Below are 55589 nucleotides of genomic sequence, written 5' to 3' on the forward strand. Positions count from 1 at the left end.
TTCAGCTCTTAATTCGCCAGCAAGTGCGACACAAGCAACCCACGTCGAATTGGCAATAGACGCCAGCGCAAGACGCATCTCGCGTGTTCGACTGACAAAAGTTTGGATGATTTCCCGAGAAACCGGGAGAAGAATGGTGCCGCTTGTCGGATTCGAACTGACGACCTACCGCTTACAAGGCGGTTGCTCTACCAACTGAGCTAAAGCGGCACTTAAGAGAAGCGCTATTTTACTCGAGTCAGATGATTTTTTTTCTTCTGCCCGGGTTTTTTTGGTGTTTTTTCATCAGATTTATCTGATTTAGCCACAGACAAAGGCTGCGGGTCATCAGAGGCGCCCGAAACCGAACGTAAACCAGCTGGCTTGTCATCAGGATCGGTTGAAACGGGCTCATCCTCTTCATCAAGAATGAATTGCACCGCCTCGTTTCCGTCACCCTCAATTTCTGCCAATGGCTTCAGTACTTCAAAGGCCATGCCATGCCCGTTCTCACGCGCATAAATCGCACTGATTTGTTCAATTGGCACAAAAATTTCGCGAACTATCCCGCCAAATCGGGCTTCAAATTCAATCGCCGTATTGCCAAGGCTTAATTTGTTGGTGGCCAAGGGAGACGTGTTCAGCACAATCTCCCCAGCTTTTACAAATTCTTTCGGCACTTGGGTTTTCTCATTCACAGCCACGGCGAGGTAAGGCGTGTAGCCATTGTCGACACACCATTCGTGAATGGCTCGAATCAAATAAGGCTTTGTAGATACTTCAGTCACTGCTTTTTCCTCGACGTGTCCGGATGGCTACTCAGTGAGTATCCAATTAACGACGCATTACCTTTTCTGAAGGTGTCAATGCATCAATAAATGCAGGCTTGGCGAAAATACGTTCCGCATACTTCATCAATGGCGCAGCAGACTTGGGCAGTTCAATACCATAGTGCTCCAAACGCCACAGCAAGGGTGCCAAAGCAACATCAAGCATCGAGAACTCTTCGCCCAGCATGTATTTGCTTTTCACAAACACCGGAGCCAGTTGGGTGAGCTGCTCACGAATTGCCGACTTGGCTTTGTCCATGGCCTTGGGGTTACCTGCTTTTTCCAACACGCTCACATGTTGAAACAGTTCACGCTCAAAATTGAACAAGAACAAGCGAGTACGTGCACGCATCACCGGGTCTGCTGGCATCAATTGGGGATGAGGAAAACGCTCATCAATGTACTCGTTGATAATGTTTGACTCGTACAAAATCAAATCGCGTTCAACCAGAATTGGCACCTGGCTGTAGGGGTTCATCACACTGATGTCATCAGGCCGATTGAACAAGTCAATGTCCTTGATCTCGAAATCCATGCCTTTTTCATGCAAAACAAACCGGCAACGCTGAGAAAACGGGCAGGTTGTTCCAGAGTAAAGAACCATCATAATGTTGTCATCCCAAAACAAAAAATGGCCGGGGCGAGCAAACACCCCAGCCTGTACATGATTAAGCCAAAAAGCTTACTTGATGTCTTTCCAGTAAGCAGCGTTCAAGCGCCACGCAAAAATGGTAAACACGCCAAAGAACAACAACACGATTACGCCCAACTTGAAGCGGTCTTCGCGCACCGGCTCTGCCATGAACACCAGGAAACTGGTGAGATCGGCCATGGCCTGATCGTATTCCACCTGGGTCATGGTGCCTGGCTTGGTCAACTCAAAGCCAACAAACTGCTGAACCGTACCTTCCTTGCCATAACCGGCAGGCACTTCTTCGTACTTGGCTACTTGCTCACCCTGTAGTTCCCACAACACATGGGGCATGCCCACGTTTGGGAAGGCCATGTTGTTCCAGCCGGTTGGCTTGGAGGGGTCACGGTAATAAGTACGCAGGTAGGTGTAAATGTAATCAGCACCAGGACCATTCGCAGAAGCACGTGAACGTGCAATCAGCGACAGGTCGGGCGGTGCAGCACCAAACCATTTCTTGGCATCTTTTGGATCCATCGAAATATTCATGGTGTCGCCCACGTTGTCGGTGGCAAACATCAGGTTTTCCTTGATCTGCTCATCGGTCAAACCAATGTCGCGCAAGCGGTTGTAACGCATGCTTTCAGCAGAGTGGCAATTCAAACAGTAATTGGAAAACAACTTGGCACCGCGTTGAAGCGCGGCCAGGTCGTTCGTCAAGTCAGGCGCTGTGTCCAGTGGGTAATTACTGCCCGCACCGAAAACCAGTGAGGGAACAAGCGCCAACAAAGCCAGTAGTTTTTTCATCATTTAATCCTATCTTCTCCAGTTCGTCGTCCAGTCAGCTTGGTGCGCATGCTTAGTGCGGTTGAAACACAACACGGTCAGGCACAGGCTTGAAGGTGCCCAGCTTTGACCACCAAGGCATCGCCAGGAAGAACAGGAAGTAGTACAGGGTACCAATCTGGGAAACGATTTGGCCAATGTCTGATGGTGGCTTCACACCCAGATAGCCCAACACGATGAAGTTGATTACGAACACCGCGTATATCCACTTGTGCAGCGCTGGGCGATAACGGATTGACTTCACCTTGCTCTTGTCCAGCCATGGCAGGAAGAACAGGATAACAACCGCGCCACCCATGGCCACCACGCCCCAGAACTTCGCATCCAGACCCAGGAACGGGAATGTGATGGCACGAAGAATGGAATAGAACGGTGTGAAGTACCAAACGGGAGCGATGTGCGCGGGTGTTTTCAACGGGTCAGCTGGAATAAAGTTGTTGTATTCCAGGAAGTAACCACCCATTTCAGGCGCGAAAAACACAATGGCAGAAAACACCATCAGGAACACGCCCACACCCAAAATGTCATGCACGGTGTAGTAAGGGTGGAAAGGAATGCCGTCCAAAGGCTTGCCGTTGGCATCCTTCTTTTCCTTGATTTCAACGCCGTCAGGATTGTTGGAACCCACTTCGTGCAAAGCCACCAAGTGCGCAGCCACCAGACCCAGCAACACCAGTGGAATGGCGATCACGTGGAAGGAGAAGAAACGGTTCAGAGTGGCATCGGAAACCACATAGTCACCGCGAATCCAGATGGCCAGATCAGGACCAATCACCGGAATTGCAGAGAAAAGGTTCACGATCACCTGTGCACCCCAGTAGCTCATTTGGCCCCATGGCAACAAGTAACCAAAGAAAGCCTCAGCCATCAGACACAGGAAAATTGCAACACCAAAAATCCAGATCAGCTCACGGGGCTTGCGATAAGAACCATACAACAGGCCACGCATCATGTGCAGGTAAACCACCACGAAGAACATGGAAGCGCCGGTGGAGTGCATGTAACGCACCAGCCAGCCCCACGGTACATCGCGCATGATGTACTCAACGGACTGGAAAGCTTTTGCCGCATCTGGTTTGTAGTGCATGACCAGGAAAATACCGGTCACGATCTGGATGACCAACACCAGCAAGGCCAGTGAGCCAAAGAAGTACCAGAAGTTGAAGTTTTTGGGCGCATAGTACTCGGACAAATGCGCTTTGTAGGTCGAGGTCAGGGGGAAACGCTGGTCAATCCAGCCCAACACGCCTGTTGTTTCGACTTTTTTGTCTGCCGCCATAATTACTACTCCTCGCTCTCAGATGTCAGGCGTTGTTCTCGTCTACACCGATCAACAACTTGGTGTCTGACAAATATTTGTGGGGTGGCACTTCCAGGTTGTCCGGTGCAGGTTTTCCAGCGTAAACGCGGCCAGCCAGATCAAACGTTGAACCGTGACAAGGGCAGAAGAAGCCGCCTTGCCAGTCATCGGGCAGGCTTGGCTGGGGACCGGGTTCAAAACGGGCGGAAGGCGAGCAGCCTAGGTGAGAGCAAATGCCCACTGCAACCAGATATTCTGGCTTGATGGAGCGGTGGGGATTGCGTGCGTACTCGGGGGTCAACTGGTCGGGGCTGCGCTCGGAATTCGGGTCAGCCAACTGGTCATCCAGCTTTGGCAGTGCTTCCACCACGGCTGGGTCGCGACGAACAACCCAAACTGGCTTTCCACGCCATTCGACAGTTTTCATGTCGCCTGGCTGCATGCCAGAAATATCAAGCTCAACTGGCGCACCGGCTGCTTTCGCGCGCTCGGAGGGTGCCATTGAAGTCAGAAACGCGCCACCAGTTGCCGCAGCCGCTACACCACCCGCTGCGCCGCAAGCGATCATCCATACGCGACGTTCTTTGTCTACAGGTTGATTATTGCTCATCAAAATAACCCCGAAAGTAAAATCCAGTGATCCATGCAACCGGAGATTGTACCCCACCAAGCTTAAAACAAGGAACAGTTTTGGGGAGAATTTCCATCAAATGCTGAGTGGACAGAAACATTTGCGGCCATACATTAGAAAACATCTAAACCGCAACGAACAAATCACGGAAAATCACTTCAATACCATAGCGTTGTGCAATCCATTCGCCCAGGGCCTTTACACCGCAACGTTCCGTGGCATGGTGACCGGCACCCAGCAAGCTGACATTGCATTCACGGGCCACATGCACGGCAGGCTCGGACAACTCACCAGTCAAGTACAAATCGGCGCCCTGCAAAGCCGCCTCCTCCACATAACCGGGTGCCCCGCCAGTGCACCAGGCCACGGTCGTCACCTTGCGCTCAGGGTCGCTGTTCCCTTCCACTTGAACATGGTGGCCCAATACACTGCTTACCTGCTGAACCAGTTCACTCAGAGGCTGAGGCTTCGGGAGCACACCCAGATGAACCAAACCCTTGTCGCCCACCACACGGGTGCTGGGCCAACCCAACATTTTGCCCAATTGGGCGTTGTTGCCCAGCTCTGGGTGTTTGTCCAGCGGCAAGTGGTAAGCAAACACGTTCAAGTCATGGCCAAGTGCCAATTGCAGACGCTCCTTTCGAAACCCGGTCACCACTTGGGGGTCGCCTTTCCACATCAGGCCATGGTGTACCAAAATCGCATCGGCATTCAATTCAACCGCCAGCTCAATCAGCGCCCTGGATGCGGTGACACCCGTCAACAGCCGTTGAATACGGGGCCTGCCTTCCAACTGCAGCCCATTTGGGCAATAATCTGACATGCGAGCCTGATCCAGCAATTCCCGCAAGTCATGTTCCAGCACATTCCGATCCACTGAAGCCAACGGCGCACCCCTGCATTCTTGATATGTTGAAAAAACTCTGGCTGACCTTTGCTCAGGCCTTAACCGTACTTCTTGCATTGTATTTCATCACCGAAGTACTACGCCCAGAGTGGGTACCCAACTGGCTGCAAAAGCCGGCTTATCAAACAGCCCAGCCCGAAGGTGTGGCTGGCTACCGCCATGCCGTGGACACCGCCATGCCAGCCGTGGTGAATATTTTTACCAGCAAACGCGCAAACAACTTGCCCAAGCACCCATTTTTCGAAGACCCGGAAATTCGTAAATTTTTCGGCGATGAACTAGAGGAACAGTTTGAGCAAGAAGAGCAAGCCTCTAGCCTGGGCTCGGGCGTCATTGTGAACAGCGACGGTTTGATTGTGACCAACCAGCACGTGGTTGAAGCAGCTGATGAAATTGAAGTCAGTCTGAACGACGGAAGAACAACCAAAGCTGAGCTGGTGGGAACTGACCCTGAAACCGATCTTGCCGTGCTTCGAATCAAACTCGATAACCTACCCAGCCTGAAATTTGCCGCCGATGAAACAGTGCGGGTGGGCGATGTGGTGCTGGCCATGGGCAATCCTTTCGGTGTGGGCCAAACCGTGACCATGGGTATTGTGAGTGCGCTGGGTCGAAACCACGTCGGCATTAACACGTTCGAGAACTTCATTCAAACCGATGCAGCCATTAACCCCGGCAACTCCGGCGGAGCGCTTGTGGATACCGCAGGCAATCTGCTGGGGATCAACACGGCAATTTACAGTCGCTCGGGAGGCTCATTGGGTATTGGCTTTGCCATCCCGGCCAAAACCGTTCAAGGGGTGTTGAACCAGATTGTGCGCACCGGCACGGTGACTCGCGGTTACATTGGTGTAGAACAACAAAACATCACCGAAGAACTGGCCTCGGCATTTGATTTACCGCAAAAAGACGGTGTGATTATTGCGGGTATTGTGAAAGATGGCCCTGCGGACAAGGCTGGCCTGAAAGTGGGCGATATTCTGCTGAAGCTGGACGACAAAAAAATTACTGACACCACACAGATGTTGAACCAGATTGCGGCTTACGCACCAGGTGACAAAAAATCAGTGGAATTGTTGCGTGACGGCAAAACCGAGACCGTCATGATTGAGATTGGCGTGCGCCCAAAGCCTGGTGACTTTTTGAAACGGCCTTGATACATCATCAAGGCCAACCCGCCTGGCTTATGCTCTGATTTATTCCAGAATTTGCTGACGTTGTTTGCCGATAATTTTGGCAAACAGAATACCCACCTCGTACAAAATACAAATGGGAATGGCAAGAAACAGCTGTGACATCACATCGGGCGGTGTCACGATGGCAGCAATTACAAAAGCCGCCACAATCACATACCCACGAATTTCCACCAGTTTTTCTACGGTAACCACACCCAGGTACACCAACACCACCACCACAATGGGCACCTCGAAGGTCATGCCGAAAGCCATGAACATGGTCAGCACGAAGCTCATGTAGGCTTCAATGTCAGGTGCTGGCGTGATGCTTTGCGGGGCGAAATCGTTGATGAAGGCAAACACCTTGCCAAACACAATGAAATGACAAAAAGCAATGCCCACGAGAAACAGCACTGTGCTGGAAAAAATAATGGGCAAAGCCATTTTTTTCTCGTGTTGATACAAACCAGGCGCAATGAAGGCCCAGGTTGATACAACAAGATGGGCAGAGAAATGACAAAGGCCACCATGGCAGTCAATTTCACGGGCACCATGAAGGGTGTGATCACGCCCGTGGCAATCATCTTGGTGCCTTCGGGCAGAGCGCTTTGAATGGGCAAGGCCAACAAATCAAAAATGTAAGCTGCACCCGGGTAGGCCATCAAGGCCACAAACACAATCAAAAAACCAACCACTGCGCGCAACAAACGATCGCGCAGTTCGACCAGGTGACTGACAAAATTTTCTTGCTGACTCATTACCCATGCACCTTGTTATTTGGCCTCTACCTTGGGGGCAGGCCCCACGGGTTGCGCTGGCGCTGGCTCTTCCGCCTTTGGCGGAGATTGTGTGTTTGAATTGACGGTAGCCACGGCGGCCGGCTTGCTACTCTCAAGCTCCGCAATGTCATCTTCGATTGATTTCACGGATTTGTTCAAATCCGCCTCAGTGTCTCGCAAGGTGGTTTGAACGTCACCCTCAACCTTACGGGCAGCAGTCTGCATTTCTGCCTGCAGCTTGCGCAACTCGTCGATTTCCATTTCCCGATTGATCTCAGACTTCACGTCACTGACGTAACGTTGGGCCTTGCCCAACAAATGACCAACCGTTTTGGCCACCTTGGGCAGTTTTTCAGGACCTATCACCAGCAGCGCGATCACTGCGATGATAAGCATTTCCGAGAAAGCAATGTCGAACATGCTGCGCGCCGCAAAAAGGGGAAATTAACTGGAAGATTTCTCTTTGGCTTCGACGTCGATCGTGTCCGACTTCTTGCTGCTGTCGTCGGCCAATTTGGCGGCATTTTGCTCACCTTCCGAACCACCCTCTTTCATGCCATCCTTGAAACCTTTCACTGCACCACCCAGATCGGAACCGATGTTGCGCAATTTCTTGGTGCCAAACACCAACATCACGATGACCAGCACTATCACCCAGTGCCAAATGCTAAATGAACCCATGACTTACTCCTGATATGTTTTTCGTGTCTCGTTGCGTTACAAGGCAGGCATGCCGAGCATAACGCCCAATGGTTTATCACCACCAAGTATGTGCACATGAACATGATACACCTCTTGGCAACCTACCCTTCCAGTGTTCACGATGGTTCTAAAACCGTCATGACACCCTTCTTGCTTGGCCAATTGACCCGCAATGGTCATTATTTTTCCCATCACGGGAATGTCTTCTTCGGTGGCATCGGCCAGCGTGGGAATGTGCTTTTTCGGAATAATCAGAAAGTGCACTGGCGCAGCCGGCTTGATGTCGTGAAACGCGAGGATATCCTCGTCTTCGTATACTTTTCTGCTAGGGATTTCCCCAGCGACAATTTTGCAGAAAATGCAGTCTGACATTTCTTGTTCCTTTCGCGTGAATTTACTGGGGCCGATTGGCCTTCTCAACCAAACCAGACAAACCCATGCGACGGTCCAGTTCGGCCAGCACATCGGCAGCAGTCAAACCGTGCCAACCCAGCAAGACCAGGCTGTGGAACCACAAATCGGCTGTTTCAGCGATCACTTTGGCGGGGTCTTGATCTTTAGACGCCATCACCAGTTCGCAAGACTCCTCACCGATCTTTTTCAGGATCGCGTCCTGCCCCTTGTGGTGCAACTTCGCCACATAGGATTGCTCAGGGCTTGCTTGCTTGCGTGCTTCCAGCACTTCGGTCAAACGCTCGAGCAAATCTCCAGACGCTTTTTCAAGGTCAGCCATGCTTGTTCATTCCTTATTTTTGCCGTACATGTCGGAAGGGTTTTTGAGCACAGGGTCTTTGGCAACCCACTTGGGCTTTTCACCCTGCACACCTTCCAGCGCGTAATAAAAGCAGCTTTCACGGCCCGTGTGGCAAGCAATACCGCCTACTTGCTCCACCATCAGCACCAGCACATCACCATCACAGTCCAGGCGAATCTCCTTCACCTTCTGCTGGTTGCCCGATTCTTCACCTTTGTGCCACAGCTTACCGCGCGAACGTGAAAAATACGTTGCAAAACCAGTGCTGGCTGTAATTTCGAGTGCCTCGCGGTTCATCCAGGCGACCATCAACACGCGTTTGCTGAGGTGGTCTTGTGCAACCACATTCACCAAACCCTTGTCATCGAAACTGACACTGTCCAGCCAATTTTCTGTAATTAATACATCCTTGCTCATGGCGAATGCCCCTTTACAGCCGAACTGTAATGCCGGCCTTGGCCATATGGGCTTTGGCCTGCTGTACAGTGTACTCACCGTAGTGAAATATGCTGGCCGCCAAGACAGCACTGGCTTTGCCCTTGATGACACCATCCACCAGATGGTCGAGGTTGCCCACGCCGCCGCTGGCGATCACGGGAATAGAAACTGCATCGGACACGGCACGGGTCAATTCCAGATTGAAACCGATTTTGGTACCGTCGCGGTCCATGCTGGTCAATAGCAACTCACCAGCACCCAAGGCCTGCATTTTGCGCGCCCATTCAACGGCATCGAGCCCGGTGGGCTTTCGGCCACCATGGGTGTACACCTCCCAGCCTGGTTCGCCATTGCTTTTGGCCTTGGCATCTATGGCCACCACTATGCACTGTGAACCATACTTCGTAGCAGCCTCTCCCACCAAGTCGGGGTTGGTCACTGCCGAAGTGTTGATGCTGATTTTGTCAGCACCCGCATTCAATAATCGGCGCACGTCTTCTACCTTGCGCACACCGCCCCCCACGGTCAAGGGAATAAACACCTGGCTGGCGACAGCTTCGATCACATGCAGAATCAGGTCACGGTCATCGGATGAGGCTGTAATGTCAAGGAATGTGAGTTCATCTGCGCCCTGCTCATCATAGCGACGAGCAATTTCAACGGGGTCACCCGCATCGCGCAGTTCCACAAAATTGACGCCTTTAACCACCCGACCTGCGGTTACATCCAGGCAGGGGATGATACGGCTTGCAAGCATTAGTAGGCTTTTCCGTTTAGTTCATCGGCCAGAGACTGGCCCTTGGCGAAATCGAGCGTGCCTTCGTAAATGGATCGACCACAAATCGCACCCATCACTCCCTCATGCTCAACCGCGCACAACTGTTTCACATCGTCCAGGTTGGTAATGCCACCAGAGGCAATCACCGGGATGGTCAATGCATTGGCCAGGCGAACCGTGGCTTCAATGTTGACACCACCCAACATGCCATCTCGGCCAATGTCAGTGTAAATAATGGCCTCTACGCCATAGCCTTCGTACTTCTTGGCAAGGTCAACCACATCATGGCCGGAAATTTTGCTCCAGCCGTCTGTGGCCACTTTGCCTTCCTTGGCATCCAGGCCCACAATAATTTGACCGGGAAACGCACCGCACGCGTCATGCAGAAAACCCGGGTTTTTACCGCAGCCGTTCCAATGATGACGTAGCTCAAGCCATCGTCCAGGTAACGTTCAATGGTGTCCAGGTCACGAATACCGCCACCCAATTGCACCGGAATGGCGCCGCCCACAGCATCCAGAATGTCAATAATGACACCCTCGTTCACGGGTTTACCCGCAATCGCACCATTCAAATCGACCAGGTGCAAGCGGCGCGCGCCACTTTCAACCCATTTCATGGCCATTTCGACCGGGTCTGCCGAGAAAATGGTGGCATCGTCCATATTGCCTTGCTTCAGGCGAACACATTGACCGTCTTTCAGGTCGATTGCTGGAATGAGTAACATGAGACTGTGTTGTTAACTATTCAAGTGAGTGGAAAAAATAATCGATAAAAACTCAGGGGTTCCATCTTAAAAAATTGGAATACAGCCTTAAGCCGTCCTCCGCACTTTTTTCAGGATGAAACTGTGTTGCAAAGATGTTATCCCGTGCAATGGCGCAGGTAAAGCGAACACCGTAGTCTGTTTCACCCGCAACGTGGTCCGGGTTGACAGGATTGACGTGATAACTGTGAACAAAATAAAACCATGCGCCGTTCTCAATGCCCGCCCACATGGGGTGCTCCGTGCGCTGGTTCACCTGGTTCCAGCCCATGTGGGGCACTTTCAAGCCACACTCCACAGTCAGGCGGGGGTCAAACTTCACCACGTCACCCGCAAACAGGGAAAGGCATTCGGCAGGACCCTCGGCGCTGCGCTCCATCATCATTTGCTCGCCAACGCACACGCCAAACAAGGGTTTTGATTCAGCAGCGCGGTACACGGCTTGCATCAAACCCGACTCCCGAAGCGCTTTCATGCAATCGGGCATGGCGCCCTGCCCAGGCAACACCACCCGGCTGGCCCGATCAATCAGAGCGGGGTCGTCGGTGATCTGGATTTCCTGATTGTCGAGCTTTACATGTTGCAAGGCTTGGGCCACCGAACGCAGGTTGCCCATGCCGTAATCAACAACGGCAACTAGACTCACAAAGCACCTTTGGTACTGGGAATGGCACCCTGTTGACGTTCATCGATGGCCACCGCCATGCGCAGGGCACGTCCAAAAGCCTTGAACACAGTTTCACACTGGTGGTGTGAGTTCACACCTTTCAGGTTGTCAATGTGCAAGGTGCACAGGGCGTGGTTCACAAAACCCTGGAAAAATTCAAACACCAAATCCACATCGAAGGCGCCAATGCTGGCCCTGGTGAACGGAATATCCTGATGCAAACCGGGACGCCCGGAGAGGTCGATCACCACGCGCGACAGGGCTTCGTCCAGCGGCACATAGCTGTGGCCGTAACGAACAATTCCTTTTTTGTCGCCCAAGGCTTTCGTGAATGCCATGCCCAGCGTAATGCCGGTGTCTTCCACAGTGTGGTGAGCATCAATGTGCAGGTCACCCTTGGCCACAATGTGAAGATCGAACAGGCCGTGGCGCGAAATTTGTTCCAGCATGTGGTCCAAAAATGGCACACCCGTGTCGAGGTGGCGTTCACCCGTACCGTCCAGATTGATTTTCACGGTGATCTGGGTTTCCAGGGTATTGCGGGTAACTTCTGCGGTTCTCATGATTGTCTAAAAAGTTATGCGGCCTTGGTGGCCACTTCGTCGATGGATTCTTGAACAGCCACCAAAAACTGCTGATTCTCTTGCTCAGTGCTCACGGTAACGCGCAAGCAGTTTTGCAACAAGGGGTGGGCCTTGCCCACATATTTCACCAAGATACCCTTGTTTTTCAGGGCTTCAAAGACTTCAAGCGCATTCGGGATGCGGAAAAGCACAAAATTGGCGTAAGAATCAAACACTTCAACGTCGCCATTGGAGGTCTTCAGGTTTTTCAATGAATCGGTCAGCACATCGCGCTGATCGCGTAACAGCTTGGCCTGGGCCTCAAAGGCTTCAAAATGCTCGAGCGCAAACTGAACCGCAATTCGAGTGAGTACATTCACGTTGTACGGCGGGCGTACTTTGTCGATTTGCTCAACCCAGGCGGGGCTGGCCACAGCATAACCCAAACGCGCGCCGGCAAGGCCGAGCTTGGAAAAGGTACGCAGCACCAGCACATTTGGGAATTCAAGCACCCGGGCCATGAACGATGCATCGGCGAAAGCCTCATAGGCCTCATCCACCACCACCAAGCCAGGCGTGGCCTCAATAATCTGCACAATTTCAGCTTCGCGCAACGCCACACCGGTGGGGTTGTTGGGGTAGGCCAAAAACACCACTTTGGGCTTGTTGGTTGCGATCGCTTTCAGCATGGCCGGCATGTTCAGCGTGAAGTCGGGGTTCAGGTCAACCCCCACAAAACGGGCATGGCTCCATTGGCTGTACACGGCATACATCACGAAGGTGGGCACGGGCGACAGCACCGCATCACCAGGCATGCAGCAGGCACGAATGATCAGATCAATCAGTTCGTCGGAACCATTGCCAAACAGCACATGGGCCGCTTTGGGAATGGCCGTGCAGGCGCGCAAAGCTGCTTCCAGCTCAAGTGCCTTGGGCGCGGGGTATCGGTTCAGCTCCGCAGTTTTTAATTGCTGCGCAAGCTCATCCAGCAAAGCTGCAGGCATGCCCTGGGGGTTCTCCATGGCATCCAGCTTTAACATGCCAGCCGAGGGGGCCACCACATAAGCACTGGTGGCCTGCACATCCGCGCGAATGGTTTTTTGTAGAAGGCTCATGGGATGCTTAATCTGCCTTTCTGAATTTCGGGCCTACGCGGTACTCGGCAGAGCGCGCGTGGGCGGGCAGGCCTTCGCCATAGGCCAACTCGGCAGCCACTTCACCCAAAGTGCTGGCTCCTTCACGGCTGGCAAAAATAATGCTGCTGCGCTTCTGAAAGTCGTACACACCCAAGGGTGAGCTGAACCGTGCGGTACCCGCAGTGGGCAACACGTGGTTGGGGCCTGCGCAATAATCGCCAAGCGATTCGCTGCTGTAGGGGCCCATGAAAATGGCACCGGCGTGGCGTAACTTCCCAACCCAGGCGTCCGGGTCTTGCACACTCAATTCCAGGTGCTCGGGTGCAATCTGATTGCTAAGCTCGCAGGCTTCGTCCATGTCTCGCACCTGTATCAAGGCACCGCGATTTTTGAGCGATGTAGCAATCACGGTGGCACGCGGCATGGTGTCCATGAGGCGTTTGATACTGGCCTGAACATTGTCGAGAAATTCCTTGCTGGGGCTCAGCAGAATGGACTGTGCCATTTCGTCGTGTTCAGCCTGGCTAAACAGGTCCATGGCGATCCAGTCCGCATTGGTGCTGCCGTCGCAAATCACGAGAATTTCAGAGGGACCAGCAATCATGTCGATGCCGACTGCACCAAACACGCGGCGCTTTGCTTCGGCCACATAGGCATTGCCCGGGCCCACAATTTTGTCCACACGCGGCACGGTTTGCGTGCCATAGGCCAATGCAGCCACCGCCTGCGCCCCACCAATGGTGAATACGCGGTCAACACCAGCCAAGTGCGCAGCGGCCAACACCATTTGGTTTTTTACGCCACTGGGTGTGGGCACCACCATGATCACTTCTTTTACGCCAGCCACTTTGGCGGGTACGGCATTCATCAGCACGGAAGACGGGTACGCCGCCTTGCCACCGGGCACATACAAACCGGCGCGATCAAGCGGCGTGACACGTTGCCCCAGGCGGGTGCCGTCGGCCTCGGTGAATTCCCAGCTTTCTGCCACCTGGCGCTCGTGAAATGCACGCACGCGTTGGGCAGCCACTTTCAAAGCCTCGCGCTGGGCAGAATCGAGGGTGTCGAAGGCTTGCTTCAATTCGGCTTGCCCAATTTCAAGCTCAGCTGCGCTATTGACCTTCACTCGATCAAACTTCTCGGTGAACTCAAGCAAGGCTTCATCGCCACGTTTTCGCACTGCATGAATAATGTCTGCCACCGCACCTTCTACATGCGGATCGCGTTGTTCTTCATAGGCGAGCAATGCACGAAACTGCTCGGCAAAGTTGGCATCTTCTGTAGACAATCGACGAATTTGGGAAGACATTGTTTACTACCTTTAAAATTTCACGCTACTGCTTGGGTGAACACGTCCAGAATCGGCTGCAAAGCCTCGTACTTCATTTTCAATGCCGCCTGGTTGACCACCAAACGGGAAGATATTTCACAAATTTCCTCAACCTCGACCAACTTATTGGCACGCAAGGTTGAACCAGTGCTGACCAAATCGACGATGGCATCTGCCAGGCCCACCAGTGGCGCCAGTTCCATGGAGCCATACAACTTGATTAGGTCCACATGCACACCGCGATTGGCGAAGTGCTCGCGGGCACTGTTGACATACTTGGTAGCGATGCGCAAACGCGCACCCTGCTTGACTGCGCTGGCATAGTCAAAGCCTTCAGGCGCCGCTACACACAAGCGGCATTTGGCAATGTTCAAATCGAGCGGTTGATACAAGCCCGCACCGGAATGTTCAATCAGCACGTCTTTTCCGGCCACGCCCAAATCGGCGGCCCCGTGCTGCACATAGGTGGGTACATCGGTTGCGCGCACGATGATGATTTGCACATCGGCACGGTTGGTACCAATAATGAGCTTGCGCGATTTTTCGGGGTCCTCGGACGGCACAATGCCCGCTTTCTCCAGCAGGGGCAGCGTTTCCTCAAAAATGCGTCCCTTGGACAGGGCCAGTGTAATCATTGGGCTACTCTCGTCACATCTGCGCCCAGTTTGCGCAGCTTCTCTTCCATTCTGTCATACCCGCGATCCAGGTGATAAATACGGTCAATTCGCGTTTCATCGCTGGCAGCCAAACCAGCAATCACCAGGCCAGCAGAGGCGCGCAGGTCGGTGGCCATCACTGTGGCACCATCCAGCCGCTCAACGCCTTTGATAATCGCCGTGTGGCCTTCAATTTCAATATTGGCACCCAATCGCACCATTTCCTGAACGTGCATGAAGCGGTTCTCAAAAATGGTTTCGTTCACCACTGCGGTGCCATCGGCCACACAGTTCACTGCCATCAGCTGGGCCTGCATGTCCGTGGCAAAGCCGGGAAATGGCGCTGTGCGCGCACCCACTGCCTTGGGGCGCGTATTCATGCTGGCATGAATTTTTGTGCCGTCCACTTCAATGCTCACACCCGCCGTGCGCAGCTTTTCTATGGTTGCGTCCATGCTGTCTGCGTCGGTGTTGTTCAAGGTAATGTTGCCACCGCAGGCTGCCACAGCACACAGAAAGGTGCCCGCCTCAATTCGATCAGGCATCACTTGGTATTCGCAACCATGCAGCTTTTCAACGCCATGAACGGTAATGGTGTCTGTGCCAATACCTTCAATTTTTGCACCCATTTTTACCAGCATCTTGGCCAGATCCACCACTTCGGGCTCGCGGGCGGCGTTTTCGATAATGGTAGTGCCTTCTGCCAAAGCGGCTGCCATCATCAGGTTCTCGGTCCCGGTCACAGTCACCATGTCGGTCACAATGCGCGCGCCCTTCAAACGCTTGGCCTTGGCGTGAATGTAGCCCTTTTCAATGGTAATTTCGGCACCCATGGCCTGAAGACCCTTGATGTGTTGATCAACAGGGCGCTGGCCGATGGCGCAACCACCCGGCAAACTGACGCTGGCCTCACCGAAACGGGCCACCAAGGGGCCCAGCACCAGAATACTGGCGCGCATGGTTTTCACCAGATCGTAACTGGCGATGGGCTCAGAAATTTCTTCTGCACGCAAGGCCAGTTGGTTTTCACCATGCCAAAAACACTGAACACCCATGGAGCCCAGCAAGCGCAGGCAGGTGTTGATGTCGCGAAGACGCGGCACATTGGTAATGGTGACCGGTTCAGCGGTCAGCAAACTTGCACACAAAATGGGCAAGGCCGCATTCTTCGCGCCAGAAATCGACACTTCTCCGTGAAGCGGCTTTCCGCCACGAACCAAAAATGAATCCATTAAAGGGCAGTCCTTTTTACACTTGTTGTTGAGCCCATTCGGCGGGCGTCAATGTTTTCATCGACAGGGCGTGAATCTCTGCACGCATTCTGTCACCCAGTACTGCATACACTTTTTGATGGCGCTGAATGGCACGCAGTCCTTCAAACGCACTGGCCACGATGACCGCCTCAAAATGCTGACCGTCACCAGACACGGTGAGGTGCTCACATTCCAAGCCCTGCGCAATATAGCCGCGAACGGTTTCAGGCAACAACATGATTTTTCCTATCCTTTTGATTCAACAGCACTATTATCCCCTCAATTTGTAACCAGAGGTCACCATACGCATCGCAATCACAGTCAAAACAGCCCAGGCAGACAAGCCAATGGCCAGGCTGAACCAGGGACTAACATCGCTTACCCCAAAAAAACCATAGCGAAAACCGTCGATGAGGTAGAAAAACGGATTGAAATGCGACACGGTTTGCCACACAGCGGGCAAGGAGTGGATGGAATAAAACACACCCGACAAAAAAGTGGCCGGCATGATAATGAAATTCTGGAAGGCCGCCAACTGGTCAAATTTTTCAGCCCAAATACCGGCAATTACACCCATGGTACCCAGCAAGGCTGAACCTACCAATGCATGCACAAGAATCCACACCGGGTTGGACACATGCAGGCCGACAAACGCCACCGTGACCAGCAAAACCCCCAAGCCAACAGCAATGCCACGGGCCATGGAGGCCAGAACATACGCCGAGAAAAACTCGAGATGGGACAATGGCGGCAACAACACAAACACCAGGTTGCCAGTAATTTTTGATTGAATGAGGCTGGAGGATGAGTTCGCAAACGCATTCTGAAGCACCGACATCATGACCAGGCCGGGCACCAGAAAGGCTGCGTAACTGACGCCGGGGTAAGGTTCTACCTTGCCATCCAGTACATGCGAGAAAATCATGAGGTACAGCAAGGCTGTAACCACCGGGGCCAGCACAGTTTGAAAGCTGACTTTCCAGAAGCGCAGAATTTCTTTCTTGAACAGGGTTTGCCAACCAGTCATTTGGCACCCCCGCTCATCAGTTGCACAAATACCTCTTCAAGATCTGGCTTTTCGATGCTGCACTCCAATACGTCCAAGTGGTCTTTGCGGCATTGAGCCAGTATTTGCTCGATTTCGGCAGGGCCATTCAATGCCAGCGTATAACGCCCCTCGCTCACATTGGCTTTCAATACCTTGGCTTGCAGGCTAGCGGGCAGTACACCATTCAACTGCATGTTCAGGGTTTGATTGGCATGCTTTTTCAGCAGGTTGGGCGTGGTGTCCACAGTCAGTACCTCGCCCTTTTTCAACATGGCGATGCGGTTGCACAAGGTTTCTGCCTCCTCAAGGTAATGCGTGGTCAGCAGAATTGTGTGTCCCTTTTGGTTCAGGCCAGCAATGAATTTCCAAAGCGTTTGACGCAGTTCCACATCAACACCTGCAGTAGGCTCGTCCAGCACAATCACCGGCGGCTTGTGAACCAGGGCCTGGGCAACCATCACACGGCGCTTCATGCCACCCGACAAGGTGCGCATGTTGTTGTCGGCCTTGTCCATCAGGCTCAGCGAATGCAATAGTTCGTCAATCCAGTCGTCGTTCTTTTTCAAGCCAAAGTAGCCTGACTGAAAACGCAAGGTTTCCCGCACCGAAAAAAACGGGTCAAAAACCAGTTCCTGGGGCACGATGCCAATGCTTCGGCGCGCATCGCGAAACTGATCCACCACGTCAAAACCCATGACCTTGGCTGCGCCCGCACTGGCCCGGCTTAGACCCGCAATAATATTAATCAGTGTGGTTTTGCCGGCGCCATTGGGGCCGAGCAAGGCGAAAAATTCCCCTTCCTGAACTGTGAGCGACACATTGTTCAAGGAACGGAATTCACCAAAATATTTGGATACCGAGCTTAGCTCTAGTGCAAACGACATGACTTCTCGCACCCATGAAAGGTGCTACAGGTTTTAGGAGAAGAGAGATTGTACTCCGTAGGCAGCAATCAAACTGTTCAGCTGCGCAGGAGGATGTTGGAGTTCAAGGGTTTTGTCTGATTTAAGCACTCGCTTGGCCGCGAGAATAAAGGCCAATGCGGTGGAGTCCACGTGCCTGACTGCTGAAAAGTCGATGACATGGTCGCCCAAGGCGAATGCCTTGGCGACCTCGGCGATCACTTGGTCTCCGTTGCGAACGGTAATTTGATCAGCCGACACCTTCATATCAACCCTTCGCGTTCAGGGTTTTCAAGGTTTGAATCAAACCATCTACCCCTGAGTTGGAAAGCACAGTGCCGAACTGGGCTTTGTAGGAATCAACCAACCACAGACCCAACACACTCAGGTCATAAATCAGCCATTTGCCGTCTTTCTTTTCGACACGGTAAGCCAAATCCACGGGTGGAGCGCCTTTCTGAAGAACGCGGCTATTCACGATCACATCCGTGTCTTCCGGGCGAGCTCGCAGACGGTCTACCTGCAGGGTTTGATCACCCACCTGCGCCAAAGCGCCGGAATAGGTTTTCACCAGAAGGGTGCGAAACTCTTTGGTAATTTGCTCGCGCTGCTCTGGCGTGGCTTCGCGCCAAGGCCGACCCACCACCAACTGGGTCATTTTCCGAAAGTTCACGTTGGGCATCACTTTCTGGTCAATCAGGGCATCCAGCTTTTTGGGGTCAGCCAACAGTTCCTGCTTGCGTGCCTTGATCTCAGCCAGCACTTCATTGCTGAACTTTTCAACAAACTCATTGGCAGGCATGTCCTGCGCCATGGCTGGCTGGGCAATCAGGCCAAAACCCAAAGCTGCGGCCGCAACCCATTGAAATAACTTGTTCACTGCAATATTCATGATTCTTCCAAAATGCTTGTGGTTAGTCTAAAAACGCAATACCTACCCAAGGGTTGACCACCCCAAAGCCAATCAGTTCAACAAACCCAAGCCAGACTTGGCCCGCTCGCTTTGCTGCAGGTCGATTGGCAAGCCAATGGGTGAATTTGAGTCGGGCTGTGCATTCGAAGCCGCGCTGCCTGGTTTAATCTGCATCAACGCAGCCTTGAAGGGTGGAAAGGACTCGGGAATGTGGCTACGCGACTCTTCCTCGAAATCCTCGTAGCCTTGCTCATCGGGGTCAGGGGCACCATCTCGCACCAAACTGGCACGGCGCTTCAAGTAGGCGTCGCGCACAAAAGCATATTGGTCCAGTGCCACGCGTTCTACCAGGTCAGTAGCTGGCAACAGTCGCGCACGGGTGTTCACCACGTTCACAACCAGCAAACTGTTACGCACCCTGACGTCGTCATAGTGATAAAGCGGATCGAGCGGCGCATCGACAAGCCGGGCAGGTGCGTCACGCAAGGTGCTGGGCCCCAAGAGAGGCAACACCAGGTAAGGGCCTGAACCAACTCCCCACACGCCCAAGGTTTGACCAAAATCCTCGTCGTTTTTCTGGAATCCCAGTTCTGTGGCCACGTCGGCCAAACCCACAATTCCGATGGTTGTATTCAGGGCAAAACGCGTGATGTCGCTGCCTGCTGCCTTGGGCTTGCCTTGCAGCAAGTTGTTGACCGCGACGCTGATGTCATCGAGATTGGAAAAGAAATTTCCGATCACAGTTTTGATTTCTGGCGGCGTTACCTTGTCGTAACCCTGCGCCAGTGGCTTCACCACCGCCTTGTCAACCACTTGGTTAAATCCGTCAACAGAACGGTTGAATCCTTCCAAGGGGTCTGACTCAGAAGGGGCGCGCATGCTGGTGCATGCGCTGGACAAGCCAAGCACGCCTAGCAGCAAAATCACTTTTCGAATGGACATTAACACTTCAAATCCCCTTCATCACTTTTCGGAGTCGCCTTCCGAGGCTTTGCTAAACAGAAACTGGCTAATCAGGTTTTCGAGTACCACCGCAGACTGAGTACGCGCAAACTTCTCGCCACCCGCCAGGTTTTCCAGGTCGCCACCTGCTTCAATACCCACATATTGCTCGCCCAGCAAGCCTGAAGTGAGAATTCTAGCCGAAGAGTCCTTGGGAAACTCGAAGCCCTCCTCCAAATCCAGGGACACGACTGCTCGGAATGTGACTGGATCAAGATTGATGTTGGCCACGCGCCCCACGGTAACGCCCGCACTTTTGACCGGCGCACGGGGCTTTAGACCACCGATATTGTCAAATTCAGCTGTCACCCGGTATTGGTCACCTGTGGTGAAAGAACTCAGGTTGCCTGCCTTCAAGGCGAGAAATACCAGAGCAAGTGCACCAATCAGCACAAACAGGCCCACCCAAAAATCCACTGCCGTGTTCTTTTTCATACCTTCAATCCGTTAAATACTGAACATGAGTGCTGTAAGCACGAAATCGAGACCCAAAATGGTCAGGGAAGAAATCACCACTGTCCGGGTAGTCGCCCTGGAAACACCCTCAGGCGTGGGCTGGCAGGCGTAGCCCTGAAACAGGGCAATTGAGCTTACAGCCACACCAAACACCACGCTTTTGATCACGCCGTTGAGAATGTCATCGCGTACATCGACGCCCGCCTGCATTTGAGACCAGAATGCACCAGCATCCACGCCAATCAGCAGCACACCCACCACATAACCACCAAAAATACCCACGGCACTGAACAAACCCGCCAGCAGTGGCAGGGAAATGAGGCCCGCGATCCAGCGAGGCGAGACAATACGCGCCTTTGGATCAACTGCCATCATTTCCATGGCAGTCAGCTGCTCCCCTGCTTTCATCAGACCAATTTCAGCAGTTAGCGACGTACCAGCCCGGCCTGCGAACAACAAGGCAGAGACCACCGGACCCAATTCACGCACCAGTGACAAAGCAACCAAGAGACCCAAGGCCTGTTCGGCACCATACCTGTTCAAGGTGTAATAACCCTGCAAGCCCAAAACGAAACCGACAAAAAGCCCTGAGACCACAATGATAACCAGAGAGTAATTGCCGATGAAATGAACCTGATCAATGATGAGGCGGGGGCGCAACAGGGCTTTGGGAAGCAACATGAACAAGGTGCCCACGAAACGCGCGAAAATTCCCAAGCCAGCGATTGTGGCAATAACACCGGCACCCAGACGGGAAACCAAGAGGACCGGATTCATGCAAAGTCCTCCTGTAAGTTGCGCGCGGGGTAATGAAACTTCACTGGCCCCTCAGGCAAGCCTTTGATGAACTGTTGAACATACGGATCCTGATTGGCCTCCACTTCAGCAGGGGCGCCCTGTGCCAGCACCTTGCCGTTTGCAATCACGATGACATGGTCGCTGATTGCAAACGACTCGTGAATATCGTGTGTGACCACCACCGAGGTGGCACCCAAAGCATCATTCAGCGTGCGAATGAGATTCGCCGTAATACCCAATGAAATCGGGTCAAGCCCGGCAAAAGGTTCGTCGTAAAAAATCAGTTCTGGATCCAGAGCAATTGCGCGCGCCAAGGCCACTCGCCGGCTCATGCCACCGGAAATTTCTGACGGAAAAAGATTGCTGGCTCCTCGAAGACCCACCGCCTGCAACTTCAATAGCACCAAATCGCGAATGGCCGCCTCGGGAAGGTTGGTGTGTTCGCGCAGCGGAAAGGCCACATTCTCGAAAACGTTCAAGTCAGTGAACAAGGCACCAAACTGAAAAAGCACACCTATTTTTTTCCGAAATGCATACAGTTGCTGCGTGCTTGCAGTCACCACATTTTGGCCGAGCACTTGAACTTCACCCCGATTCACCGGGTACTGGCCGCACATGAGACGCAGCAAAGTAGTTTTGCCCGAACCGGAGCCACCCATGACAGAAACCACTTTGCCCTTGGGAATGTCCAGCGAAATGTTTTCCAGAATGAGGCGATCGGCATAGCCGAAATCCACGTTTTTTAATTGAGCAACAAAGCCCATGGGGGCTCCTTAATAAGCGAATACGAATTTGGGAGCTATTGTACCCCGAAGGGCATGCACTCACCATCCAAATGGTGACAGGCTCACCCACAAGGCATGACCACGAAGCGTGGAAATGGTTTCATCAAAGTATGATCCGCAGCACTTAAACCCTGAAAAGTCTGCCCGTGCCATCACTGCGTGCGTTTTTAATCGGCCTCACCTCGATCCTGAGCGCTTGCGTGGCCATGCCACCCCAACAAAGCATTGGAATTGCGACATCCGAGTTTGGGCAAACACTCGAGTTGAATGCCATTTTTTGGGCAGATAAGGTTCAACACAGCAGCAACGCCTGGCAGAGACATCAACAAACATTCACCTTTCGGCTCGAAAACATACCTGCCAGTCACGTGCTTGAACTGATCTCCCGCGAAATAGAACTTGGCTATGAAATGGATGGCTGTGGCGACTCTCCGGTCAGCCTGGTGGGAAAAGACATGCCACTTCAACAGGTCATTGAAAGCCTGGAACTTCAAGCCGGGGCCAGCGTGCGCTTTGAAGCAAAACAGCTGTCCATGCGGTGCGAGGTTGATGAACTGAGGGTGTATACCCTCGACTACCTGTCAATTGCGCGGCAAATGAATGATTCATCGAGCCTGAGTTCGGCAATCGCTGGCGGCCCGCGCGAGTTAACGGATCGCCGGGAGACAGGCAATCGCTCAGAGCTGATTCTGAACAACTCACAACAACACGATTTGTGGCAAGACATCTCAAGTCAAATTGAACAGATCATTCAGGTGCAGGTAAAACCGATCGAACTCTCAACCCGGGAGCGCGTCATTGATGAAGATGAAGACCGAGCCTATGCAAGTACACGCAACATTTCACCTCGCCGCGCACAACCCAATTTGAGAAGTACAACGGCGGTGTCCACCGAGAAACGGGACATCACGACAACGCGCAAGGAAACACGCTCGGGGCGAGTCATCGCCAACCCGGAATCAGGAACCGTGTCGGTGATTGCGAAACCCAGCCAGCACCGCAGGGTAGCCCAATGGCTTGAGCAAATCCAACGCAGGGTTGATCGACAAATCGTGATTGAAGCGGTCATCACCGAGATCTCGTTAAACGATCGCTATGAGCGTGGAATTGACTGGAACGTGCTTCGTCAAAACGGAATTACCGCAGGCCTGGCTGTGCAGGGGCTGAATCTTGGTAACCCCGCGTTCACTGTGAATGCCCTGCGAACCACCAGCAACACCGACACCAATGTGGCCTTGCGCCTGCTGGAGGAATTCGGAAAAGCCGAAGTGCTTTCGTCGCCGCGTGTCGTGACCATGAACCAACAGGCCGCCGTGCTGAAGGTAATCGACAACCGGGTGTATTTCACAACCGATGTTCAAACCAGCGCGCCCACACAAAACAGCCCCGCTTTTTCCACATTCACTACTCAGGTTCAAACCGTACCGGTGGGTTTCCTGATGACGGTGACACCGCAAATTGCAGACAACAATGCAATTCAGTTGCGGGTTCGCCCCACACTCAGTCGCATCGTGGGTTTTGTGCAAGATCCCAACCCAGCCCTGCAACAACTCAACATTATTAGTCGGGTACCCGAGGTACAAACCCGCGAACTGGAATCGATACTCCGATTGAAAAGCGGTGAAATGGCCTTGCTGGGTGGATTGCGCCAAAAAGAAAACAGCAGCCTGAACCGAGGTATCCCCGGTGCCCCGGAATCTATCGACCTGATCACTCAAAGCGAAAACCGCGGTGAGAGCCACATTGAACTGGTGGTGTTGCTCAAAGCGACTGTGCTGGAGAGTGCGACAGCAAATCAACCCCAAACCAACAAGGAATTGGGTGAGCTCAACAAAGCCCTGGCTGCCGGCCTGACCATGTATCAGGCTGGACAAAACAAAGCCCTGAACGCGCTACTTGAGCTTTTAATCGAACGCTTCCCGCACACACCTGAGCCCTTCTACAACATGGCACTTCATCAAAGCAGCCTTGGACACTTCACCAATGCCCTCGCCTACTTGTCGCAAGCCGAGGAGCAATGTGCGCTACACGAATGTTCACTACCCCTGCTTACGGTACGTTCATTGATTCAGGCAAAACTTCAATGAAGCAAATACAGCCGGACACAGCCTTCAAGAACATTGACAACACGATTGCCTATGCCAGCGCTGCAAATGCATCGGACATACACATTACACCCTCACCCATGAACTTCTGGGTGCGATTGCGCGTCAACGGAAAACTGGGGCAGGCGCTGGGCATTCCGAGCGACGCAGGCAGGTCGCTTATTCAAGCATTCAAGGCCGAAAGCAAAATGAATATTGCTGAAACGCGCCGCCCACAAGACGCACGGCTAACTCGCAACAACCTTGATCTTCGACTGGCGACCCACCCTAGCTTGCACGGAGAAAACCTCGTGATCCGGCTGTTGAATACGCACAGCCGCATGCCCTTGAATCGGCTTGGCTTGAGTCAGGCCGCCTTGACGCATATTCAGCAACTGCTTGCCCACGAGCACGGACTCACATTGGTAGCCGGCGCCACTGGCAGCGGGAAAACAACCACGCTGCATGCGATGCTCAACAACCTGGGTGCATGTGCAGGTCGGATTGCAACACTTGAAGACCCAGTAGAAATCATCAATCCCGAGGCAGTTCAAACCGACTTATCGCGGCTACCTCACCTGAACTTTGCCTCGGGCTTGCGTTCATTGATGCGCCAGGACCCGGACACCATTCTGGTTGGCGAAGTCAGGGATGAAGAGACCGCCGAACTTACCTTGAATGCTGCCCTGACAGGGCACCGGGTTTTCGCATCGGTTCATGCACCGGATTGCCTTGGGGCCATCAGCCGGCTTACCGAACTGAATGTGCGCCTGGGCAGCCTGATGAACTGCTTGAACGGTATTGTCACCTTGCGCTTGAAACCCGCAGAACAAGATGAACAACGCCAATTGTGGGCTGAAATTGTCAACCTGAAAAACATGCCCCGCAAAGGAGTACTCAGTTGCAAGAGCATTGATGAACTGATGCAACTTTTCTCATCGGCAAATCACCTTCCGTTTCCATCATCGTCAACCTTGAACTCAAGCCATGAAAACTAAGCCACTTGGCGACAGAATAAAGCCCGCCACCTGGCGTACCTGGTTGGGCCAATGGGCTGAATTGTTGCAGTCTGGCATGCCCGCGCTTGATGCACTTTCACTGAGCAGTGAACTGCAAAATGACCATTCACGAGGAAAACTTTTAAACTTGGGCTTATCCCGGGCATCGCGCTTTCTCCAAGAAGGGCAGAACATTCAAACCGCCTTTCGTGCCGCATTTGGCAAAGTGCCCATGCACCTGGAAATTGCACTGGTGTGTGCACAAGCCAGCGGTGATCTTGGCTTGGCCTTACAAACCCAACTGGATCGCTGGAAAACCACCAGCGATGCACAACACACCTTGGGTAAAAGCCTTGTTTATCCAATGCTGGTTTTAACGCTGGCCTGCGCGTGCTGGGTATTGCTGCATCACGTGAGTGCACCGCATTTAATACAAAAAACGAACACATCCACCCCCACCTTCACATTGTCAGACAGCCTGCTTTTCATCGGTATTGTCGTGTTGCCTATTGCCGCTTACTTCAAATTCAGACCCACCAAAACTCAAACTGAAACACAGACACTACTGCCAAACAATCTTTGGCTTACATCGAATTTTTATCATGTGATTGCATGCGAACTCCATGCCGGTCTGGACTTGATGCACTGCCTACGCCACCGCACCCTGCCCACAGCAACCTGGTGGGGTGGTACGAACCTGTCAACGAAAACCCTGCACAGGCTTAACACGCTGATGCTGGGCATTCAACAACAGTTAAAATTGGGCATGTCACTAAGCCAGTCGATGCAGGCAGCCGGCGCACCTGGTTTTCTGGTGCGTCAAAGTCAACTGGCCGAGCAAACCGGCAACCTTGCTTACTGCTTTTTCCTGGCCTCAAAAGTATACGAAATGCGGGCAAGGGAAACCCAACAACGCCTGCAAAACACCTTGCCTTCAATGGCCTTGACCATTGCCGCACTTACCCTTGCGCTGGCCTATCAATTCACATTGGCACCGCTCTACAACAACCTGACTGGCCTGTCATGACAACCACACCAATGCATGCTGATGTGTGGGTGATTGAGCAGGGCCACGCAATTCTGTTTCGGCAACAAGACCAGCGATGGGCAGAAGAACAGCGCCTTCCCTACAGTGAGTTTAGTGGCAGTGCAATTGCACTTTCCAGCTTCAGCCTGCCAGACACGCTTGTGTACCTCAATGTATTTCAGAACAAGATCGCGACCCCACCCTGGGCAGAGCACCGCTGGGCTGGAATTGCAGAAGACCCACCGAGAATTATTGAATCACCGGCAACAGCCTTTCACCAAGAGGCGTTGACCGAACTGCGCAGCATGGGACAAAACGTTCGGATTATTTCGTCGGAAAAATCTGCACAATTCAATCGCGCTGTTCACATGGCACTTCTGAATACGCACGAATTCAAACACCTGAAGTACTTCTTGAGTTCAAACAAATCAGGTGTCAGCCAATTCCGCAGCAGCCTTCAACTTTATCTGGGCTTGTGGGTCAAACCTTCTGGCCATTATCAGGCAGTTCGCAGTGCCGCAGTTGCTTGTGTGCTGGGTACTTTTCTTTTGATGAGTTGGCATACAAATCAACAACAATCAAAACTCGAGAAAGCGAATCTTCAGCACCTCAAGAATTCGCTTGGTGCTGCGCCTCGCAACGCCAAAGAAGCGCCATTCGCGGGTTGGTTGGAACAGATTCGAAAATTTGGTCAAGACGAACGCGCCAACCTGCTTTCGCTGAAAATGTCTTGGGACGAACAGGGAGAAATTCTGACCATAGCAGATTTGGCCCGGGCGCGAAAACGAGTGCCCAAGGGCTGCTCGCTCAATAATTCCACCCAAGCGCAATGCTCAGTTGGAGCAACAAACCAATGAGCAAACTGACAACGACAACACGGAGAATTGTTGGCTTTCGCTGGGTTCGCCTTGCAATCGATTTGGCGTTGTTGCTTACGGCCCTTTTTGCACTGATCGCCCTGCGCAACATGGAAATTGAACAACAACTGAATCAGAAGCCAAACCTGCAAATTCAGCAATCAGTGCCAGTACGAAAAACTCTTTTTCTGGAGCAACAATTCAATACCGAAGCCGACTTGTGGCAAACCTGGAGCACTTGGATAAACACCCAACAGCCCGATTCAGGGCAATGCCTTGTGGAGACAAAACCCGCCCAAGTTGACACACCGTTTTACCTGTTGTGCTTTGGCAAAGAGCCCGCCAGCACTCGATCGAATATTGCGATCAACAACACCCTGCCGGGCAAAAACCTTTTTGTTGCACCCTCGATGCCAACTGCAACAAAAACTGAAAAACCCGCAGCGAAAATTTCAGCGCCCGCCTACAAAGTGCAAGGCTGGATCATCACCCAGCAAGGTCAAAAAACTTTTGATCCTGTTCAGAAAAAGTGGCTGCCATGAGAAGCGCGTTTCAACAGCGGGGCTATTCATTGTTTGCACTTTTAATTCTGATTTTGATGCTGGGATTTGCCGCCCTTGAATTTCGCAACAATGAAGCTTTCAGGCAAGGGCTTTTGCTTCAACAAAAGGCCCGTGAAACCCAAACACTTGAACAAATTCGAGCCAGCCTGTTGGGCTTCGCTTCCAGCCAGGGTTTGCACAGTCAAAGTCATTTGGGCCACCTTCCTTGCCCAGCGATTCAACCGGGCGAATCTGCGCAAACCACTTGTTTGAACAAGCCCTGGGGCTACCTGCCCGTTCATAGCAAAATTGCCATCAACTATCTGAACGCAGGGCTTGATGCGCGCTTCAACGAACTGGAGCCATCAACCAACATGCAATGGCAGTACGCTGTTTCAAGCCAGTTGATTCAACCGAACGCTTTGGGCTGGAGTCGTTGGGTGAACTACGCCAAACCCACAATTCAAATTCGAATTCCCGCTGAGAATAATCTCGTCAAAACAAACATCGTCGCGGTGGTCGCAAAAAGCGTTACACCCACCGCAGAACATCAGTACGACATTTCCTCCCCTTATGTTTTGCTTCACCTGAGTGAATTACGAACCCACATGAACCGGGTTCAACAGCATCAACTCAAAAGCACACTGAATGCATGGCAACAACTCAACCCGCAATTCAACGCAAGCACAGGTGCCCATGAAAACATGGTGCTTGCTGACCCGTTTTCTCAGCTGTATCAACCCATTGACTCAGGTTGCCAATGCCGCTGCACAAAAACGCGCTGCAGTTGCCATTGCCAAAACGCAGGCAACTGGATATCGCCAGCTTCATGCCTGGACAACAATCCAAACTGCACAAGCCAAAACGCACAAACGGATTGCACCAGCTTGGCCAACCAGCCCTGCACATTCAACGGCCCGGCCCGCATGAAAAACCTTTGGCCAGTCAGCCACTTCGAACCCATCGCCGCCATCAACAAATCATGTCGCCCCACCCACAGCAACCAGTGCCCGCTGAGCCAAAACAGCACGGCTTGCACCTGTCACTTTTCCTGGCCCGACAACACCTTGTCCAGTCTCAATCAATTCAGTTTCAAACTGACAGGCACACCATGAATTGCCGCCCACAATCCTTCACTGCCAACGCACATGGTTTCATGCTGATTGAAGTCGCGCTTGTAGTGGTACTCATGGCTATTATTCTTGGGCCGGTGCTTCACCTCTTGGCCAGTCAGCGCGAGAAAGACAAAGTACTCACACACCTGGATTCACGACAGCGCATTCTTGAAGCAGTGGAGGGTTTTGTACTGGCCACAGGCAGGCTGCCGTGCCCGGCAGGCCTCGCCAACGGCGCTGAATTGCGCAGCGGCGACGCCTGCACCCACAAGGAAGGCTGGCTTCCAACTGCCACGCTGGCAAGCTGGGGAATCAGTGGCCAGTGGAAAATGGCAGTGGCCACGCTGGAACAGGCCGGCGAGCCTGCCCGGAATGCGCTGGTTTCGGCGCAACCTTTCGCACAACTGAGCCCGCAACAGTTAACCGAAATTGTCATGGCTCCTTACACCGCCAACCACGCAATCGGTACCGGGCCATTGCCTGCCATTCATCTGTGTCAGCTTGTGCAAGGCCATGCAATTCCACCCAATGTGAATTCAGGTTGCGGCGCGCACACCTTGCTGAACGCCACCACGGTTTGGCTTGCATATCCGGTTCACGACCTGGCCAACCAAAATCGGTACCAACAATTTTTTATCAATCCCGATCAACCCGCAACCAACCCGGTCTGGCTCTCGTTTGAACGCCTGAACTGGCTTTGGATGAAACGCGGCGCACTCGACACACCACACATTCAGGAGAATTAAATTGACGCATCCACGAAAACACATTCAACGCGGATTTTCACTGTTGGAACTGGCCATTGCACTGGCCGTGCTGGCCATACTTGCTGGCGGTGTGCTGAAGGGCCGCGAGTTGCTCAATAGTGCGCGGGTGCAAGCCACCATGACCGACATCGCCAATCTGGAAACTGCCTTGTCAGCTTTTCAGGCACGCTATTCAGCATTGCCCGGCGACTTTATTGCGGCAAGCGCAGCAGGACTTTCCAACAGCGGCGGCAACGGCAACGGATTGATTGAAGGCGATGAAACCTGCAATGTATTTACGCATCTTCAGCTGTCTGGCTTTATTCAAGGCGATTTCACTGGCGGAAGTGATGAATCGGGCAACTGCACTGCAAGCAGCACCATGGGCAACCAGTTCAGTGGCCAATACCTGCTCAGCAATCAGCTGCAAGGCCCCAACTCCCGGGAAAATGCAATGGCCTTGCTGATCGGCGAAACCATCCCGGTTGCCCAACTTGCGGAGATTGATCGCAAACTCGATGATGGCAACCCCTTGCGCGGTGCAGTGCAAGTGCTCAGTGGCGAGGAAGAAGTTTGCACCACCGAAGCCGGCCAGTGGGACGAAGCGCAAGGCACTGATTGCGCAGCGCTCTATATTATTCGTTAAGAAGCCAACTTAACGTCCCATGGACTTGCGGCCAAGAATGATGGCCTCCGCCAGGCTCAAGGCATCCGGCTGACCTTTCAGCACCAGGATATCCCCCGACTCCAACTGTGTGTCGGGGGAAGGGTCTCCACCACGAATGCCGCGCCTGCGAATCGCGCTGACTTCGATATCCAAGTCCAGAATACCCAACTCGGCCAGGCTTTTGCCCACGCCACTGGCCCCCGGTTCCACGAATACGGAATGCAAACGGACCCATTGGTTCTCGGGTGTGTCCGCCTCGTCGTCTACGCCACGAAACACCCCCCGAAACATTTGATAACGCGATTCACGAATGGCTCGAATCTGCTTGACCACCCGCGAAACAGGCACACCCAACAACATCAACGCCTGCGAGCCCAACATCAAACTGCCTTCAAGAATTTCGGGCACTACTTCGGTAGCTCCAGCCGCGGTCAGTTTTTCCAGATCACTTTCATCGTAGGTGCGCACCACCACTGGCACGTTGGGCGCCAAAGCACGTACCGCAGTCAACACTTTTTCAGCAGACTTGAATTCCGCAAAGGTAACCACCACGCAAGAGGCCCGCAACAAACCGGCGGCAACCAGTGTTTCACGTTTCGCAGCATCGCCAAACACCACCGAATCGCCAGCAGCAGTGGCTTCACGAATACGGTCTGGATCCAGGTCCAAGGCCACATAATCCAAATCTTCACGGTCCAGCAACCTCGCCAGATGCTGTCCACTGCGGCCGAAACCGCAAATCAGCACGTGTTTGGTCGTGGCAAGGCTTTTCTGGGCAATTTGGTGCAATTCAAGCGACTTTTGCAACCATTCCTGGCTGGAAAAGCGCAATACGATTCGGTCTGCGTGTTGAATCATGAAGGGTGCCGCCAACATGGAAAGCACCATGCTTGCCGTGATAGTTTGTAACCAGGGGTCGGGTACCAAAGCAAAACCGGCCGAGCCCGTGTTGGCCAGCAACACAAAACCAAATTCGCCGGCCTGCGCCAGGTAAATACCGGTCCTCATGGCGGTGCCCATGTTGGCACCGAAAATTCGAGCCAGTGCAGCAATCAACACCAGCTTGGCCAACACAGGAAGTACGGCCAGCAAAATAACCCAGTACCAATTCTGCATGACCACTTCCGGATTCAACAGCATGCCAGTGGTCACGAAGAACAGGCCCAGCAGCACATCCCGGAAGGGTTTGATGTCTTCTTCCACCTGGTGTTTATACTGGGTCTCTGCTATCAGAATACCCGCCACAAACGCACCAAGCGCCAGCGACAGTTCAGCCAGTTCGGTCAGCCAAGCCAGGCCCAGGGTAATCAGCAGCACATTCAGCACAAACAATTCCTGCGACTTACTGCGGGCCACGAAAGTCATCCACCAGTTCATCATGCGCTGGCCAAACACCAGCATCAGCCCCAGCACCAGCGCTGCTTTCACCACCGCCAGGCTCAAAGTCACAGTAAGATTTTCGGCCCCCTGCCCCAGCGCAGGAATGATAATGAGCAGCGGCACCACGGCCAAATCCTGGAACAACAAAATTCCCATGATCTGGCGTCCATGGGGGGAATCCAGTTCAAGCCGCTCGGACAACAATTTGCTGACAATTGCAGTGGAAGACATGGCTGCTGCCCCCGCCAGCACAAAGGCGGTACTCAGTGGAACTTCCAGAAAATAACCAGCCAGCACACCCAGGCCCATCACGCCCAGCATGGTCAGCCCCACTTGCGCCAAACCCAGTCCAAACACCACTCGGCGCATGGCATGTAACTTGGGCAAACTGAACTCAAGACCAATTGAAAACATCAGAAAAACAACACCGAATTCAGCCAAGTGGCGGGTTTCGGGCGTGTCGGGCACGATGCCGAACGAATATGGGCCGATCAGCGTGCCCGCAAACAGATAGCCCAGCATGGCGGGCAGCTTCCAGTAACGGAACAGCGAGACCGCCAACACGGCGACCAGCATGAGAATCAAAGAAAGCTCTAGAGCGTTAGGCACGTTTAATGCTTAGGAAGTGGAGAGAATTGGCACGCGCTTTGCTATACTGCCCTGAAAAGAGCACAGCCTCAAGCACCTTCGTTGCTTAAGTCTATCAGGGTCTACCATGTCGAAAACACCGTCGAATAATGACAAATACGATTTTCTGGCCATGGCCAGGGAAGCGCTGGCCATTGAAGCCCAAGCGGTCTTGGCACTGTCCGAGCGCTTGAATGATCAGTTCAGCCAGGCAACCACCGCAATACTGAATTGCAAGGGTCGAGTCATTTTGGTCGGAGTGGGCAAGTCGGGCCTGATTGCCAAAAAAATTGCAGCCACTTTTGCCAGTACCGGTACTCCCTCCTTTTTCGTACATGCCACGGAGGCGTCCCACGGCGATTTGGGCATGATCACCCAAGAAGACGTTGTTATTGCCCTCTCTAACTCAGGAAACACTGAGGAACTGGTGGCGGTATTGCCAGCCATTGCACGCCGCGGAGCAAAAATAGTCGCCATGACCGGCAAACTGGATTCAGCACTCGCCCGTCAGGCCGACCTGGTACTGGACTGTGGCGTTGAAAAGGAAGCCTGCCCCCTTAATTTGGCCCCAACCGCAAGTACAACAGCGGCATTGGCCCTGGGCGATGCCCTTGCCGTGGTGGTGTTGAAGGCGCGAGGTTTCAGCGAAGAAGACTTCGCTCTGTCGCATCCTGGTGGCAGCCTGGGCCGCAAACTGTTGACCCATGTCAGCGATGTCATGCGCAAAGGCGACCGAATTCCCACCGTGGCGCCATCAGCCAGCATTTCCAATGCCATTCTGGAAATTACCAAAAAAGGCTTGGGAATGACTGCCGTGGTGGGGGCCAACAACAAGCTGCTGGGCGTTTTTACCGACGGCGACCTGCGCCGCCTGATCGAACAGGGTCTGGATTTGCGGGGCTTGCTGGTGAGTGAAGTCATGAACAGTGCGCCCAAATGCATTTCACCTGACAAGCTGGCCGTAGAGGCAGTTCGCATGATGGAGGTCAGCCACATTAGCCAAGTGGTGGTCACGGACGAGCAAGGTCATATCGTTGGCGCCCTGAATTTCCATGACCTGTTTGAAGCCAAGGTGGTGTAATGGATCAATCGACCGACCGCGAACCCACTGCTGCCCAAGCCGCAGCACAAATCAAACTGATGGGCTTTGATGTGGATGGAACCCTGACCGATGGCGGGCTGTACTTCGGCAATGAAGGCGAGGTTATGAAACGCTTTAGTGTGTTTGATGGCCAAGGCCTTCGACTTCTGATGGACCATGGCATCAAGGTGATCTGGATTACTGCGCGCTCGAGCACCATTGTAGAAAAACGCGCCAAAGACCTTGGCATCTACCAGCTGGTTCAAGGCTGTAAAACCAAACTGCAAGCCTATGATGAAATTCGTCAACTACTTGGATTGGAATGGAGCGAATGCGGCTTTTTTGGAGACGATTGGCCCGATTACCCCGTGCTGAAGCAGGTTGCCCTGGCTGCCACCACCCAGCACTCCCCGGCGGCCATGAAAAACGCAGCCAACTGGATTAACACACGCCCCCCCGGCGATGGTGCTGCCCGCGAATTGTGCGACTTCATTTTGAGTCATCAAGCTGGCTATCAAAACCCCTGGGAAGCATCGTGAAACCAGTAAGTGCTTTTTTCAACCTGCTTTCGCAGTTCATACCGCTGCTGCTGACGTTCGCACTCGCCGCCACCTCGTATTGGTTTGCCATTCAGTCTGAACTGAGCCTGTTTAGCGCCAGCGGGAAAAGCGACCCCACCAGCAGCGACTATTACTTGCGCAATTTCTCGGTACAAAGCCATGACCTGACCGAGAACAAATATTCAATCATTCGTAGCAAGAAAGCCGAGCACATCCCGCAAGGCAACGTCTGGAACATCACCGAACCCGAACTGGAACAGTTTGAATCAGGCAACGGCATGGTGAAAGGCAACGCCCAAAAAGGCGTTTACCTGCTCGATACCGACGAAATTTTCTTGCGGGACAACGTGGTGGTGACCAGTCAAAACGAAGGGCTTCTGACCACCATGAAATCTGAAGAAATACGGATCGACAATATCACCAACGAAATTTCAACCGATAAGAATGTGCTGGTTACCCGGCCTGGCCAACGGTTTGAAGCACGGGGTGCCACACTGAACAACGACACTGGCGAGTTGACTGCCCAAGGGTCAATCAAGTTTCGCATAGAGGCCAAACGATGAAACGCTCCACCTGGATTTCCCTCGCACTGGCTGCGCCTGCACTGGCCCTAGGGGTTTGCGCGCAAGCACTGGAATCTGACAAACAACAACCCACGACCATTGACGCCAACCAGATGACTTACAACGAGAAGTCAAATGTGAACGTTTTCACCGGCAATGTGCTGTTAACACGTGGGAGCTTGGTGATTCGCGGTGACAAATTAACACTGACCGAACGCAGTGACGGTACCCAGTTTGCCACTGTGGAAGGAAAACCTGCCCGCTTCAAACAGCAGCGTGATTCGGAGAAGCCCAATGAAGTACTGCTGATCAACGGCACTGGCAACACCATTGAATTCGACGGCAATAAATCGATTGTGACATTGACCGGTGCAGCCAGCATTCAAAAAAGCACCAATGGTCAGCTCACTGAATCGATCTCGGGTACCAAAATTACGTACGAGCAAAACACAGAATTCCTGAATGTGGTGGGGACGCCCAACAGCAGTGGTTCCTCACGCGTACAGGCAGTGATCAAACCAAAAACCCAAGAGACTGAGCCCGCGCCCAAAGGGGGCAGCAAGTGAGCAACACCCCCGCACACACCTTGACAGGACAAGGACGGCTTCAAGCGCTTAGCCTACGCAAAGCCTACCGCAGCAAACGCGTGATTGAAGATGTGTCGCTGCACGTGGACACTGGCGAGGTGGTCGGCCTGCTGGGCCCCAACGGCGCTGGCAAAACCACCTGCTTCTATATGATTGTGGGCCTGGTGAGTGCCGACGAGGGCAATATTTGCCTCGAAGGCCGCGACATCACCTTGCAACCCATTCACGAACGCGCACGGGCGGGGCTTTCTTATCTTCCTCAGGAAGCCTCGGTGTTTCGCAAACTGACCGTGGAAGAAAACATTCGTGCAGTACTTGAAATTAATCCGCCCAAAGACAAAACAGTGGACCAGGCAGTTGAAGACTTGCTCAACGACCTGCAAATTGCGCACATTCGCACCTCACTTGCCGCCTCGCTCTCGGGTGGCGAACGCCGCCGCCTTGAAATTGCGCGTGCGCTGGGTAGCCAACCTCGCTTCATTTTGCTGGATGAGCCCTTCGCAGGCGTAGACCCGATTGCCGTGCTGGAAATTCAACGCATTGTTGCCTTCTTGAAATCCAAGGGCATCGGCGTGTTGATCACCGACCACAATGTGCGCGAAACCCTGGGAATTTGCGATCGTGCCTACATCATCAGCGCAGGCCGCGTGCTGGCCTCGGGCAGTCCCGAGCAAATTGTAAAAAACGACGATGTACGCCGCGTGTACCTCGGCGAACACTTCCGGATGTAAAGCTGAACACCCATGAAACAATCCCTTCAGCTTAAAGTCTCGCAAAACCTCACGCTCACGCCGCAGCTGCAGCAGTCCATTCGTTTGCTGCAGTTGTCTACGCTCGAATTGCAGCAGGAAATTCAGCAGGCGCTGGCTGAAAACCCGCTGCTGGAGTTGGCCGACGAAGAGGCTGCGGAAGGCGAGCGCACTTTAAGCCTGGACAGCAGCAATGGTGAACTGCATGAGCCGCAAGGCGACAGCTTTGAAGCCGACCCCGACCCCCGCAAAACCAGCGAGCCGGTCAGCGACCAACAAGCCGAACAAGACAACCAGAGCGAAGAAATTGTTCAGCGCGAAACCATCGACTCCATTCAAGACAACTGGGAAGGCGATTGGCGCGACAACAGCGGCGCCGGCGCGACGGAGATGAAGAAAAACCAGGCCTGCAACTGGCCGCCCCCGACAGCAGCCTGCACCAACACCTGATTGACCAGTTGCGCATGACGCAGGCCAGTGAACGAGACAAAAACCTGGTGCTGTGGCTGATCGACTACCTCAGCGACGACGGCTACCTGACTGTTGAACTCGAAGACCTGTGGGAAACCCTGCAGGACGAGCCTGACCTGGAGTTTGAAGAACTTGGTGCGGCCCTGCGCCTGCTGCAAAGTTTTGACCCGCCCGGTGTGGGTGCGCGCAACGCAGCGGAATGCCTGTTGTTGCAACTGGCACAACGCAAAGACATCACCTGCCAGCAAAGCCTGTACACCCACTGCCAGCACATTGTTCGTGATCACTTGGGCTTACTGGCCCAGCGCGACTTCACCAAGCTGAAAAAAGCGCTGAATGTGGACGAAGACATACTGAAAATCTGTCACCAGATTATTCGCTCACTAGAGCCATTTCCCGGTGCGCGCTTTCGTCGCATTGACGACGACCATGTGGTGCCCGATGTGATCGTGAAAAAACTCAGTGGTCAGTGGCATGTGCAACTGAACCCGGATGTGATGCCAAAAATTCGCATCAATGAAATGTATGCCTCCATTTTGCGATCTCACCGCGGCCAAAGCGCCCAACTCAGCGCACAACTGCAAGAAGCCCGCTGGTTGTTAAAAAACGTTCAGCAGCGATTTGACACTATTTTACGGGTTAGCCAAGCCATCGTAGAACGTCAAATCGGCTACTTCAATCACGGCGAAATCGCAATGCAGCCCTTGGTTCTGCGGGAAATTGCCGATTTGCTGGGCCTGCATGAATCGACCGTGTCAAGGGTCACCACGCAAAAATATATGTTGACGCCCTATGGGTTGGTTGAGCTAAAGTATTTCTTCGGAAGCCATGTTTCCACCGACTCAGGTGGTCAGGCTTCCAGCACGGCCATCCGTGCACTCATCAAGCAACTGATTTCTGCGGAGGACGCCAAGCAGCCGATATCTGACAGCCAAATCGCCGACCTACTCGGTCAACAGGGCATCGTGGTCGCAAGACGCACGGTCGCTAAATACCGGGAATCACTGAAAATACCCCCGGTGAACATGCGCAAGTCGCTTTAACTGTTAAAGCTTCCCCCCGCAGCAACGAAAGGAGATACCTTATGAACTTGAACATCAATGGTCATCATCTGGAAGTTACCCCAGCGATTCGAAACTACGTCATCGAAAAACTGGATCGGGTGAAAAGGCATTTTGATCACGTCATTGATGCATCGGTGACCATCTCGGTGGTCAAGCTGGTTCAAAGGGCAGATGTCACACTGCACGTTCGCGGCAAAGACATTCACGCTGAAGCAAGTCATGAAAACCTCTACGCAGCCATTGATGCGCTGGCCGACAAACTGGATCGCCAGGTACTGCGTCACAAAGACAAACTAACCAACCACAACCACACCCCCATGAAACACCAGGTGGTCGAAGAAGCTGAATAAACCTCTGTAATTTCAGGGAAAATCAAAAGGCGGACTTCCATCCGCCTTTTCTGTTTTTATGGCGTATAATCGGCCCCACGATTAGAAGCGGGTCTCAGGAATCAACAGCGATGAACTTGATCGCAAATCTACTTCCACCATCCAACATATTGTTGGACACACAGGTCACCAGCAAAAAGCGCGTGTTTGAACAAGCCGGTTTGGTGTTCGAGAACAACCAAGGCATCGCAAGATCCAAGGTGTTCGACAGCCTGTTTGCGCGTGAACGTTTGGGCTCCACTGGCTTAGGCCAGCAGGTGGCCGTACCGCATGGCCGCATCAAGGGCCTGCGCGAACCTATCGCCTCGCTGGTGCGTGTGCAAGACCCAATCCCTTTTGATGCCCCAGACGGCCAACCCGTCAAGCTGCTCATGTTTTTGCTGGTGCCAGAAAGCGCAAACCAGCATCATCTGGATATACTGTCAGAACTGGCTCAAATGCTGTCTGACAAAGATTTCCGTGAGAAACTCATGACAGAATCCGATCCCGGCGCCACTCACCAACTGATCGCCAACTGGGAGCCTTACCAACCCGCGAGTTAAGCCTGTGAAGCAACTGAAAGAACTGATCGAAGCCAACCGCAACAAACTCAAGCTTGACTGGCTGGCCGGTTTAAATGGTGGTGACCGCCACCTGGATCTTCAGTGTTTTGCTTCCTCTGATCTCGTAGGTCACCTCAACACCATTCACCCGGGTCGCATCCAGGTATTTGGTCGACAGGAAATCGAATATTTCGCCCGCATCAGCGACGAACGCAAAAAACACCAAATCAACAAACTGATTGAAGGCGATCCGCCTGCAATCATCGTGGCTGAATCATTTCAGCCTCACGCCCTTTTAAAAGCCGCCTGCGACGAATCCAACATTCCCCTGCTCGCCACACCCCTGTCGGCCGCCGAAATCATCGACTTTCTGCGCGTGTATATCAACAAATGGCTCGCCCCCACCACCATGATGCATGGCGTTTTCATGGATGTGCTGGGCATGGGCGTGCTCATTTGTGGCGAATCCGGTTTGGGCAAAAGCGAACTGGGCCTGGAATTGATTTCACGCGGGCATGGCCTGGTGGCTGACGACGTGGTGGAGTTCTCGCGCGTGGCCCCCAACTACATCGAAGGCCGCTGCCCGGAACTGATTCGCAACCTGATGGAAGTGCGCGGCGTAGGCCTGCTCGACATCAAGGCTATTTTTGGTGAAACGGCCGTACGCCGAAAAATGCGCTTGAAACTGATTGTGCACCTGGTGCGCAAGGCCTCGCTTGAATTGCACCAGGAACGCCTGGTGACCGAGCAGCAATTCCAGGAAGTGCTGGGCCTGCCCATTCGCAAAGCCATATTGCCAGTGGCAGCAGGCCGTAACCTGGCCGTGCTTCTTGAAGCCGCCGTGCGCAACACCATTTTGCAAATGCGGGGCATCAATACACTGGACGAGTTCATGGTGCGTCAACAAAAGGCCATGCTCAGTGAGCTGGGCGGCATCGACCACCTCCAGGTTGACCCCGACACCGAAACGGACATCGGCCATGATTAACATGAAGGTGGTTTTAGTCACCGGCCTTTCAGGCTCGGGTAAATCAGTTGCAATTCGTGCGCTGGAAGACTCCCACTTTTATTGCGTTGACAACTTGCCGCCTTCCTTCATTCCGCAAGTCATCCAGCGCTTGTCCTCCGAAGGCATCACCCAAATTGCGATTGCGGCCGACGCCCGCACCGGGCGCGACATAGTCGATGTACCCCAAATTGTCCAGGCCCTGAAAGCCGACGGGACCGATGTGCGCATTCTGTTTCTGGATGCCGACGATGAAACCCTGATCACCCGCTACTCGGAAAGCCGCCGACGTCACCCCATGAGCGCACGCCTTGGCGAACAGGCCACGGTGCAAGAATGTGTTGATGCGGAACGAGAAGCGCTCGAGCCGCTGAGAAACATTGCAAGCTGTATTGACACCTCAGCCCTGCAACCCAACGTGCTGCGCAGATGGGTGCTTGAAACTGTGGAAGAAGAATCGGCCAAACTTACCCTGGTGTTTGAAACTTTCGGTTTCAAAAAGGGCCTGCCTTCAGATGCCGACCTGGTGTTTGATGTGCGCTGCCTGAGCAACCCCTACTACGACAAAAGCCTGCGCCCTCTGACTGGCAAAGACGTGGAGGTTCAACGCTACATTCAGGCCGACAATCGCAGCGACCCGCTGATTAGCGACATCGAAACCTATTTGAGAAATTGGTTGCCGTCTTATTTGAATGAACAACGCAGCTATGTGACCGTGGCAATTGGTTGCACGGGTGGCCAGCATCGCTCGGTGTATGTGGCCGAAACGCTGGCAAAGCGTTTTACCAGCGAACCCCTACCTCAGATCGAGAGTGTTTTGTTGCGGCACCGCAGCCTGGGTTAACACCCGCACTTGGTCAAGCAGTTTGTGAACAATTTTGGGCACTGGTTTGTCACCAACCGAGTGGCAAGCTGCCCATGCGCCGGGCACTTTCAGGCGCAACACCTTGAAATGCATTTTGCGGTGGGTTAATTCATGTACCAGCCAAGGTTGGCCTTGCAAACCAGGCAACTGTTGCTCAATGTCAGCACGGTGCGCCTGCAAGCCATAGTGTTCAACCCAGGCAGTTGCAATTCGGGTTAAGCCTGCAAAATCTGGCTGACTATCGCAAGCTTCAAATGGCGTGGTCCACAGGCCCTGCCAAACACCTTTGTCCGTTTGCAGTTCAAGCAGCACTCCACCCCCCTCGTCTTCCACAATCAAGCTGACGAAATACAATTCGGGTCGAGCCTTTTTAGGCTTTGGGGTAGGCAACAAGCCCACCATGCCTTTTCCCAAAGCCACACAACTTTGCATCAAGGGGCAGGCCGAGCAGGACGGGTTGCGCGGTACGCAGCAGGTGGCCCCAAGGTCCATCAAGGCCTGGTTGTACACGCCGGGCTGCTGTGCTGGCACATTGGCATCCGCAATTTCCCACAGGGTTTTCTTGATGGTGGTTTGCTCGGGGTATCCCTCGATGCCGTAGTACCTGCAAAACACACGTTTCACATTGCCGTCCAAAATGGGGGCCGGCACTCCATAAGCCAGTGATGCGATTGCACCTGCAGTGGACTGACCAATGCCCGGCAAACTTTCAAGCTCGCTCACCGTGCGCGGAAATTGCCCGTCAAAACGGGCCACAACCTGCTTGGCACAGGCGTGCAAATTACGCGCGCGGGTGTAATAACCCAAACCTGCCCACAGCTGCATCACATCCTGTTCCGGGGCGGCAGCCAAATCGGAAACCGTTGGGTAAGCCTGCAAAAAACGGGTGTAATAGCCCAGCACCGTTGTTACTTGGGTTTGCTGCAACATCACCTCGCTTAGCCACACCTTGTAGGCATCGCCTGTGTGCTGCCAGGGCAGGCTTTGCCGGCCGTGCCGCTTTTGCCACCGCACGAGCACCTCGCCAAATGCCTCTCCGGTCAAAGGGCTCATGGTTGCTTCATTCCTGACATTGCGCGCAATAAAACGTGCTGCGCTGGTTCATTACACGGCGTTTCACAGTGCCCCCACAGCGCTTGCAAGGCTGCCCCTCGCGGCCATACACATCACAATGCAACTGAAAATGTCCCAACTCGCCATCAATGGCTTGAAAATTACGCAGGGTTGAACCACCCCGCTCAATCGCCTCAGTTAAAACAGCAACCACCGCTGCATGCAAGGCCTGCGTATTTGCCCTACTCAGCCGCCCTGCGGCTTTACCGGGTCGGATTGCACTGCGAAACAGCGCCTCGCACGCGTAAATATTACCCACACCAACTACAGCAAACCCACTTAACAGCAAGGCCTTGATCGACACTTTTTTGCCGCGCGTGGCCTTGAAAAACGATTCGGGTGTGAATGCCTCACTGAAAGGCTCAGGCCCCAGTTTTGCAAACCGTATAAAACTGTTTTCCCAACCCGGCGCTTTTTCGACGTACTCCACACTGCCAAAGCGGCGCGGGTCGTTGTAACGCAGAACCTTCTCCCCAAAATTCCATTCAATGTGATCGTGCTTGTCCCACGGAGTGCTGGCGCTCACAATTTTCATGGAACCCGACATGCCCAAATGCACCACCAACACTTGCCCACCGAAATCCATCAACATGTATTTCGAGCGGCGCTCCACGCCTTGCAATATCTGCTTTACACAACTTTGCACTTGAACCGGCACGGGCCAACGCAAACGGGGTTGCCGCACGGTGCAAGCCAACAGGCGCTGCCCTGTGAAATGCAGGTCTACGCCTCTTTTGGTGATTTCTACCTCGGGTAATTCAGGCATAAGCTAAAGCGCGCACGCGCATCTGTTAATGTGATAAAAATAAACGTGGATTCACCAGTTTTTCATTGGGTTCAACAGTATGACTTGTTTTAAATGGACCATCGCAGGCCCGGTATTTTTTCTGGCAGCCAGCCTCACCACAGGCTGCGCCACCGTGCCGGCTGAACAGGGCGAACCGGCGCAACAGAAAATGTCTGCCGAGCAAAAAGCCTATGAGGCCCGTGTGGCCGACATGGTAAAACAAGACCCACTGTTTGCCCTGCTTACCGCTGAAATTGCCAGCCAACGCGGCGACACGTATTCTGCCACGCTGGCATACACCGAGGCGGCCAAACAACAGCGCGATCCCGATCTTGCAAAAAGGGCGGTCGAAATCAGCTTGGCTGAAGGCCAATTGGACCTGGCCTTGAGCGCAGCCCAAGTGTGGTCTGAATTGTCACCCGGTGACAAACAGGCCAGCCGCTCCATCATGCTGCTGCAACTGGGCACCAACCGGGTCGATGAGGCAATGCCTGCACTCAAGGCTTTCTTGGCCGATGTGCAAACCGCCGAGACCGCAAACCCGGGGCTTGGGGGTTCCAGCACCGAGAAAGTTGCGTTGGACATGCTTCAGCGCATTCCCGACAAAAACAAAGCGTACCAAACCGGTATCGAGCTGTTCGGCAACAATGCCGATGATCTGGAAGCACAAACCTTGCTCGCCCAGCTTGCCAACAATTCCGAGTTGTACCCACAGGCTGTGGGCCACATGGAAAACGTATTGCGCAAATCGCCACAAGAACGTTTTTATGTGCTGATGGCTCAGTTCATGGAAAAACGCGACGGCAACCTGGATGCCGCCATGCAACTGGTAAGCGAACAAGCGCAACTGCACCCCAACTGGTTTGGTGCGCGCCTTTACCTGGCTCGCAACCACACGCAGCTTGGGCAGTGGGCGCAAGCACGGCAACGGTTTGCGGAAATGATCGAGCTTCAACCCGACAACATTCCCCTGTATTCCAGCCAGGGCTTTGTACTTACACAGCTCAAAGACTACAAAGCCGCCGAGCAGCACTTCAAGATTTATCTGGACAAAACCACACCGGCAGAACGCCAGAACGAATCGCTGATACACGCCACGCTGTCTGACATGGCACTTGAACGCAAAGACTATGTGGCCGCCCTGAAGTGGTTGGACACCACGCCCAATGCAGCCGACAATCTGGATGTACAACTGAAAAAGTCAGCCTTGTTCGAAAAACAGGGCAATGCATTGTCCGCCAAGCGGGTACTGAATCAATTCAAACCCAAGAATGAAGATGAGTCTGTGCGACTGGCACTGGCGAAATCGCAATTGGCGGAATCGCAAAAAGCACCTGCTGAAGCCGCCACCGAACTTGAACTGGCCTTGCTGAACTTCCCGGACCAACCCGACCTGCTTTACGAGCGTGCCATGGTGGCTGAGCGGCAAGACGACCTGCCGCGTGTGGAGCAGTTCCTAAAGCGCCTTATCGCAGTTCGCCCTGAAAACCCACACGGCTACAACGCTTTGGGCTACACCTGGGCCGAGAATAATATTCGGCTGGAAGAAGCTTACGAGTTGATTAAAAAGGCAGTGGAACTGGCTCCCAACGACCCATTCATTCTCGATTCACTGGGCTGGGTACATTACCGCTTGGGCAAGCTGGACAGTGCTGAAGCAACGTTGCAAAAAGCCTTTGGTCTGCGCCAGGACGAAGAAATCGGTCTGCACCTGCTTGAAGTGTTGCTCAAGTCCGGAAAAAAAGAAGAAGCACGTCAACTCGGAAACAGCTTGACCGTTCGTTACCCAGACAGCAAAGCATTGAAAAAACTGGTTCAACAGCTTGAGGGAATTTAAGTTCATGGCTTTATCAACATTGCGCCTGGCCTGTATCGGCTTGATCGGCGCAAGCCTGGCTGCCTGCAGCACTTTGGGTCAAAACCCAAGCACTGAAGTGGATTGCAAGTCGATCCAGTCAAGCTGCCACTACGGACGTTTTGGGTTGATTTGGAAAGTTGAACAAGCCGACGGGAAAATTGAAGCTGATTCTATTTCGGGCACCTATGAATGGCGTTCGGGCCGCACTGGGCCAAGCCAAGCCCCTGAAATTGCCTACCTGGAAGTCAGCTCCACATTGGGCCCTTCGCTGGGCAGCGCAAAACGCTTGGGTAATTTTTACGAAGTCCGGGCCGCAGATGGCCGGGTGTATCTGGCCAAAGACTGGCAAAGCCTGTTCGATTTGATGTTTCCGGTTGAACTGCCTGCTGAAGCCTTGGTGCAGTGGATGGAAAACCCGAACCCCAATGAATTACCCACACTGCCCACCAACTGGGCTTGGGAAAACCAGAATGGCCGATACCGCGTGGTGTTTATTGAGAACAACACGTCAGGCCGTATCGACCTGATTCCGCAAGGCACCCTGGGCAAATAAAGCGTGAACGTTCCCAGCCCGGCCAAACTCTCGGCCTTTTCGCCCGCGAAAATCAATCTGTTTTTGCACATCACAGGCCGAAGGGCTGATGGTTACCACCTGCTCCAAAGTATTTTTTGCCCAATTACGCTTGGGGACCAGGTTTCAATGTCAGTGCAAACCAATTCAAGCCGTGAATTGGTCATTCAGCGAAGTGGTGACCTTGTTCACATTCCTGAACAAATTGACCTGACAGTTCGCGCCTGCAAGGCCTTTTATGCCCACGCCAACATTGGAATGGGCTACGCAGTGACCATTCATGTCGACAAGCAAGTTCCGGAACAGGCGGGTTTGGGTGGCGGCAGCAGCAACGCTGCCACTGTACTGCGCCTGCTGCAACAGCACCACCAAAACCCGATTGAACCTGAACAACTGGCTGCGATCGGCCTGACGCTTGGGGCTGATGTGCCCTTCTTTCTTCAGGACAGCAGTGCTTTTGTCGAAGGCATTGGCGAGGCAATCACACCAATTCAGGGCATTTCAGGGCATTTAATTGTCTACAAACCGCCACTTTCTTGCCCCACGCCCAAAATATTTAGCGATCCGCAATTGACACGCAACTCAAGTGACGTCAAAATAGCGGTCTTCGATTCGGCCCGCCGAATGAATAGTGAGTTGATGGCTTGCCTGCAAGCCAACACACAGAATGCTTTGCAAGCTGTTGTGTCACGCAACTACCCGGAATGGGAACAGCAGTTTGGTGTTTTTTCAAACTGTGTTGCAAAGCTCAACCCGCAATTGATTCGAATGTCAGGTTCCGGCTCCGCCATGTTTGCTTTGTTTGCCAGCCCAAGCCAACTTAGCACCGCAGTGGCAGCAGTCGCCGATGCGCCTGAATTACAGCGTGGGCAGTTGTTTGAATGCAAAATCAAACCAAGCTGAATCGATAAAAGTTTTAGGGGAGTCGCCAAGTTGGTTAAGGCACCGGATTTTGATTCCGGCATTCGAAGGTTCGAATCCTTCCTCCTCTGCCAAAACCAAAGGGCCAGCCACCGGTTGGCCCTTTTTTATTTCGCCAACGCACACGTCAAGCCCCGGGGTAAACAATGGCAACCGACAGCAGTCTAATGATCTTCACCGGCAATGCGAACCCTGCATTGGCTGAATCAGTGGCCAAACAGCTGAACATTCCGCTGGGCAAGGCTACCGTAGGTCGTTTCTCAGACGGTGAAGTCATGGTCGAGATCAACGAGAACGTGCGCGGCAAAGACGTGTTTGTACTGCAATCCACGTGCGCCCCCACCAACGACAACCTCATGGAAATGATGGTCATGATCGACGCGCTCAAGCGCGCATCAGCAGGCCGCATTACCGCAGCCATTCCCTACTTCGGCTATGCCCGTCAAGACCGCCGCGTTCGCTCTTCACGTGTGGCAATTACTGCCAAAGTGGTGGCCAACATGCTGCAGGTTGTAGGCGTTGACCGCGTGCTGACCATGGACCTGCACGCAGACCAAATCCAGGGTTTCTTTGACATTCCCGTCGACAATATTTATGCATCGCCCGTTCTGCTGGGCGACGTGTGGAAGCAAAACCTCGACAACCTGATGGTTGTGTCGCCCGATGTAGGTGGCGTGGTTCGCGCCCGCGCATTGGCAAAACGCCTGAACTGCGATTTGGCCATTATCGACAAGCGTCGCCCCCGCGCCAACGTGGCCGAAGTAATGAATATTATTGGCGATGTAAAAGACCGCACCTGCGTGATCATGGACGACATGGTCGACACCGCCAACACCCTGTGCAAAGCCGCTGCAGCCCTGAAAGCCAACGGCGCGAAAAAAGTAGTGGCTTACTGTACCCACCCTGTGTTGTCGGGTGGTGCCATTCAACGTGTTGAAGAATCAGACCTCGACGAACTGGTGGTTACCGATACCATTCCTTTGTCTGAGGAAGCCAACAACAGCAAAACCATTCGTGTTCTGAGTGTAGATGAACTGCTGGCTGAAACAATTCGCCGCATCGTTCGCTCTGACTCGGTCAGCTCGCTGTTTATTGATTAAGTTTTAGGTAACAAGTTGTTTTGGGCTTTTTTGCGGACGCCTTCAAGTGCCGCATAACTTGGTTTCACTGGTCGCGGTGAAGTCAAATTTGGAGAATCAACATGAAAGTAGTTGCAACATCCCGCACAGAGCAGGGTTCCGGAGCGAGCCGCCGCCTGCGTCGTGCTGGCCAGGTACCTGGCATTGTTTATGGCGCTAATCAGGAAGCTCAGGCTGTGTCAATTGAACACAACCCCCTGTGGCACGCAATTCAAAAGGAAAAATTCCACTCCAGTATTCTGGATCTGGAAATCGACGGCAAGTCACAGCAAGTATTGCTGCGCGACTTCCAGTCACACCCTTACAAGCCACAGTTGCTGCACATCGATTTCCAGCGCATCGACGGTAACCAGAAGATCCACATGAATGTGCCTTTGCACTATTCAGGTCACCTGGAAAGCCCAGCAGTCAAGCTGTATGCCGGTCAGGTTACCTTCGTGGCCAACCAGATCGAAATCGAATGTTTGCCCAAAGACCTGCCAGAATTCATCGCCGTCGATTGCAGCGTATTGGACGTGACCAAGCGCTCAATCCACGTGACTGATCTGCAGTTCCCTGAAGGTGTAAGCATCCCCAACCACGGTCAGCAAGACCTGTCGCTGGTTACAGTGAAAATCAAGGCTGGCGCTGCCAAGGGCGGCGACGAGTAAACCCTCGAAGTCCATTTAGTACCGAAAAAGCCGCTGCACTGAAGTTCAGCGGCTTTTTTATGGGCACAATGTGGGCTCATTCATCAATCAAGCACAAAACCCGAAGTGAACAACACACCCAATTTCGATGAATTGCCATTGGGCGATCAAATTAAACAAGTGATCGCACAACTGCCCATGAGCACGGTCAGCCTTGGTGAAATTCTGAATCTGGTAGGCCGCGACGGCATGCTGCTATTGGTGGCATTTCTCACGCTGGTGTTTATGGTGCCAGTATCAATTCCGGGTGTCAGCACCATTTTTGGCGCAGCCATTTTGCTGATTGGCATCAGCAGAATTTTCGGTCGAACTTTGTGGTTACCCAAGCGCTTCAAAGAACGCGCCCTGCCCGCCGACAAACTGCGCACTGCGCTTGAAAAAGGCCTGGTGTGGATTCCACGTCTTGAAAAAATCAGTAAACCCCACCGCATGGCCTGGCTAACCACAGGCCGAGGCATGAACATCATCAATGACGGTGGCCTGATTCTGGGCGCCGTGTTGCTGATGGCACCCTTTGGCTTCATTCCGTTCTCCAACACCGTGCCGGGTATTGCCCTGCTGTTTCTGGCTGTGGGCTTGATTCAACGCGACGGTGCCGCGGTGCTCTTGGGGCATCTGGCCAATGTGGCCTCAATCGTGTACTTCGGCGTGCTAATTGGTGGCGGCGGCATGATGATTCAAAACATGTTGCAAAACTGAGCTTGCAAGTTAATCTACTGGCACCTCCGTTTTATCCACCACCCTGCGCAATACAAAACTGGTGTGCACCCCAGTTACACCTTTAATGCGGGTAATTTTGTTCAACAGCAAATTCTGGTAGCCGTCCATGTCGGCCACAATCACCTTCAACTGGTAATCGGCCTGCTGCCCGGTAATCAGCAAACATTCCAGCACCTCGGGAATGGCTGCAATCGCACCTTCAAAACTGGCGAAGCGTTCCGGTGTGTGCTGATCCATTGAAATGTAAATCAGCGCCATCAGGCTGTACCCCAATTTTTTCGCATCCACCAAGGCGCGGTAGCCGGTAATCAGCCCGGCTTCTTCAAGCGCTTTCACGCGGCGCAGACATGGCGAAGGCGACAAACCAATGGCATCGGCCAGGTCTTGGTTGCTGATTCGCCCATCGGTCTGCAACAGGGCCAAAATTCGTTTGTCATAGCGGTCAAGTTCCTGCATTTCGTTTTTAATGCCTCTAAGTAAGCTATTCTTGCAATTATCTGCCAATTAATAACATTTTCCAGGCAATAAACGCAATCATATTTCACAGCTTAAAGCCTACACTGTTCTTCATCGATTCACGTTTCAGGCCCAAGCAGCATGTTGAAGAACCCCGCCACCAAATATCGTCCCGCTTACAAAGTGGACCTGCCCGACAGAACATGGCCCAACAAGGCCATCGAGAATGCGCCAATCTGGTTAAGCACCGATTTGCGCGACGGCAACCAAGCGATTTTTGAACCCATGAGTGTGGCCACCAAACTGGACTTCTTCAAGGAATTGGTGCGCATCGGCTTCAAGGAAATCGAGGTGGGCTTTCCGGCTGCTCCCAAATCGACTTCGACGTGGTTCGGCATTTGATCAACAACAATTTGATTCCGAACGACGTCACCCCCATGGTCATGACCCAGGCTCGTGACGATCTTATCGAGCGAACAGTGGAATCGGTGATTGGTGCCAAAAGCGCCATCATCCACATCTACAACTCCACCGCACCCGTGTGGAGAAATACGGTGTTCCGCATGACTGTGCCTGAAGTGATCGACATGGTGAAAAAGCGCGTGCAAAAAGTGAAAGAACTCACTGATGCACACCCTGAAACCCAGTGGGTTTTGCAGTACTCGCCCGAGTGTTTCAACATGACTGAACTGGATGTGGCTTTGCAGGCTTGCAACACCGCGATTGAAGCGTGGGAAGCCGGGCCGAATCGCAAGATCATCATCAACCTGCCCACCACGGTGGAATGGAGCACACCGAATGTGTTTGCCGATCAAATTGAGTGGATGAACAGGCGCCTGAATCGTCGCGAGCATGTGGTGCTTTCCGTGCACCCCCACAATGACCGCGGCACAGGCGTGGCCACCGCCGAACTGGCCATGATGGCTGGTGCGCAACGTGTTGAAGGTTGCCTGTTCGGCAATGGTGAGCGCTGTGGCAACGTCGACATCGTGACTTTGGCCTTGAACATGTACACCCAAGGTGTGCACCCGAACCTTGATTTTTCTGACATCAATGCCGTGGCCCGTGTGGTGGAAAGCTGTACACAACTTCCCATTCACCCCCGCCATCCGTATGTGGGCGATTTGGTGTACACCGCGTTTTCCGGTTCGCACCAGGATGCCATCAAAAAGGGGTTCGATATTCAAAAGCCCGATGCCATTTGGGAGGTACCCTACCTGCCAATCGACCCGGTGGATGTGGGCCGCACCTACGACAGCGTGATTCGTGTCAACAGTCAGTCTGGCAAAGGCGGCATTGCCTACATTCTGGAACGTGAACATGGCGTGGTCATGCCACGCCGCATGCAAGTGGAATTCTCAAGCGTGGTGCAAAAGGTCAGCGACAGCACCGCTGCGGAAATGACGTCGCCTGCCCTGTGGACTCTTTTCGAGCAGACCTATTTGCAAAACGACGACAGCCAGCCGCGCTACATCAGCCACAAAGTGTTTGATGCCGAAGGCGGCCAAGGCATTGAGATTACCGTACAGCAACACGGCGAAATTGTGCGCCTTGAAGGCGTGGGCAATGGCCCGCTGGATGCCGCGGTGCAAGCCCTTGGTGTGCCCATGGATATAGTTGGCTTCGAGGAGCGCAGTGTAGGCCAAGGCGCAAAATCAAAGGCCATGGCGATTATTGAAGTGAGCGTACCCAACATGCCCGGCAGCAAGTTTGGTGTGGGCTTTCACGACAACATCACCACTGCCAGTTTGATGGCGCTGGTGAGTGCATGGCGACGGGTGGTGATGCCAATCCTAGTCGAAATTCGTTGAATCGAGGTCAAGTTAATTGACCTTCTCGACAATTCGAAGCCAGAACGAATACACTCGCGGTTTACCTTGAATAAAGACTAGGCGGCGACCTGATGAGACGATTTTTAAACAAATGGCTGTACAAAAAAGGCTATGAGATTCAAAAGATAGGCAAAACTCCCCATTTACTAGAACAACTTATTAACAAAAAAGGTCCTTTGACCTTCCTTCAAATTGGTGCGAACGACGGCATCAGCTTTGATAATCTATATCCAATCGTCACGAAGTATCGGTGCAAAGGTGTAGTAGTCGAACCTCTGCCGGACATGTTTGAGCGACTTAGTTTGAACTTCAAGCACCACAAGCAAATCAAGCCAGTGAGAATGGCAGTACACCCAACTGCAACCACAGCCGAAATTTATCGCGTATCAAAGGATCGCGTAGACCAATACGATGATTGGTGCTCAGGTATCGCCTCTTTTAGCAAAGATCACTTACTCAAACACAATGTAAAAGAGGAAGATATTGAGGCGGAAATTGTTCCCTGCCAGCCACTAATGAGCTTAATAGCGGAGCAAGAGCTTGTTTCAGTGGACTACCTACAAGTCGACACTGAAGGATTTGATCATGAAATTCTCAAAATGCTCGATCTTGAACGTATCAAACCCTTAATCATAAAATTTGAAAAAGTACATACCCCTGCTTCAGAATTCAAGAAGATACGAGAGAAACTCGAAACTCACGGATATCGAATCATTGACGATACCCGTGACGCAATTGCCGTTTTAGAATCGTGAATACCCCCATCAAGCTGATCGTTGGCCTTGGCAACCCTGGCCCGCAGTATGCAGACACACGCCACAACGCGGGCGTTTGGTATCTGGAGGCGCTTGCGCGCAAGCACAACGTATTTTTACAAAGCGACAAGCGTTTCTTTGGCGACCTGGCGCGCATTAAATTTGCAGGTGAAGACGTGTGGTTGCTGTTTCCCACCACGTTCATGAACCGCTCCGGGCAGGCCGTTGGTGCTCTGGCCAAGTTCTTCAAAATCAAGCCTGAAGAAATTCTGGTCGCGCACGATGAACTCGATTTGCTGCCTGGCCAAATCAAGATGAAAAAAGGTGGTGGCCATGCTGGCCACAATGGCTTGAAAGATATTCACGCCCACATGGGCAGCAATGATTTCTGGCGTGCACGCATTGGCATTGGCCACCCTCGCAGCCTGAACCTGCAACAGGGGGTGGCGGACTTTGTATTGCACCGCCCAAGCAACGAGCAACAGCAAATCATCGACAAGTCAATCGATGTGCTGCTGAAACACACCGAGTTAATATTGAAGGGACAAATTGGCCAGGCCACCACGCACATTCACACGGAGTGCGCATGAGAAGCAGCATACAGATTATTTTGGGCGATCGCGCCAAAGCGCACATTGCCAACAAGGGCCTAAAGCCGGAAGACATTTGCGCCATCCCCGCTGCCGCGGGTGGTCCGAAAGGTTTGATTTTGCAAGGGCTGGATCAGTATTTGTTCAACGACTGGCTGGGCGCAGCGCACTTGGAAAGCCGTGCCGCAAATGGTGTAAAACCATTGCAATTAATTGGTGCATCTATCGGTGCATGGCGCATGGCAGCGGCTGCCAGCAGCAACCCCGAAGCCACACTCAAGCGAGTTGCCCAACAATATGTGGAAGCGCAAAACTACGACAAAGGCGTGGACAGATTCGAGATTAGCCGTGTATGCAAAAACATGGTGCAGGCCGTGGTGGCCGATGAAGCACAGCATATGGTGAAACCTGCGGGCAAAGAATTGCTGGTGTGGGTGAATAAAGGCTTAACGCCACTGCACCATGCGCAACAGCAGCGCGCCCGCAAGCGTGGTTTTGCAAGCGCAGTGTTGGCCAACAGCGTAAACCGCAACCGCCTTTCCAGTTATTTCGAGCGTTGGGTATTCCAAAGCCCGGGAGCCCACACCGATTGGCTCAAGCAGCCCTTTGATCGTATTCCCACCAGAATCGAAGATCTGGATGCATTGAACATTCACGATGCCTTGTTGGCCAGCGGCAGTATTCCGTTTGTACTGAACCCGGTTCATAAAATTGCCCATGCCCTGCGCGAGGGCCACCCAGAAGTGAAACACCACGAGGGCCCATTCTGGGATGGCGGGTTGACCGATTATCACCTGGCCCTCCCCTATCACCGGCTGGATGGTTTGGTGCTGTACCCGCACTTCGCCCCCACGGTTACACCTGGCTGGCTGGACAAGTTTTTGAAAGTACGCAAAGCCAAACCCGAGTGGATGAGCAATATGATTTTGGTGTGCCCTTCGCCCGAGTTTGTGAAACGCCTGCCCGCGAAGAAAATTCCGGATCGCAGCGATTTCAAGCGTTACAAATTTGATCACCGTATTCGCATACCGCTGTGGCAGGCAGCAATTCGCGAAAGCGAACGCATGGCAGAAGACTTTTCAACGTGGCTTGCCAACGTGAATCGCTAGGCGCGGTACAATTCACCCCATTCAATTAAGCACTTAGCGAATTCTCATGACTCTCAAATGCGGCATCGTTGGCCTTCCCAACGTCGGTAAATCCACCCTGTTCAACGCACTCACCAAGGCTGGCATTGCTGCAGAAAATTACCCCTTCTGTACAATCGAACCCAATGTGGGCATGGTCGAGGTACCCGACGCTCGCTTGCAACAGTTGGCCGATATCGTGAAGCCCGAGCGTATTTTGCCCGCCACGGTTGAATTTGTGGACATTGCGGGCCTGGTGGCAGGCGCCTCGAAAGGCGAAGGGTTGGGCAACCAGTTTCTGGCTCACATTCGCGAAACCGATGCCATCGTGAACGTGGTTCGCTGTTTTGAAGACGACAACGTCATTCACGTCAATGGTCGGGTTGACCCGCTTTCCGACATTGAAACCATTGAAACCGAATTGTGTTTGGCTGACATGGGCACCGTTGAAAAGGCAGTGCACCGCTATGCCAAACAGGCACGTGCAAATGACAAAGAAGCAGCAAAAATTCTGGCCATTTTGCAGCGTTGTGAGGCGCAACTGAACGAAGCCAAACCCGTGCGCGCATTGGGCCTGGATGAAGAAGAACTGTTCGCCATCAAAAGCTTTGGCTTGATCACAGCAAAGCCGGCCATGTACGTTGCCAACGTGGCCGAGACTGGTTTCGAGAACAACCCGTTCCTTGAGCGTTTGCAGGAATACGCAGCCAAGCAGAATGCCCCGGTGGTTGCCGTGTGCGCCGCCATTGAAGCTGAAATAGCCGACCTGGAAGATGCCGACAAAATGGAATTCCTGGCCGACATGGGCATGACCGAGCCTGGCCTGAACCGAGTAATTCGTGCGGGCTTCAAATTGCTGGGCCTGCAAACCTACTTCACCGCAGGCCCAAAGGAAGTGCGTGCGTGGACTATTCACATTGGCGACACTGCACCCAAAGCCGCTGGCGTGATTCATACCGATTTTGAGCGCGGCTTTATTCGTGCCCAAACCATTGCGTTCGATGACTACATTCAGTTCAAGGGCGAAAACGGTGCCAAGGAAGCTGGAAAAATGCGCGCTGAAGGCAAAGAGTATGTGGTGAAAGACGGCGACGTGCTGAACTTCCTGTTCAATGTTTAAACAAGCTGCAAGCCTGGTTTAAAACAAAGGCCCTTCGGGGCCTTGTTTTTTGCTTGTCGTCTTTTTGTGCTACGGTAATGTCAGTATTCACTCGCTGCACCAACCATGTCCAAAGCCCTGAAGTGGTCAATTCTTGCCTTTGTGATCGTTCTTACCGGCGTTATTTTTTCTCATGGCGTTGTAGTGCCGCGCTTCATCTGGGAACCCAAGCTGAACAGTGTTCGCAATCAGTACCCCGACCAGCGAATTGATGTAAAACGCGTGGTGCTTGCGCTTTCCCTGAAACCGCAATTGATCATTTCTGAAATAGAAGTGGATGACCCCACCCGCAAGGAAAACCTTCAACTGGCCTTGATCAGGCTGGGCATGAACGCCTTCGAGTCGATCAAGCAAGGCCGAATTCAAGTTGAGTCAATAACAATCAAAGGCCTGGCTGCTCGGGCCGAGAAAGAAGCCGACTGCAGCCAACCCAGTTTGAGTTGTACACCATTGCTGCCAGTGGCGCTGGCTGCACGGGCCTGGCAAAGCACGCAAGTGGCCAACCCCGGGTTTTTTACACCCGAACTTGCTTTGAATTCACTGGAACTTGAACAGGCACAGTTCACGGTGAACAACACTGAAGCCCAACAAGAGCTGAGCGGCAAACTGGAGCAGTTCAAGTTTAAAGTGGGCAACAACACTCCAGACAATCAGTTCAACCTGGGTTGGCGCCTGGGTATTAAAACCCCGCAGGAAAACAAGCAACTGTACATCGCCATGAATGCGCAAACCGAGGCTGGCCCCATGCGCGAAGTTTCACTCAAACAATTGAAAGTAGACATTGACGGCCAATGGAACGGTTTTCCGTGGACCGGCACTGCCGAGCAAGACCTGCTGGTGTTGCGCCTTGCGCAGGCCAACAACGGTGAAGGTGCGCCTTTTATCAAGTTGCATGGTGAAAACCTTCGTACCTATGTGCGTCGAGATGACTTGCCTGAAACACACCAGGCCGCATTTTCTGCCCAACAATTTGAGGGTGGCCTGCCCGCGCAAAACTGGACCCTGAACAAAGCCGAATGGACCTACACCCACGAGGAGGCCCAAGCCTGGACCTTCAACATGAACTACATGGCATCGGAGGGTTTGCTTGAATTACAACCCGAAACCATAAAAGGCAGCGAAGGCATTCCCGCTGAAGCACAGGTGCGTGAATTGAATTGCGATGCGGCTGAAACTGCCATACGCGAAGACAAGCCTTACTGGGCCTGGCAAGAAGGCTGGTTCAGGGTACTGAACGAACACCCACTGGAAAAATCAAGCCTGGTGTTGTGCCCAGTATTGGCCAATAAACCCTAACCAGCAGCCATCGCCAAGTACTGTAAGGCCTTAATTTTGAGTGGTTTGGGTTTCTGCAATACGTCACGCTGAATGTCAAACACAACCGACTTCAATAAATCTGTTGTGTTCAGTTCGCTTTCACTCTCAAGACGTTGGAGCTCAACTTTCAGCTTTTCTGGCACTTTCATCGAAAGTCGCCTACGAGGAATCTTCACCGTATCGATCGTGTAACTCATCAATGAAAGCTTGTGGGCAGACAATAGCCTTTGAATTCCCTTGGGGTCGTGCGCCAAATCATGAATGTAGTAACACAAAAGGTCTTTACGAAAGTCTGGCGTCGAATCAGGCTCAACAGTGAATGCCGCCAAATCAAGCATATCGAGATAAATTGCCGGCAATCGAACTTCAATCGATCTCAGCGCTTTTCTTCGTGATTCTGAAATGGCGGGCGTTGATTGGGCTGGGATGGATACAACATGATCGCATTGGTCACACACACCCACCAAAATATCGTGTGCGAATCCTTTTTTGTCGCTGAACGGAACATCCCTTCGCTTAAAGGTTAGCGAAACCATTTTTCTACAATGATTGCAAATGGCTCGACTTTGATCTCCATCGATGAAAAGTTTCATATGTGTTCCTGAATTTA

The 55589-nt window shown here is 53.0% G+C and carries 62 protein-coding genes, 2 tRNA genes and 4 pseudogenes (1 of these 68 only partly in view); 32 read left to right on the forward strand and 36 right to left on the reverse strand.

All coding sequences use genetic code 11. The features are described 5' to 3' along the window. Positions 1-134: 134 nt before the first annotated feature. The 7 genes from BSZ31_RS02255 to BSZ31_RS02285 all read right to left on the reverse strand — a co-directional run bounded on the left by BSZ31_RS02255 (position 135) and on the right by BSZ31_RS02285 (position 5094). A tRNA-Thr gene (locus tag BSZ31_RS02255) sits at positions 135-210 on the reverse strand. Positions 211-224: 14 nt separating this feature from the next. Next, positions 225-767 (reverse strand): ClpXP protease specificity-enhancing factor, encoded by a 543-nt coding sequence (locus BSZ31_RS02260; protein ID WP_105027365.1) that lies wholly within the window; start codon positions 765-767, stop codon positions 225-227. A 46-nt stretch (positions 768-813) separates the two neighbouring features. Beyond that, a complete protein-coding gene (locus BSZ31_RS02265; protein ID WP_105029704.1) occupies positions 814-1416 on the reverse strand; it encodes a glutathione S-transferase N-terminal domain-containing protein in 603 nt (200 codons plus the stop codon). A 75-nt stretch (positions 1417-1491) separates the two neighbouring features. Beyond that, positions 1492-2247 (reverse strand): cytochrome c1, encoded by a 756-nt coding sequence (locus BSZ31_RS02270; RefSeq protein ID WP_105029705.1) that lies wholly within the window; start codon positions 2245-2247, stop codon positions 1492-1494. Between the two features lie 52 nt (positions 2248-2299). Next, a complete protein-coding gene (locus tag BSZ31_RS02275; protein WP_105027366.1) occupies positions 2300-3565 on the reverse strand; it encodes a cytochrome bc complex cytochrome b subunit in 1266 nt (421 codons plus the stop codon). A gap of 25 nt (positions 3566-3590) precedes the next feature. Continuing rightward, the gene (gene petA, locus BSZ31_RS02280; RefSeq protein ID WP_105027367.1) at positions 3591-4196 is read right to left on the reverse strand and encodes a ubiquinol-cytochrome c reductase iron-sulfur subunit; all 606 of its coding nucleotides are present in this window, start codon (positions 4194-4196) and stop codon (positions 3591-3593) included. Positions 4197-4341: 145 nt separating this feature from the next. After that, positions 4342-5094, reverse strand: coding sequence for a Nif3-like dinuclear metal center hexameric protein (locus BSZ31_RS02285; protein WP_105029706.1), 753 nt, complete (start codon positions 5092-5094; stop codon positions 4342-4344). Between the two features lie 32 nt (positions 5095-5126). Here BSZ31_RS02285 and BSZ31_RS02290 point away from each other — a divergent pair, with 32 nt between their 5' ends. Further along, positions 5127-6281, forward strand: coding sequence for a S1C family serine protease (locus BSZ31_RS02290; RefSeq protein ID WP_105027368.1), 1155 nt, complete (start codon positions 5127-5129; stop codon positions 6279-6281). A 39-nt stretch (positions 6282-6320) separates the two neighbouring features. Here the strand turns inward: BSZ31_RS02290 and tatC are convergent. The 23 genes and pseudogenes from tatC to BSZ31_RS02400 all read right to left on the reverse strand — a co-directional run bounded on the left by tatC (position 6321) and on the right by BSZ31_RS02400 (position 22004). Further along, positions 6321-7057, reverse strand: a pseudogene (gene tatC, locus BSZ31_RS17730) (twin-arginine translocase subunit TatC). A 15-nt stretch (positions 7058-7072) separates the two neighbouring features. Then, positions 7073-7498, reverse strand: a complete 426-nt coding sequence (gene tatB, locus BSZ31_RS02300) for a Sec-independent protein translocase protein TatB (RefSeq protein WP_105027369.1) — start codon at positions 7496-7498, stop codon at positions 7073-7075. Positions 7499-7522: 24 nt separating this feature from the next. Then, positions 7523-7759: a Sec-independent protein translocase subunit TatA gene (gene tatA / locus BSZ31_RS02305; protein WP_105027370.1), complete on the reverse strand. Its 237-nt coding sequence runs from the start codon at positions 7757-7759 to the stop codon at positions 7523-7525. A 36-nt stretch (positions 7760-7795) separates the two neighbouring features. Then, positions 7796-8152, reverse strand: coding sequence for a histidine triad nucleotide-binding protein (locus BSZ31_RS02310; RefSeq protein WP_008247901.1), 357 nt, complete (start codon positions 8150-8152; stop codon positions 7796-7798). Positions 8153-8174: 22 nt separating this feature from the next. Next, entirely contained in the window at positions 8175-8513 is a 339-nt protein-coding gene (locus BSZ31_RS17210; protein WP_240605624.1) for a phosphoribosyl-ATP diphosphatase, read from the reverse strand. Positions 8514-8519: 6 nt separating this feature from the next. Further along, complete coding sequence (hisI, locus tag BSZ31_RS17215; RefSeq protein WP_240605625.1) at positions 8520-8951, reverse strand: phosphoribosyl-AMP cyclohydrolase; 432 nt, start codon at positions 8949-8951, stop codon at positions 8520-8522. Positions 8952-8964: 13 nt separating this feature from the next. After that, on the reverse strand, positions 8965-9729 hold the full coding sequence (hisF, locus tag BSZ31_RS02320; RefSeq protein ID WP_105027371.1) for an imidazole glycerol phosphate synthase subunit HisF: 765 nt from the start codon (positions 9727-9729) through the stop codon (positions 8965-8967). Then, positions 9729-10477: pseudogene (hisA, locus tag BSZ31_RS02325) on the reverse strand (1-(5-phosphoribosyl)-5-[(5-phosphoribosylamino)methylideneamino]imidazole-4-carboxamide isomerase). Before hisA ends, hisF begins: the two are co-directional and overlap by 1 nt. A gap of 52 nt (positions 10478-10529) precedes the next feature. Beyond that, positions 10530-11162, reverse strand: a complete 633-nt coding sequence (hisH, locus tag BSZ31_RS02330; protein WP_105027372.1) for an imidazole glycerol phosphate synthase subunit HisH — start codon at positions 11160-11162, stop codon at positions 10530-10532. Further along, on the reverse strand, positions 11159-11746 hold the full coding sequence (hisB, locus tag BSZ31_RS02335) for an imidazoleglycerol-phosphate dehydratase HisB (protein WP_171035109.1): 588 nt from the start codon (positions 11744-11746) through the stop codon (positions 11159-11161). The genes hisH and hisB overlap by 4 nt, the downstream gene beginning before the upstream one ends. Before the next feature lie 14 nt (positions 11747-11760). Beyond that, positions 11761-12861, reverse strand: coding sequence for a histidinol-phosphate transaminase (hisC, locus tag BSZ31_RS02340; protein ID WP_105027374.1), 1101 nt, complete (start codon positions 12859-12861; stop codon positions 11761-11763). A 7-nt stretch (positions 12862-12868) separates the two neighbouring features. Continuing rightward, a complete protein-coding gene (gene hisD / locus BSZ31_RS02345; RefSeq protein WP_105027375.1) occupies positions 12869-14191 on the reverse strand; it encodes a histidinol dehydrogenase in 1323 nt (440 codons plus the stop codon). 20 nt (positions 14192-14211) lie between these two features. After that, positions 14212-14847, reverse strand: a complete 636-nt coding sequence (gene hisG / locus BSZ31_RS02350; RefSeq protein ID WP_008247881.1) for an ATP phosphoribosyltransferase — start codon at positions 14845-14847, stop codon at positions 14212-14214. Continuing rightward, positions 14844-16100, reverse strand: coding sequence for a UDP-N-acetylglucosamine 1-carboxyvinyltransferase (gene murA, locus BSZ31_RS02355; RefSeq protein ID WP_105027376.1), 1257 nt, complete (start codon positions 16098-16100; stop codon positions 14844-14846). Before murA ends, hisG begins: the two co-directional genes overlap by 4 nt. 16 nt (positions 16101-16116) lie before the next feature. Further along, positions 16117-16359 carry a BolA family protein gene (locus BSZ31_RS02360; protein WP_369907255.1) on the reverse strand — a complete coding sequence of 81 codons (243 nt, stop codon included), beginning with the start codon at positions 16357-16359 and terminating at the stop codon, positions 16117-16119. 33 nt (positions 16360-16392) lie between these two features. After that, a complete protein-coding gene (locus BSZ31_RS02365) occupies positions 16393-17148 on the reverse strand; it encodes an ABC transporter permease (RefSeq protein WP_105027378.1) in 756 nt (251 codons plus the stop codon). Next, entirely contained in the window at positions 17145-18053 is a 909-nt protein-coding gene (locus tag BSZ31_RS02370) for an ABC transporter ATP-binding protein (protein ID WP_105027379.1), read from the reverse strand. The genes BSZ31_RS02365 and BSZ31_RS02370 overlap by 4 nt, the downstream gene beginning before the upstream one ends. A 33-nt stretch (positions 18054-18086) precedes the next feature. Beyond that, a complete protein-coding gene (locus BSZ31_RS02375) occupies positions 18087-18338 on the reverse strand; it encodes a lipid asymmetry maintenance protein MlaB (protein WP_105027380.1) in 252 nt (83 codons plus the stop codon). A 1-nt stretch (position 18339) separates the two neighbouring features. After that, entirely contained in the window at positions 18340-18963 is a 624-nt protein-coding gene (locus tag BSZ31_RS02380) for a phospholipid-binding protein MlaC (protein ID WP_105027381.1), read from the reverse strand. 72 nt (positions 18964-19035) lie between these two features. Next, positions 19036-19926 (reverse strand): VacJ family lipoprotein, encoded by an 891-nt coding sequence (locus BSZ31_RS02385; protein WP_105027382.1) that lies wholly within the window; start codon positions 19924-19926, stop codon positions 19036-19038. Positions 19927-19947: 21 nt separating this feature from the next. After that, positions 19948-20421, reverse strand: a complete 474-nt coding sequence (mlaD, locus tag BSZ31_RS02390; protein WP_105027383.1) for an outer membrane lipid asymmetry maintenance protein MlaD — start codon at positions 20419-20421, stop codon at positions 19948-19950. Between the two features lie 12 nt (positions 20422-20433). Then, positions 20434-21219, reverse strand: coding sequence for a lipid asymmetry maintenance ABC transporter permease subunit MlaE (mlaE, locus tag BSZ31_RS02395; RefSeq protein WP_105027384.1), 786 nt, complete (start codon positions 21217-21219; stop codon positions 20434-20436). Continuing rightward, positions 21216-22004: an ABC transporter ATP-binding protein gene (locus tag BSZ31_RS02400; RefSeq protein WP_105027385.1), complete on the reverse strand. Its 789-nt coding sequence runs from the start codon at positions 22002-22004 to the stop codon at positions 21216-21218. The genes mlaE and BSZ31_RS02400 overlap by 4 nt, the downstream gene beginning before the upstream one ends. Before the next feature lie 167 nt (positions 22005-22171). On the opposite strand from BSZ31_RS02400, the gene BSZ31_RS02405 reads away from it, so the two are divergent. From BSZ31_RS02405 to BSZ31_RS02440, 8 genes are read left to right on the forward strand one after another with little or no spacing between them, the layout of a single operon-like run. After that, positions 22172-24112: a type II secretion system protein GspD gene (locus BSZ31_RS02405; protein WP_146106559.1), complete on the forward strand. Its 1941-nt coding sequence runs from the start codon at positions 22172-22174 to the stop codon at positions 24110-24112. After that, positions 24109-25107 (forward strand): GspE/PulE family protein, encoded by a 999-nt coding sequence (locus BSZ31_RS02410; protein WP_168426814.1) that lies wholly within the window; start codon positions 24109-24111, stop codon positions 25105-25107. Before BSZ31_RS02405 ends, BSZ31_RS02410 begins: the two co-directional genes overlap by 4 nt. Further along, positions 25097-26134, forward strand: coding sequence for a type II secretion system F family protein (locus tag BSZ31_RS02415; protein ID WP_105027387.1), 1038 nt, complete (start codon positions 25097-25099; stop codon positions 26132-26134). The genes BSZ31_RS02410 and BSZ31_RS02415 overlap by 11 nt, the downstream gene beginning before the upstream one ends. After that, entirely contained in the window at positions 26131-26991 is an 861-nt protein-coding gene (locus tag BSZ31_RS02420) for a hypothetical protein (RefSeq protein ID WP_105027388.1), read from the forward strand. The genes BSZ31_RS02415 and BSZ31_RS02420 overlap by 4 nt, the downstream gene beginning before the upstream one ends. Beyond that, a complete protein-coding gene (locus BSZ31_RS02425; protein ID WP_105027389.1) occupies positions 26988-27533 on the forward strand; it encodes a hypothetical protein in 546 nt (181 codons plus the stop codon). Before BSZ31_RS02420 ends, BSZ31_RS02425 begins: the two co-directional genes overlap by 4 nt. Beyond that, positions 27530-28648, forward strand: coding sequence for a hypothetical protein (locus tag BSZ31_RS02430; protein WP_105027390.1), 1119 nt, complete (start codon positions 27530-27532; stop codon positions 28646-28648). Before BSZ31_RS02425 ends, BSZ31_RS02430 begins: the two co-directional genes overlap by 4 nt. A 41-nt stretch (positions 28649-28689) precedes the next feature. Then, a complete protein-coding gene (locus tag BSZ31_RS02435; protein ID WP_146106560.1) occupies positions 28690-29394 on the forward strand; it encodes a hypothetical protein in 705 nt (234 codons plus the stop codon). Between the two features lies 1 nt (position 29395). Continuing rightward, positions 29396-30040, forward strand: coding sequence for a type II secretion system protein (locus BSZ31_RS02440; protein WP_168426816.1), 645 nt, complete (start codon positions 29396-29398; stop codon positions 30038-30040). Between the two features lie 9 nt (positions 30041-30049). Here BSZ31_RS02440 and BSZ31_RS02445 read toward each other — a convergent pair whose 3' ends face one another. Beyond that, positions 30050-32017, reverse strand: coding sequence for a monovalent cation:proton antiporter-2 (CPA2) family protein (locus BSZ31_RS02445; RefSeq protein ID WP_369907278.1), 1968 nt, complete (start codon positions 32015-32017; stop codon positions 30050-30052). Positions 32018-32156: 139 nt separating this feature from the next. Between BSZ31_RS02445 and BSZ31_RS02450 the strand changes: the two genes are divergently transcribed. The 10 genes and pseudogenes from BSZ31_RS02450 (at position 32157) to rapZ (ending at position 39924) form a co-directional block, all read left to right on the forward strand. Beyond that, entirely contained in the window at positions 32157-33149 is a 993-nt protein-coding gene (locus tag BSZ31_RS02450; RefSeq protein WP_105027394.1) for an SIS domain-containing protein, read from the forward strand. Then, positions 33149-33688, forward strand: a complete 540-nt coding sequence (locus BSZ31_RS02455) for an HAD family hydrolase (RefSeq protein WP_105027395.1) — start codon at positions 33149-33151, stop codon at positions 33686-33688. Before BSZ31_RS02450 ends, BSZ31_RS02455 begins: the two co-directional genes overlap by 1 nt. Further along, positions 33685-34272: an LPS export ABC transporter periplasmic protein LptC gene (gene lptC / locus BSZ31_RS02460; RefSeq protein ID WP_168426817.1), complete on the forward strand. Its 588-nt coding sequence runs from the start codon at positions 33685-33687 to the stop codon at positions 34270-34272. Before BSZ31_RS02455 ends, lptC begins: the two co-directional genes overlap by 4 nt. Continuing rightward, on the forward strand, positions 34269-34838 hold the full coding sequence (gene lptA, locus BSZ31_RS02465) for a lipopolysaccharide transport periplasmic protein LptA (RefSeq protein ID WP_105027397.1): 570 nt from the start codon (positions 34269-34271) through the stop codon (positions 34836-34838). Before lptC ends, lptA begins: the two co-directional genes overlap by 4 nt. Then, complete coding sequence (gene lptB, locus BSZ31_RS02470; protein ID WP_105027398.1) at positions 34835-35590, forward strand: LPS export ABC transporter ATP-binding protein; 756 nt, start codon at positions 34835-34837, stop codon at positions 35588-35590. Before lptA ends, lptB begins: the two co-directional genes overlap by 4 nt. A gap of 12 nt (positions 35591-35602) precedes the next feature. Next, a pseudogene (locus BSZ31_RS02475) lies at positions 35603-37122 on the forward strand (RNA polymerase factor sigma-54). A gap of 41 nt (positions 37123-37163) precedes the next feature. Then, positions 37164-37493: a ribosome hibernation-promoting factor, HPF/YfiA family gene (hpf, locus tag BSZ31_RS02480; RefSeq protein WP_105027399.1), complete on the forward strand. Its 330-nt coding sequence runs from the start codon at positions 37164-37166 to the stop codon at positions 37491-37493. A 110-nt stretch (positions 37494-37603) separates the two neighbouring features. After that, positions 37604-38074 carry a PTS sugar transporter subunit IIA gene (locus BSZ31_RS02485; protein WP_040512070.1) on the forward strand — a complete coding sequence of 157 codons (471 nt, stop codon included), beginning with the start codon at positions 37604-37606 and terminating at the stop codon, positions 38072-38074. Positions 38075-38078: 4 nt separating this feature from the next. Continuing rightward, positions 38079-39062, forward strand: a complete 984-nt coding sequence (gene hprK / locus BSZ31_RS02490) for an HPr(Ser) kinase/phosphatase (protein ID WP_105027400.1) — start codon at positions 38079-38081, stop codon at positions 39060-39062. Then, on the forward strand, positions 39055-39924 hold the full coding sequence (gene rapZ / locus BSZ31_RS02495) for an RNase adapter RapZ (protein ID WP_105027401.1): 870 nt from the start codon (positions 39055-39057) through the stop codon (positions 39922-39924). The genes hprK and rapZ overlap by 8 nt, the downstream gene beginning before the upstream one ends. Here rapZ and mutY read toward each other — a convergent pair. Both mutY and mutM read right to left on the reverse strand, forming a co-directional pair. After that, positions 39877-40998, reverse strand: coding sequence for an A/G-specific adenine glycosylase (gene mutY / locus BSZ31_RS02500; protein WP_105027402.1), 1122 nt, complete (start codon positions 40996-40998; stop codon positions 39877-39879). The two genes, rapZ and mutY, sit on opposite strands and share 48 nt — an antisense overlap. Positions 40999-41005: 7 nt before the next feature. After that, entirely contained in the window at positions 41006-41824 is an 819-nt protein-coding gene (gene mutM, locus BSZ31_RS02505; protein WP_105027403.1) for a bifunctional DNA-formamidopyrimidine glycosylase/DNA-(apurinic or apyrimidinic site) lyase, read from the reverse strand. A 79-nt stretch (positions 41825-41903) separates the two neighbouring features. Between mutM and BSZ31_RS02510 the strand changes: the two genes are divergently transcribed. The 7 genes from BSZ31_RS02510 to BSZ31_RS02540 all read left to right on the forward strand — a co-directional run bounded on the left by BSZ31_RS02510 (position 41904) and on the right by BSZ31_RS02540 (position 47722). Further along, entirely contained in the window at positions 41904-43682 is a 1779-nt protein-coding gene (locus tag BSZ31_RS02510; RefSeq protein ID WP_105027404.1) for a tetratricopeptide repeat protein, read from the forward strand. A 4-nt stretch (positions 43683-43686) separates the two neighbouring features. After that, on the forward strand, positions 43687-44256 hold the full coding sequence (locus BSZ31_RS02515) for a hypothetical protein (RefSeq protein ID WP_105027405.1): 570 nt from the start codon (positions 43687-43689) through the stop codon (positions 44254-44256). A 3-nt stretch (positions 44257-44259) separates the two neighbouring features. Continuing rightward, on the forward strand, positions 44260-45177 hold the full coding sequence (gene ispE, locus BSZ31_RS02520) for a 4-(cytidine 5'-diphospho)-2-C-methyl-D-erythritol kinase (RefSeq protein ID WP_105027406.1): 918 nt from the start codon (positions 44260-44262) through the stop codon (positions 45175-45177). A gap of 15 nt (positions 45178-45192) precedes the next feature. Next, positions 45193-45269 (forward strand) — tRNA-Gln (locus BSZ31_RS02525). 72 nt (positions 45270-45341) lie between these two features. After that, complete coding sequence (locus BSZ31_RS02530) at positions 45342-46295, forward strand: ribose-phosphate diphosphokinase (RefSeq protein WP_105027407.1); 954 nt, start codon at positions 45342-45344, stop codon at positions 46293-46295. A gap of 101 nt (positions 46296-46396) precedes the next feature. Continuing rightward, on the forward strand, positions 46397-46984 hold the full coding sequence (locus BSZ31_RS02535) for a 50S ribosomal protein L25/general stress protein Ctc (protein ID WP_105027408.1): 588 nt from the start codon (positions 46397-46399) through the stop codon (positions 46982-46984). Positions 46985-47089: 105 nt separating this feature from the next. Next, positions 47090-47722: an exopolysaccharide biosynthesis protein gene (locus tag BSZ31_RS02540; protein WP_105027409.1), complete on the forward strand. Its 633-nt coding sequence runs from the start codon at positions 47090-47092 to the stop codon at positions 47720-47722. Between the two features lie 9 nt (positions 47723-47731). Here the strand turns inward: BSZ31_RS02540 and BSZ31_RS02545 are convergent, their stop codons facing one another. Further along, entirely contained in the window at positions 47732-48199 is a 468-nt protein-coding gene (locus BSZ31_RS02545) for an Lrp/AsnC family transcriptional regulator (RefSeq protein WP_105027410.1), read from the reverse strand. Between the two features lie 141 nt (positions 48200-48340). Between BSZ31_RS02545 and leuA the strand changes: the two are divergent. The 6 genes and pseudogenes from leuA (at position 48341) to BSZ31_RS02575 (ending at position 54958) form a co-directional block, all read left to right on the forward strand. Continuing rightward, positions 48341-50010, forward strand: a pseudogene (leuA, locus tag BSZ31_RS02550) (2-isopropylmalate synthase). Between the two features lie 92 nt (positions 50011-50102). After that, positions 50103-50786 (forward strand): FkbM family methyltransferase, encoded by a 684-nt coding sequence (locus tag BSZ31_RS02555; RefSeq protein WP_105027411.1) that lies wholly within the window; start codon positions 50103-50105, stop codon positions 50784-50786. Then, entirely contained in the window at positions 50783-51376 is a 594-nt protein-coding gene (pth, locus tag BSZ31_RS02560) for an aminoacyl-tRNA hydrolase (RefSeq protein WP_105027412.1), read from the forward strand. The genes BSZ31_RS02555 and pth overlap by 4 nt, the downstream gene beginning before the upstream one ends. Further along, entirely contained in the window at positions 51373-52485 is a 1113-nt protein-coding gene (locus BSZ31_RS02565) for a patatin-like phospholipase family protein (RefSeq protein WP_105027413.1), read from the forward strand. Before pth ends, BSZ31_RS02565 begins: the two co-directional genes overlap by 4 nt. Before the next feature lie 46 nt (positions 52486-52531). Next, positions 52532-53623 (forward strand): redox-regulated ATPase YchF, encoded by a 1092-nt coding sequence (gene ychF, locus BSZ31_RS02570; protein WP_105027414.1) that lies wholly within the window; start codon positions 52532-52534, stop codon positions 53621-53623. A 105-nt stretch (positions 53624-53728) separates the two neighbouring features. Next, positions 53729-54958: a hypothetical protein gene (locus BSZ31_RS02575; RefSeq protein WP_105027415.1), complete on the forward strand. Its 1230-nt coding sequence runs from the start codon at positions 53729-53731 to the stop codon at positions 54956-54958. On the opposite strand, the gene BSZ31_RS02580 is transcribed toward BSZ31_RS02575, so the two are convergent. After that, positions 54955-55572: a hypothetical protein gene (locus tag BSZ31_RS02580; protein WP_146106561.1), complete on the reverse strand. Its 618-nt coding sequence runs from the start codon at positions 55570-55572 to the stop codon at positions 54955-54957. The genes BSZ31_RS02575 and BSZ31_RS02580 overlap by 4 nt on opposite strands. Positions 55573-55586: 14 nt before the next feature. Next, positions 55587-55589 carry the end of a hypothetical protein gene (locus BSZ31_RS02585; protein WP_240605626.1) on the reverse strand. The gene runs 282 nt beyond the window's last position, so the window shows 3 of its 285 coding nt (coding positions 283-285); its start codon lies off the right edge, out of view; its stop codon occupies positions 55587-55589.

Source organism: Limnobacter sp. SAORIC-690 (assembly GCF_002954425.1).
In the GTDB taxonomy this organism is placed as follows: domain Bacteria; phylum Pseudomonadota; class Gammaproteobacteria; order Burkholderiales; family Burkholderiaceae_B; genus Limnobacter; species Limnobacter profundi.

Coding starts and splice junctions, on each gene's coding strand:
- hisB (WP_171035109.1), bottom strand. CDS start 11,746: ATGAGAACCGCAGAAGTTACCCGCAATACCCTGGAAACCCAGATCACC.
- mlaE (WP_105027384.1), bottom strand. CDS start 21,219: ATGAATCCGGTCCTCTTGGTTTCCCGTCTGGGTGCCGGTGTTATTGCC.
- BSZ31_RS02555 (WP_105027411.1), top strand. CDS start 50,103: ATGAGACGATTTTTAAACAAATGGCTGTACAAAAAAGGCTATGAGATT.
- BSZ31_RS02375 (WP_105027380.1), bottom strand. CDS start 18,338: ATGAAGGTGTCGGCTGATCAAATTACCGTTCGCAACGGAGACCAAGTG.
- BSZ31_RS02415 (WP_105027387.1), top strand. CDS start 25,097: ATGAAAACTAAGCCACTTGGCGACAGAATAAAGCCCGCCACCTGGCGT.
- hisD (WP_105027375.1), bottom strand. CDS start 14,191: ATGTCTTCCCAAATTCGTCGATTGTCTACAGAAGATGCCAACTTTGCC.
- petA (WP_105027367.1), bottom strand. CDS start 4,196: ATGAGCAATAATCAACCTGTAGACAAAGAACGTCGCGTATGGATGATC.
- BSZ31_RS02275 (WP_105027366.1), bottom strand. CDS start 3,565: ATGGCGGCAGACAAAAAAGTCGAAACAACAGGCGTGTTGGGCTGGATT.
- murA (WP_105027376.1), bottom strand. CDS start 16,100: ATGGATTCATTTTTGGTTCGTGGCGGAAAGCCGCTTCACGGAGAAGTG.
- BSZ31_RS02410 (WP_168426814.1), top strand. CDS start 24,109: ATGAAGCAAATACAGCCGGACACAGCCTTCAAGAACATTGACAACACG.
- mlaD (WP_105027383.1), bottom strand. CDS start 20,421: ATGAAAAAGAACACGGCAGTGGATTTTTGGGTGGGCCTGTTTGTGCTG.
- rapZ (WP_105027401.1), top strand. CDS start 39,055: ATGATTAACATGAAGGTGGTTTTAGTCACCGGCCTTTCAGGCTCGGGT.
- BSZ31_RS02455 (WP_105027395.1), top strand. CDS start 33,149: ATGGATCAATCGACCGACCGCGAACCCACTGCTGCCCAAGCCGCAGCA.
- BSZ31_RS02380 (WP_105027381.1), bottom strand. CDS start 18,963: ATGAATATTGCAGTGAACAAGTTATTTCAATGGGTTGCGGCCGCAGCT.
- BSZ31_RS02430 (WP_105027390.1), top strand. CDS start 27,530: ATGAGAAGCGCGTTTCAACAGCGGGGCTATTCATTGTTTGCACTTTTA.
- BSZ31_RS02420 (WP_105027388.1), top strand. CDS start 26,131: ATGACAACCACACCAATGCATGCTGATGTGTGGGTGATTGAGCAGGGC.
- BSZ31_RS02265 (WP_105029704.1), bottom strand. CDS start 1,416: ATGATGGTTCTTTACTCTGGAACAACCTGCCCGTTTTCTCAGCGTTGC.
- BSZ31_RS02365 (WP_105027378.1), bottom strand. CDS start 17,148: ATGACTGGTTGGCAAACCCTGTTCAAGAAAGAAATTCTGCGCTTCTGG.
- mutY (WP_105027402.1), bottom strand. CDS start 40,998: ATGAGCCCTTTGACCGGAGAGGCATTTGGCGAGGTGCTCGTGCGGTGG.
- BSZ31_RS02565 (WP_105027413.1), top strand. CDS start 51,373: ATGAGAAGCAGCATACAGATTATTTTGGGCGATCGCGCCAAAGCGCAC.
- BSZ31_RS02385 (WP_105027382.1), bottom strand. CDS start 19,926: ATGTCCATTCGAAAAGTGATTTTGCTGCTAGGCGTGCTTGGCTTGTCC.
- BSZ31_RS02485 (WP_040512070.1), top strand. CDS start 37,604: ATGAACTTGATCGCAAATCTACTTCCACCATCCAACATATTGTTGGAC.
- hisI (WP_240605625.1), bottom strand. CDS start 8,951: ATGAGCAAGGATGTATTAATTACAGAAAATTGGCTGGACAGTGTCAGT.
- ychF (WP_105027414.1), top strand. CDS start 52,532: ATGACTCTCAAATGCGGCATCGTTGGCCTTCCCAACGTCGGTAAATCC.
- BSZ31_RS02310 (WP_008247901.1), bottom strand. CDS start 8,152: ATGTCAGACTGCATTTTCTGCAAAATTGTCGCTGGGGAAATCCCTAGC.
- hpf (WP_105027399.1), top strand. CDS start 37,164: ATGAACTTGAACATCAATGGTCATCATCTGGAAGTTACCCCAGCGATT.
- hisC (WP_105027374.1), bottom strand. CDS start 12,861: ATGAGCCTTCTACAAAAAACCATTCGCGCGGATGTGCAGGCCACCAGT.
- BSZ31_RS02290 (WP_105027368.1), top strand. CDS start 5,127: ATGTTGAAAAAACTCTGGCTGACCTTTGCTCAGGCCTTAACCGTACTT.
- BSZ31_RS02270 (WP_105029705.1), bottom strand. CDS start 2,247: ATGAAAAAACTACTGGCTTTGTTGGCGCTTGTTCCCTCACTGGTTTTC.
- lptA (WP_105027397.1), top strand. CDS start 34,269: ATGAAACGCTCCACCTGGATTTCCCTCGCACTGGCTGCGCCTGCACTG.
- mutM (WP_105027403.1), bottom strand. CDS start 41,824: ATGCCTGAATTACCCGAGGTAGAAATCACCAAAAGAGGCGTAGACCTG.
- BSZ31_RS02425 (WP_105027389.1), top strand. CDS start 26,988: ATGAGCAAACTGACAACGACAACACGGAGAATTGTTGGCTTTCGCTGG.
- hisG (WP_008247881.1), bottom strand. CDS start 14,847: ATGATTACACTGGCCCTGTCCAAGGGACGCATTTTTGAGGAAACGCTG.
- BSZ31_RS02580 (WP_146106561.1), bottom strand. CDS start 55,572: ATGAAACTTTTCATCGATGGAGATCAAAGTCGAGCCATTTGCAATCAT.
- BSZ31_RS02450 (WP_105027394.1), top strand. CDS start 32,157: ATGTCGAAAACACCGTCGAATAATGACAAATACGATTTTCTGGCCATG.
- BSZ31_RS02535 (WP_105027408.1), top strand. CDS start 46,397: ATGAAAGTAGTTGCAACATCCCGCACAGAGCAGGGTTCCGGAGCGAGC.
- BSZ31_RS02545 (WP_105027410.1), bottom strand. CDS start 48,199: ATGCAGGAACTTGACCGCTATGACAAACGAATTTTGGCCCTGTTGCAG.
- BSZ31_RS02360 (WP_369907255.1), bottom strand. CDS start 16,359: ATGTTGTTGCCTGAAACCGTTCGCGGCTATATTGCGCAGGGCTTGGAA.
- BSZ31_RS02515 (WP_105027405.1), top strand. CDS start 43,687: ATGGCTTTATCAACATTGCGCCTGGCCTGTATCGGCTTGATCGGCGCA.
- tatB (WP_105027369.1), bottom strand. CDS start 7,498: ATGTTCGACATTGCTTTCTCGGAAATGCTTATCATCGCAGTGATCGCG.
- hisF (WP_105027371.1), bottom strand. CDS start 9,729: ATGCTTGCAAGCCGTATCATCCCCTGCCTGGATGTAACCGCAGGTCGG.
- BSZ31_RS02575 (WP_105027415.1), top strand. CDS start 53,729: ATGTCCAAAGCCCTGAAGTGGTCAATTCTTGCCTTTGTGATCGTTCTT.
- BSZ31_RS17210 (WP_240605624.1), bottom strand. CDS start 8,513: ATGGCTGACCTTGAAAAAGCGTCTGGAGATTTGCTCGAGCGTTTGACC.
- BSZ31_RS02530 (WP_105027407.1), top strand. CDS start 45,342: ATGGCAACCGACAGCAGTCTAATGATCTTCACCGGCAATGCGAACCCT.
- BSZ31_RS02435 (WP_146106560.1), top strand. CDS start 28,690: ATGCTGATTGAAGTCGCGCTTGTAGTGGTACTCATGGCTATTATTCTT.
- BSZ31_RS02370 (WP_105027379.1), bottom strand. CDS start 18,053: ATGTCGTTTGCACTAGAGCTAAGCTCGGTATCCAAATATTTTGGTGAA.
- BSZ31_RS02445 (WP_369907278.1), bottom strand. CDS start 32,017: ATGCTGGTCGCCGTGTTGGCGGTCTCGCTGTTCCGTTACTGGAAGCTG.
- tatA (WP_105027370.1), bottom strand. CDS start 7,759: ATGGGTTCATTTAGCATTTGGCACTGGGTGATAGTGCTGGTCATCGTG.
- BSZ31_RS02510 (WP_105027404.1), top strand. CDS start 41,904: ATGACTTGTTTTAAATGGACCATCGCAGGCCCGGTATTTTTTCTGGCA.
- BSZ31_RS02400 (WP_105027385.1), bottom strand. CDS start 22,004: ATGGGCTTTGTTGCTCAATTAAAAAACGTGGATTTCGGCTATGCCGAT.